The sequence below is a fragment of the Bacteroidia bacterium genome (assembly GCA_016218155.1).
Lineage (GTDB): Bacteria > Bacteroidota > Bacteroidia > Bacteroidales > GWA2-32-17 > GWA2-32-17.
The window spans coordinates 115,344-158,004 of the sequence record JACREQ010000038.1; the positions used below are offsets into that span (position 1 = coordinate 115,344).

At 32.2% G+C, this 42,661-nt stretch carries 34 protein-coding genes (1 of these 34 running past the window's edge); 26 read left to right on the plus strand and 8 right to left on the minus strand.

What is annotated here, in order from left to right; genetic code table 11:
• The 8 genes from HY951_06990 to HY951_07025 form a co-directional block, all read right to left on the minus strand.
• Positions 1-1,495 carry the 5' portion of an AAA family ATPase gene (locus tag HY951_06990; protein ID MBI5539786.1) on the minus strand. It extends 410 nt beyond the left edge of the window, so 1,495 of the gene's 1,905 nt are visible here — the first part of the coding sequence; it begins with the start codon at positions 1,493-1,495; the stop codon falls past the left edge of the window.
• On the minus strand, positions 1,482-1,964 hold the full coding sequence (locus HY951_06995; GenBank protein ID MBI5539787.1) for a hypothetical protein: 483 nt from the start codon (positions 1,962-1,964) through the stop codon (positions 1,482-1,484). The genes HY951_06990 and HY951_06995 overlap by 14 nt, the downstream gene beginning before the upstream one ends.
• Before the next feature lies 1 nt (position 1,965).
• Positions 1,966-2,544, minus strand: coding sequence for a hypothetical protein (locus tag HY951_07000; GenBank protein MBI5539788.1), 579 nt, complete (start codon positions 2,542-2,544; stop codon positions 1,966-1,968).
• The gene (locus HY951_07005) at positions 2,544-2,783 is read right to left on the minus strand and encodes a hypothetical protein (GenBank protein MBI5539789.1); all 240 of its coding nucleotides are present in this window, start codon (positions 2,781-2,783) and stop codon (positions 2,544-2,546) included. The genes HY951_07000 and HY951_07005 overlap by 1 nt, the downstream gene beginning before the upstream one ends.
• An 85-nt stretch (positions 2,784-2,868) precedes the next feature.
• Positions 2,869-3,315 (minus strand): hypothetical protein, encoded by a 447-nt coding sequence (locus HY951_07010; protein MBI5539790.1) that lies wholly within the window; start codon positions 3,313-3,315, stop codon positions 2,869-2,871.
• 84 nt (positions 3,316-3,399) lie between these two features.
• On the minus strand, positions 3,400-4,119 hold the full coding sequence (locus HY951_07015) for a hypothetical protein (GenBank protein MBI5539791.1): 720 nt from the start codon (positions 4,117-4,119) through the stop codon (positions 3,400-3,402).
• Positions 4,120-4,380: 261 nt separating this feature from the next.
• Entirely contained in the window at positions 4,381-4,860 is a 480-nt protein-coding gene (locus HY951_07020) for a hypothetical protein (protein ID MBI5539792.1), read from the minus strand.
• A gap of 9 nt (positions 4,861-4,869) precedes the next feature.
• Positions 4,870-5,709 carry a hypothetical protein gene (locus HY951_07025; GenBank protein MBI5539793.1) on the minus strand — a complete coding sequence of 280 codons (840 nt, stop codon included), beginning with the start codon at positions 5,707-5,709 and terminating at the stop codon, positions 4,870-4,872.
• 403 nt (positions 5,710-6,112) lie between these two features.
• Between HY951_07025 and HY951_07030 the strand changes: the two genes are divergently transcribed.
• From HY951_07030 to HY951_07155, 26 genes are all read left to right on the plus strand, one after another.
• Entirely contained in the window at positions 6,113-6,319 is a 207-nt protein-coding gene (locus HY951_07030; protein ID MBI5539794.1) for a hypothetical protein, read from the plus strand.
• Positions 6,316-6,816, plus strand: a complete 501-nt coding sequence (locus tag HY951_07035; GenBank protein ID MBI5539795.1) for a hypothetical protein — start codon at positions 6,316-6,318, stop codon at positions 6,814-6,816. The genes HY951_07030 and HY951_07035 overlap by 4 nt, the downstream gene beginning before the upstream one ends.
• The gene (locus tag HY951_07040; GenBank protein MBI5539796.1) at positions 6,813-8,717 is read left to right on the plus strand and encodes a hypothetical protein; all 1,905 of its coding nucleotides are present in this window, start codon (positions 6,813-6,815) and stop codon (positions 8,715-8,717) included. Before HY951_07035 ends, HY951_07040 begins: the two co-directional genes overlap by 4 nt.
• 82 nt (positions 8,718-8,799) lie before the next feature.
• Positions 8,800-9,276 (plus strand): hypothetical protein, encoded by a 477-nt coding sequence (locus HY951_07045; protein MBI5539797.1) that lies wholly within the window; start codon positions 8,800-8,802, stop codon positions 9,274-9,276.
• Between the two features lie 86 nt (positions 9,277-9,362).
• Positions 9,363-10,073, plus strand: a complete 711-nt coding sequence (locus HY951_07050; GenBank protein MBI5539798.1) for a hypothetical protein — start codon at positions 9,363-9,365, stop codon at positions 10,071-10,073.
• A gap of 102 nt (positions 10,074-10,175) precedes the next feature.
• On the plus strand, positions 10,176-10,556 hold the full coding sequence (locus tag HY951_07055; protein MBI5539799.1) for a hypothetical protein: 381 nt from the start codon (positions 10,176-10,178) through the stop codon (positions 10,554-10,556).
• Positions 10,557-10,560: 4 nt separating this feature from the next.
• Positions 10,561-10,962 (plus strand): hypothetical protein, encoded by a 402-nt coding sequence (locus tag HY951_07060; GenBank protein ID MBI5539800.1) that lies wholly within the window; start codon positions 10,561-10,563, stop codon positions 10,960-10,962.
• A 1-nt stretch (position 10,963) separates the two neighbouring features.
• Positions 10,964-11,287, plus strand: a complete 324-nt coding sequence (locus tag HY951_07065) for a hypothetical protein (protein ID MBI5539801.1) — start codon at positions 10,964-10,966, stop codon at positions 11,285-11,287.
• Between the two features lies 1 nt (position 11,288).
• Positions 11,289-12,185 (plus strand): hypothetical protein, encoded by an 897-nt coding sequence (locus HY951_07070; protein ID MBI5539802.1) that lies wholly within the window; start codon positions 11,289-11,291, stop codon positions 12,183-12,185.
• Positions 12,182-12,370 (plus strand): hypothetical protein, encoded by a 189-nt coding sequence (locus HY951_07075; protein MBI5539803.1) that lies wholly within the window; start codon positions 12,182-12,184, stop codon positions 12,368-12,370. Before HY951_07070 ends, HY951_07075 begins: the two co-directional genes overlap by 4 nt.
• Positions 12,370-13,446 (plus strand): hypothetical protein, encoded by a 1,077-nt coding sequence (locus HY951_07080; GenBank protein ID MBI5539804.1) that lies wholly within the window; start codon positions 12,370-12,372, stop codon positions 13,444-13,446. Before HY951_07075 ends, HY951_07080 begins: the two co-directional genes overlap by 1 nt.
• Entirely contained in the window at positions 13,443-14,033 is a 591-nt protein-coding gene (locus HY951_07085; protein MBI5539805.1) for a lytic transglycosylase domain-containing protein, read from the plus strand. Before HY951_07080 ends, HY951_07085 begins: the two co-directional genes overlap by 4 nt.
• Positions 14,034-14,162: 129 nt before the next feature.
• Positions 14,163-14,360, plus strand: coding sequence for a hypothetical protein (locus tag HY951_07090; GenBank protein MBI5539806.1), 198 nt, complete (start codon positions 14,163-14,165; stop codon positions 14,358-14,360).
• Positions 14,350-14,949, plus strand: coding sequence for a hypothetical protein (locus HY951_07095; protein ID MBI5539807.1), 600 nt, complete (start codon positions 14,350-14,352; stop codon positions 14,947-14,949). The genes HY951_07090 and HY951_07095 overlap by 11 nt, the downstream gene beginning before the upstream one ends.
• A 3-nt stretch (positions 14,950-14,952) precedes the next feature.
• Complete coding sequence (locus HY951_07100; GenBank protein MBI5539808.1) at positions 14,953-15,726, plus strand: N-6 DNA methylase; 774 nt, start codon at positions 14,953-14,955, stop codon at positions 15,724-15,726.
• Between the two features lies 1 nt (position 15,727).
• Positions 15,728-16,492, plus strand: coding sequence for a JAB domain-containing protein (locus tag HY951_07105; GenBank protein MBI5539809.1), 765 nt, complete (start codon positions 15,728-15,730; stop codon positions 16,490-16,492).
• A complete protein-coding gene (locus tag HY951_07110) occupies positions 16,492-16,935 on the plus strand; it encodes a hypothetical protein (GenBank protein MBI5539810.1) in 444 nt (147 codons plus the stop codon). The genes HY951_07105 and HY951_07110 overlap by 1 nt, the downstream gene beginning before the upstream one ends.
• 102 nt (positions 16,936-17,037) lie before the next feature.
• Positions 17,038-18,312, plus strand: coding sequence for a hypothetical protein (locus HY951_07115; GenBank protein MBI5539811.1), 1,275 nt, complete (start codon positions 17,038-17,040; stop codon positions 18,310-18,312).
• Positions 18,313-18,777: 465 nt separating this feature from the next.
• Complete coding sequence (locus tag HY951_07120; GenBank protein ID MBI5539812.1) at positions 18,778-19,131, plus strand: hypothetical protein; 354 nt, start codon at positions 18,778-18,780, stop codon at positions 19,129-19,131.
• 17 nt (positions 19,132-19,148) lie between these two features.
• A complete protein-coding gene (locus HY951_07125; protein MBI5539813.1) occupies positions 19,149-24,524 on the plus strand; it encodes a CUB domain-containing protein in 5,376 nt (1,791 codons plus the stop codon).
• Positions 24,525-24,526: 2 nt separating this feature from the next.
• Positions 24,527-25,033, plus strand: coding sequence for an OmpH family outer membrane protein (locus HY951_07130; protein ID MBI5539814.1), 507 nt, complete (start codon positions 24,527-24,529; stop codon positions 25,031-25,033).
• Positions 25,014-25,682, plus strand: coding sequence for a hypothetical protein (locus HY951_07135; GenBank protein ID MBI5539815.1), 669 nt, complete (start codon positions 25,014-25,016; stop codon positions 25,680-25,682). The genes HY951_07130 and HY951_07135 overlap by 20 nt, the downstream gene beginning before the upstream one ends.
• On the plus strand, positions 25,679-31,201 hold the full coding sequence (locus HY951_07140; GenBank protein ID MBI5539816.1) for a hypothetical protein: 5,523 nt from the start codon (positions 25,679-25,681) through the stop codon (positions 31,199-31,201). The genes HY951_07135 and HY951_07140 overlap by 4 nt, the downstream gene beginning before the upstream one ends.
• Positions 31,202-31,214: 13 nt before the next feature.
• Positions 31,215-32,639: a PKD domain-containing protein gene (locus HY951_07145; GenBank protein MBI5539817.1), complete on the plus strand. Its 1,425-nt coding sequence runs from the start codon at positions 31,215-31,217 to the stop codon at positions 32,637-32,639.
• 13 nt (positions 32,640-32,652) lie between these two features.
• On the plus strand, positions 32,653-33,363 hold the full coding sequence (locus HY951_07150; protein MBI5539818.1) for a hypothetical protein: 711 nt from the start codon (positions 32,653-32,655) through the stop codon (positions 33,361-33,363).
• 6 nt (positions 33,364-33,369) lie between these two features.
• A partial coding sequence (locus HY951_07155; GenBank protein ID MBI5539819.1) for a hypothetical protein occupies positions 33,370-42,661 on the plus strand: 9,292 nt, incomplete at its 3' end.

Sequence of the window (42,661 nt, forward strand, 5' to 3'; positions counted from 1 at the left end):
TTAAAAGCTGTAGTGCATATTTTTGAATTACAGAATAGGCTTTCGTACCTTTTGTTCTCTGTAATTCCTCTAATCTATTTGTTTCATGATTGAGCCTATCAACACCACTTTTTAGAGCAAACATTTGTATTTTATATTCATCATAAGAATAAATTAGTTGCAATTGTTTTTCAAAAAACTCTATTTCAGCATTTAATTTTCCTTTATTTTCTAGAAGCTTGTCAAATTTATTTTCTGTACTACTTCTTGAATTATTGATGTAAATATCTATATCGTTTTGTGCTTTTTTTAATAGTCTTTCAGAATCTTTTAATTCTTTTTCTAATTCAATAACTTTTTCTTGTTTCTCATTTAAAATTTCAGTTGATTCTTTAATCTGCATTTCAACTTCAACTTTCATTCTAAGTAGTTTAGATTTTCCTAAATTTTCAGTTATTTCTTTCTTGCATAATTTACAATGATTATCAGCTAGATTCTCTTCAATTTTTTCAAGACAAATTGGACAATATAAAATAGGGAAATTGCCTAAGATTTCTCTAGAATTTAGCGATTCAATTATCGCTTTTAATTTCATATTTAATACTTCTATAAATTCATTATTGTCAATAATATCAATTTTATTATTTCCGATGTTTGATAATATTGTATCAAAATTAATTTTAAAATTATTTAGGTTTTTCCGTAATAATTGAATTTCGTTTTTTGTGTCACCTGACTTAATTGAATCGACAATTTGTGAAGGATTTTTAAGTACTGTAATTGTCTTAGATAGCAGCTCTCTTTTTTCTTTAATTTTATCATTTATAGTATCTTTATTAAATTCAAAAGGAGAGTTTTTAAAAACATCTTCAATTGCATGAACTTGTTTTTTTATTTCACTTAATTCTTTTTCCTTGTGGCGAAGCTCCATCTGAAGTTTGAGTAATTTATCATCATAAGTACCTAATAATAAATTTCCGATAGCGCTTCTAATCAATGGAGAATCGAAATCCTCATTTTTCATCAAACAATCCAAAGCACTTAATTGATCAATATATAATAGCCTTAAAACTTGATTAAAAGTGATAGATTCTAAATTATCCGTTGAAACTTCAGGAAAATTCAACGTTTTAAATAATATTTGACTAAAACTTTCAGTTTTTTCTGTTCTTTTATATGAATAAATATTCCATCCTTCAAAATTTGATACAATAGCTTTATTGAGTTCCCCCCAATAAATCATCATTGGACGCATTTGCTTACTTTCAATTTGCCTTTTTAAAGTAATTACAACATCATTTAATTCAACTTCAACAAAAACAAAATCACAATTACCAGCTTCAGGAAGCCAATCAATAAATTCACCACCTAAACCAAAAAAAATAAAATTAGAAATAGTTGATTTACCGGAACTATTATCACCTCTAATAATATTAATGCCATTATGAAAATTTTCTTGATATACGCTTTTACCATCCTTCGTAACAAGAAGTTTATTTATTTTAAGAAAGCTCATATCGGTAGTCCATTAGATTAGTTCTTTGTTTTAATTCTCTTATAGAAATATTCTCAAAATACTCAACAATTAATTTAATATATTCTGTTTCGTTTTTTGTAAGATCGGAGATTAAACCATCAGGAATTATTATATCTGAAAATTGTATGAATTCATTGTTATAAAGTTCTTTATCTATAAAACCATATGAAGTTAATGCTTTTAAAGCTAATTCTTGAACACTTTCCATTTCAGAAAATGTATATTTTGAATTTTGAATTCTATTATATTTATTGGTTTCTAACAAATGTTTATATTTTGAATATTCTTTAGGAAGTACAATTTTTTTTATGTCGTTTAAGAATAAAAAATAATAATCATAAATTCTTAGTCTATCAATTTCATATTGTTTTTGATTCAAATTCTTAAGAAGTTTAAGAAAACGAATTATTGTATAATATGTGTCATAAACAGGGTGATAAATTATCATATTATTTCCATCTTATATGGCAATTGCCTGTTAAAAAAAACACCATAGCAGTAATATCGTCTTCATATAATTCAAGTACATTATTAACACCTAACATTTCTTGAACGGGTTGAATAACTTTTTTAATTATTAATTCGCGTACTTCTTCTTTTGGAACACCATCGTTTATTGCGCCCTTAATATGAAAATTGAATAAAACATATAGCCTTGCAAGTAGGAAAGCATGAATTTTTTGAGTTGCTTTTGACAAATTGTTTTCAGTTAATTTTTTATAATAGTAATCTTTCATATCTCTTGCCCACTTATAATCAGCCTGAAAACCAGATTCCTCTAATTTTTTTTCTAAACCAATTATTTCTTCGTCAATATTACTTGTAAAATGCTGAATCTTATCAATAAATTCACGAAACTCAATTTCGCCATTATCTAGTTCTTTTTCAAATTCTTCAACAAGTTTTAAGTATTGTCCATATTTTTCAGTACTGTAGTTATTAATAACATTAATATTACCTTTAGCTTGGTATTGATTAGCATCATCACCAGCATTTTGTGTCATTTCTATTTTTTCAGGTTCTTCCATTAATTATTATTTACAGTCATATCATTTCCAGATTGATATTGTCTTGAATTATTACCCGCTTTTTGAGACATTGTAATATTATTGGACTTCTTTTTTTTTGGTTTAATAAATAGGATACCTAAAAGTACAACTAAAGATGCAATAGATGTAATTAATGGTTCAAAATCAGGTTTACATATTAACCATAATAGGCTACAAACAAAAGCAATTATGTCTAATGTTAGAATAATAGTTTTCATATTCAAGAACTCTAAATTTGTTCTAAATGTAATAATAAATTAGTAATAATTAATAATTGTCATTACCTGTAATGTGGATAAGTTGTTAGTTCATGTTTTTCTTTTTATTTAAATAGTCTTCTAAGCACTTTGTTTTGTATTTGTCAAAGTCATTTATTTGTTTAGATAAAGTTGGATATTTTAAAACTTCAATTTTTGCTTGTTCCCATGCTCGTTCTTCGCTTGCATATCTTATATTCCAATCATTTTCATCTTTCTTGTTTATTGCACCAGATAAATGATGACCAAATTCGTGAAATATTGTCCATAAAGTTTGTATAGGTATATTGTTAATAGGGTGAAGAGATATTCTAATGAGACATTTTTCATTAATAGTTTCATGTTGGGAAACAACTGAATCATCTCGAGTTGAAATTTGGCAACCACTATCATATATTTTTTGAAAAAGATCCTTTAAAATATCTCTATATTCTTCAAGATTTCCTTTATAGCAAAATTCATTTACTCTTTGTTCAATTTTAAATGATAACATATTTATATTTTATTTAGTTTATCATTATTTAACTTTATAATATACTAATGTTTTAGTGTGTTAGCGGTTGTTAATTTGTTTTATTTATTTGAAACTGAAATATTTAAGAACCCCATTGTCCTTAAAAAGCAAAATTTCTCTTTCTGGGTGTCCAATATTTATTGCATGATTTTCAGGAATATTTACAAAATACTTTATATGTAAGAAAACATTGTCTTTTAGCTTAACGATCAATTTCTCCTTTTTAATATCATTAGGAATTATCGTACTGGTGATTTCGCTTATTGGGTCATTTGTGATATAAAATTCAAAGACATTTTTGCAGTTGGAATATTCTATAGGAGTGTCCAAAATAATTGCATTCCATTCATCCCTTATTAGATTTTCTGAGGTATATTCTTGATAAAAAGAAATTCTTTTCGATATCATTATAAAAAGCATTTCTGGTTCCGTTAATTCATCTAGTTTTATAGCATTTACCTTATAAAAGTCAATGTCCACATTTGATTTATTTTTGCATCGTAGATGCCTTTCACCACTTTTGTGAAATGAAAATTTAAGAGATTTGTATTCTTCTTCTTGGAGTTGAGTATCTATGAAAATGCCAAATTTATTATTATCTATTATAACATCTCCTATACCCTGTTGTCCTGAACATCTAATTTTTTTGAGAGATGAGCCAAGATAAAGTTCATCATTTTCATAAATAACAAAGAACAGTCTATTATGTTTTCCGTTTAACTTAAAAAGAAATCTCATATTCCTATCATATCTCTCTAAAAAGTCAGGTATATTTTCTATCATATTAAAATGAACTTTTGTATTAATTTATTGTTTTCATGAATCGTCTTATTTTTTGTGTTAATAGTTGCTAACGGTTGAAGCTACGAAACGACGTGCATTTACTTGCACTCCGCCGCGGCGGAGTGTCAAACCGCTAAGAGTTTTATTTAATGTTAAAGTTGTCATATTGCCCATATCTGAACGTTGTTTTCATAGATGGTGTTACCAACTGGTCTTTATTTACGTCTATTCATATAATATTAGAATTACATTTACTTTCAATTAGCAAGTAAAATTAAAAACCCACTTTCCATTTTGCCAGTTTTCGTGCAATTCACTTAGCTTGTTGCCGTCATAATCATATGTATATATTTTTCTATTATAATTCACCCACTCGTTGTCTTTCCATTTCCGAAACAAATCTATTAGCAAGTTGTTTTTTTCGTCGTATTCGTAAATATTTTTATATCTATTGTACCAAATATTATTTACACAATATTCATGCAAGCAAGTAAGCATTTTCCCATAGCCATCATACGTATATGTATATTTATTATTTTGAACCCAAATAAGATTATTCCAAGTTTCATGTAATATAATTAAATTATTTCCTTCTTTATCATAAGTAAAATTTATTCTACTTGAGTTTATCCATTCGTTGTTCTTTAATATTTGACATGTTTTTGTAATAAGGTTTTCATTTTTGTCTGTAACTATGGTTACGCTTTGATTACTTTCAATTTGAATTTCAATTGTCTTCATAATAATTTGTCAGATATTATTCATAGTGTTAATTTTACCATTTTTTAATGATTCGTTTTTCAAGGAATCATTTAGATACTTTTCATATTGTTTATTTGTAATATATTTTTGGGGATAATAAAATATTCCTGGCTCTTCTATAAGGGTTGTAAAACTTTTATCAATGTAAAATCTTCCATTAAAATAATTTTCATTATCAATAATAACAATGTTTAATGAATCATTTTCCCAATTAGCTTTTACATAATCAAGATTTCGAATTGAATAATTTCCAATCAAAGCATTATAATTATATGTTGCTCTGGGGTCTTCTTTTATATAATGATATGTTTTTAAGGTCTTACAAATTGATTTTTTTGGTTGACCGTATTTATTTGTATAAATTTTAATAAGAGATTTACCATATTCTACTTTGTAATTACACTTTAATCCATTTTCGTATTTACCATCATCGCTTATTTCACGTGACCATATTAGTTTAATATATTCTAGCTTGTTAATTGAGTCAAAATTTGGGATTACTTCTAAATGAAAAGGTAAAGTATCTAGAAATATTTCAAATGTCGTTCTTGTATAGATGTTCCTATTGTTGTCATAATACTCTTTTTCAGAAAATATATTTTCTTTTTCATAGTAGTCACATAATAAACCATACTCAGTATAACTGATACCATAGCTAAAACCTAAAAATATCTTATCTTTTAGTAATAATAAAGAGTCCAATTTATCTTTATGGTTTATATTATTATTTGTTGGAATACTTTCAATTGATGCTGAATTATTATCACAAGATACATTGATAATAAATATTGTAACCGCAGTAATCAAAAGATTAAAACCTTTTTTCATTTTGAGTGTTTTTAAGTTTTTGTTTTAAAAGTAATATATTTTTGAGTTAAATCGAATTTATAGTTTTGTCAGGGTAATTAAACGTCTTTGCACTCATTTGTCATAGATTACATATTCTAATGTTCTGTCTTTTTGTAAGGCTAGTTGGTAACTTGTTTATATGCCTAACTAGTTTTTCTTATATTCTCAAACTAGGCATATAGATATATAAATTTCAGACACATAAAAGTACAAATCTTTTAAATAACAAAAAACTATTTCGCTCAACCTTGTTCATTTTCTTTCAAGCACTTTCATTTTTCATCATTTTCATTAACGAATCTTCAAGAATCATCAAGCGCACTTTCAAGCTGTCAGAACTTTGTTGACATAAACGCCCGCTATCGGGAAAAACAACAAAGAAATGTCACACAACGATCAGTATTCAGCCATAACAACTTTCTCCGGCATGTTCGGGGGTATCGGAAAAGCCTTATCAAACAATCATGTATTTGCAAACATCTCCCTGCAAGGTGTTTTTGAAGTTGCTTTTTATGCAGCCATATCAGCCCTTGTAGGTTTTGGGGTAAAAGTTCTCATTGATTACATCAAAAACCAAATCCGCAAATGAAAACTATTTTCAAAATAGGAATTTTTGGAGGTTTGCTAATTGGTGCTTACAAATTGTTTGGAATGAAACGAGTTTCCGACAAAATAGTAACAGCATTATCAAATCCGAGAGTTCATAAAGTGGATTTGAAAGGAATAGCCATCCGCACGGAAATAAATGTTTCCAATCCTACCAAATCAACCATGAAAATAACAAAGCCTGTTGTTACACTTACCACCAATGGAAAATACATTACAAGTACAGCACCGGAGAACAAAGAATTTACTATTAATTCCCTTACCGACACAAAAATTGATACCATAGAAATTGTAGTGCCCTGGACTATTCTTGCAGGTTATATCTATGGTATTTTTGGCAAAATCCCTCAAATTCTTGCAGCGTTCAAAGCAAAAGATATGAAAGCTTTGGGTGAAGCCCTTGCCATTCCTCTTGAGATGAAATACTCTCTCTATGCAAATGGACTTTCTTACGAATCAGAACCCACCAAGATTTTATGAGTAATATTTATTCTATACAATCCATCACCAGCGGTTATCGCCCTATTAGGGACGGTAAACAATTCGATCAGTTATTCGGTTTGCCGGAAGAAAAGGACAGGATTGTTATAAAAGACGGTGAAGTGGATGACACTGTTGAACTAATGAAAAAAGTTGTATGGAAATATATCAGTGATACAAAGAAAATAGCACCCTACCTCAAAGGAAAAACCCTTGAAGAAACCTGCCGGAATATCTGGAATTTTCTTTACAATCATATACAATATAAGTTAGATAAACGAGGATTAGAGCAACTTCGCAGACCCTGCCGGAGCTGGACGGAAAGAACCACCGGAATAGATTGTGATTGCTTTTCAATCTTCGTTTCCTCGATATTAACAAATCTCCAGATACCTCACAAGTTCCGCATAACAAAGTACGATAGTGACGTGTATCAACATGTTTACGTTGTTGTGCCGAAGGAAAACGGACAAGGAGAATACATTATTGACTGTGTGTTATCACGCTTCAATCACGAAAAACCATTCACTAAAAATAAAGATTTTACTATGAGCCTCAACGGAATTAATGTCGCTGTCCTTTCAGGCACTACGTCCAACGTAATGGACTTAGTGAACGACCTAGAAGGAATTGATAATCTCGGAGCAGACAACGAGCAGGAACGTCTGCAAACAATTTATGCACATCTGGTAAATACCAGAAACATGATTGCCGGAAGACCACACTTGATACAGGAAGTGGATTACCCACCTGCATTTTTGAAGATGCTGGATTATGCTATTTCCAGTTGGAATACACCCAATCGTGACAGAGCACTGGCTATTCTTGCACAGAATGAAGATGCCCTGAACAAGCATTTCAACATGGACGGTATTCCTGAAAATTCCGAAATGGAGGGAATAGACAACGATTGGGATATACTGGACAACATGACCACTGATGAAATCATGGGTATGCTTGGTGGTAAGAAAAACAAAGCAAAAAAGCAGGAGAAAAAGGCAAAGAGACAAGAGAAAAAAGCCGAACGTAAAGCGAACCCTAAAAAGAAAGGATTTTTCAAGAAAGTTGGTGAAGCTATAAAGAAAGGTGGAAAAAGCTTTATCCGTCTAAACCCTCTCACCATTGCAGCAAGAAACGGTTTCCTGTTAGCCCTTAAACTAAACCTGAAAAAGATTGGAACCAAACTCAAATGGGCTTATGCTACCAAAGAACAGGCAGCAGCCAAAGGAATAAATGCAACAGAATGGGAAAAAAGCAAAAATGCTCTTTCAAAAGTAGAAAAACTCTTTGCAGACAAATTACAAGGCAAACGTGACAAGCTGAAAAATGCCATTCTCAAAGGCAAAGCAGGTGGATTAAGCGGAACTGATACAGAAGAAGAATTTGACCTCGAAGGATTGGGTGTTCTTCCGGCAGCAGCAGCTTTGGCAGCAGCAGTACCTGTTGTTACTTCTGTTTTAAAGATTATGAAAGACAGCGGTATAATGACCCCAAAAGAAGCAGAAGACTTACAAACGGAAGTAGATAACAAAGTGGCAGAAGGGGAAAAAATAATGACTAATGACCCTGACCTTAAAGATGAGGATGACAATACCAATGATACTCCTGCAACAAAAGAAAAAAGTGCGACCACTGATCCAGCAGCAAATGATGACACTCCTGACGATGATGGAGAAGGTGGCTTTATTGGCTTTGTTAAGAAATATCCGATTCCTGTAATAGCAGGTGCAGGCGCACTTCTCTTTGGAGCCTATATGGCATTTCGCCCAAAGAAAAAACAGGAACAAAAACCCAAAGGACTTTCGGGAACAAAAAACGGTTCCAAGAAAAAAACTACATCCAAATCTAAAAATCAATCACGAGCAAGGAAAGCCAAAATAGAGGCTATCCGCTTAGGTTAATATTCATAATTACAAACCTTAAATAATTAATGTTATGAGCAAATCAAAATCATCCGAAGAAAAAGAAAAGTCCAAAGTGACAATGAAAACAGCCCTTGATGACCTTAAAGGAGCAGGGCTTGTCATTCTTGGCGTAGCCGGTGGAGCTTTAGCCGGGCAGGTTATTGACAAAATCCTAAAAGTGGACGACACCGCTACGGAATTTCAATTAAAAGCAATTGCTAAACCAATTGTACAGATTGTAGCCGGAGTTAGCGGAGCAATTTTCCTGAAAAACAAAAACCTGAAACTTATTGCCAGTGGTGTTGCTGCATCCGGTGTTATTACAGGAGTAAAAGTATTCCTGAAAAAAGACATTCTCAATGGTCTTGGAGACTTTAACATTGCCGATCCGGTAAAGAGAGTTTTCCGCGACCCTATTAACCTTGCTATTGCACCTTACAATCCTGACTTACCTGTACTAAACGAAAACAGGGAAGAAATTCAGATTGAATCCGCTCCTATAAATATTGGAGAACTGGACGACTACGAAGAAATTCAGGAAGTGCAAATCCTTTAATCAATGATAAGCTGAAAGAAAAAAGTAAAAACAAAGTACAAAATCGTAATTCGTAATCAAAAATTAATAATTAAAAATCAAAAGTTATGTTAACATTAGGTCAAATCGCTACAAGCGACTACAGTCTGCTCGGAGCCATCTCAGAAGATGAACTTCTTGGAGCAATCGAACGTGCAACCCTTAACGAACGCAAACAATTTGTACGTAGGGTTCAGAATCAAACCAAACAAGCCACAGCAGCCGGAGGTGGAACTCCCAATAGTCGTGGTGAATTTGAAAAACGCCTTCACTGGCTTCCAAAAGAAATACAGCAGGGTTTGGCAAACAAAACCTTACAGGCTGTAGATGCTGCTTACTACAACACTAAAAACATCGGTGGAAGCAAAATAATTAAAATGCTTCGTGATGATGACAACAAAATTGTAGGACAATGTAATATCAGTTCTGCTAAACTGGAAAAAGGAAACATCATGTTGTTATCGGGCATTATTTTACTTGCCGGAGTAGCAGCAGCAGGTCAAAATGCCTCACAAGTGAACTATGACATTTTACCTGAATATGTACGTAATGGTGAATTTGAGTTCAAAGCCAACGGAACAACACTGATCCCTGCTACTTCATGCGAAGTGTTTAACACTACAAATATGAATGTTCGCAAAGGATTATTTGTAATGGACAATCCAAAAGTTATTCTTGACCAACAAGCAATGGAATTGAATATTGAATGGGGAGCAAACGCAGTTGCCGACCTATACATGAAAGCAATCCTTGTAGGAACATCTGTAACAAAATACTAACCAGTGAAAAGTTAAAAGTTATTGGGCTATTAGTTATTGAAAAACAGTAGCGAATAACTCAATAACAAATAACTTAATAACTGATAAACTAATAAAGAAATCATGAAACTGACAAAATTTCAAATCATCAAAGTAAAGGTAGATTCACACGGACAAACCGTGAAGTTTTCTGCCGAAACAGATAAGCTGTACCAAAAGGTGCAAGGTATTTATGTTTCCCTTCCAAAAGACACATCACATTTTGGAAGCACGTTGGAACTTCGCATTGCAGAACAAGAGATTTTCCCCGATGGTTTTGAGACAAAACTACTGGCAGCAAACCAAAGTTCATCTCCTAACGAACGATTTGTTATTTTCGATAAGGATGAAGAAATAGAAGCCAAAGGAAGCTATGTGGAAGGACGTTTTGTTGACGGAGGTTTTGATGACGGAAGCACTTTCCCTTATACCATGAACATTTACCTCAAACTCAAAAACGAATAAGGTCATGGAAAGCAAAGAATCCAGAAGATTTGTTATTCTTCCTGTGGACGTAACCAAAGCAGGGCAGATTATTTCTCTTGACAGGGAATTGCCAGCACATTTAATGGTTTGCAAGGGTATAAATGCAACTGTAAAAGGTTTTCTTAATACCGGAAAGGATATTCAGCACATGGGAGAAATTTCCATTCTGTTTAACTCAGGGCAACTACATCCTTTTCACCAAACCGTAGGTTATTCGATAGAACCACTGCGTAAAAAGAATAACTTCTTTGAATTGAAAGAACCTTTGGTTCCAAATTATCGCATCACTGGATTTTACGAAGATGCTGGAAACTCACGTGATATAAAAGGCAACTTCCTTCCTTATTCAGTAAATATTTATCTCGACTGTAAAGCAAAAGTGTAATATGGATCAGTATCTCGTAACATATATCAATCAGCGAATGGCTGAACGTGGATTCAAAGAATTCCATCATGAGCCTGTATTAGTGCTCACTAACAATGAGCAGACAGAATACCGAATTAAAGGATACAATAAGTTCTTTTATCTGGTATCAAAAGAACTGGTTAATGGTACTGTCATTCGTTCTGATACCAATGTGTACGATGTTGACCAGTATTACACGAAACAAAACCTTTCACAGATACAGGAATTTACAGGATTAATCATCATTAACAATCCTAAACGTACAGTTCAGCTTTTAGAATTCATCCGAGTAATACCAAAGTAAAATGGCATCTGGAAGTATATCATATTTTTTGAAAAGCCTTCATACAAAGGCTAACAAAGAAATTGAAAAAGGTAACAGAATCTTTTTCAGCGCATCTGTTGTGAATGATAACAAAAGCACAAAAATCATAGACAGAGAACCTGTTGAGAGCATGACAAAGCAGATTAACCATATGGTTAAAGCCGAAAAACCGGAAATAATCAAAGTGGATTTGTTTACCGAATCCGGCAACTGGATTGATGGAAATGTCTGTGACCTGCGTTCTAAAGAAATTCCTGTCCAGCCACCAAGTTTTCAGGGATTGGGTGAAGCACAAATCAATGCTTTGGTATCACAAAGGTTTGAGGAATTGAAAAAGGAAATCGACTACAATGAAATGAAGGACATTGTGAAAGACCTTGCCGATGAAAACGAATCACTCAAAGCACGTGTAGAAGAACTCGAAGAGCAGAACGAAGAACTTGAAGAAGCATTAGAAAGCAAAAAGCAGGTGAAGTATTATGCCGGAATGCTTGGAGACATATTGGAAAGTATCGGCATCAAAAAAGACAAACTTCGTAAACCTCTGGCTGAACTGATGGGACTTAATGATGAAGAAGGAAAAGACGAAAAGAAATCTTTACCATTAAAAAACGACAGTTCCGGTATAGTGGATGAAAATACCACACAGAACTCAACACAGGAAAAAAATACCAATGACACATCCCAATCACAGACTATGAGTGAAGATGAACAGAAACGTTCTGAAATCATTTCTCTTATCAGTCAATACTTAACAAATGTCAATAATCAATTGCTTGGTGAAATCTTTACCATTTTCTCAGAGATTGAATCTGACAAAACCCTTGCTCCGAATATCATTGAATATATCACCAAACTAAAAGAATTCGCATCATGAACACCTTTGAATTTAAAGTCAAGATAGAAGCAAACAGCAACGAAGAAGCCAAAGAAATTCTTCAGGCAATGTTTGATTTGATGAAGACCACAAGACAGGAACTCTCCACTAAGGACTTCATTGATTTTGCAGGAAAAATAAAGAATAAACCCAGCCTTGTAAGAAAGGCAAAAATGTTTATCTGATGGAAAATCAAAAAATACTTCAAGACCCTTCAAAATCCAAAATAGAACGTGCAATGGATTATGTTACGGAACATCCGTTACGTGTTCTGGTAGGTGGAGTGGTTGTTGGTACAGGCAGTTTCATTCTTTACAAAGTAATCCGAAAAATCATTGCCAAAGCAAGACAGGGAAATACGGAGAAAAAACTCGATGATAGCCCCGAAGTACGTCAGGCAACTGTTTTACGCAATGCTATGAATCCATCGGGCATTTCGTGGATGATGTCTTTTGATAACACAAGCACAGATGTTATTCTTGATACGGCAAAAAACATTAAAAACCTTGATGAAGTAATGACTTCGTACAAGAAACTGTACGATTCCGATTTACTGGAAGATTTACAAAAAGAACTTAGTACGGAGGAATACCAGAAGTTCACCACCCTTATTGAATCTAATACCGGAAAGAAAGGTGCAGCACCCACAGTATTTGTAAAGAAAAACCAGATGGTTGTTGCAAAAAAGGCAATCCGTGTCCGCAGTACACCGGATGCTACTTTCACCGATGGTGTTTTTCAGAGTTCGACTGATAATAACATTCTGTTTACAACCAAGCCGGGTGATTTTATCGGTTATGCTACCGGAAAGCAGGAATTTGATTCCAAAAACAATGTGAAGTTTATACAGGTAGCTTATCTAATAAAAAAAGAAGGTCTTCCCGAATCCGTAAAGAAATATGCCGGAAAATCATATACCATGTGGGTTTCATCAAGCAAGGATTACATTGACACGTTTGACTTTTTCAATCTCATGTTTGAGCAATATCCCAATACCAAAGCTATTGTTGCCTTCAAAAAACCGCTGAACTACTACGACAAACCTGTAAAGGGACTTCCTTCAAGGGCTGTGGTAAGCATAGCTAATACAGACGTGCTTAATGAAAAACTACAGTATTACTGTCAGGTGGAAAAACAGGTATTGCTGGGTGAATATTTAGGCAGCCTGAACACCGGAAAAAGAAAGTTTATCAAGTTCCGCACAATTGATAACACTATACGCTGGGCAGATGCAACAACAATCAAAATAATTGAGAAATGATACTTACAAACGAAATAAAATCCAACAGAGGAGAAAGCAGGGATGCTTTTGTAGCAAAAGTAGCTTCTATTTCTGCAAAACTCGGAATTAACCCGAACTGGCTGATGGCAGTCATGCACAATGAAAGTGGAATAAATGCACAGGCGGTAAACAAGCAAAAAGGTGACAATCCCGACCCTTATACACGTTCAACATATAGGGCAACAGGGCTAATTCAGTTTATGCCTACCACTGCTATTTGGCTGGGAACTTCAACACAGGCATTGTACAAAATGTCCAGTCTGGAGCAACTCGATTATGTGTACAAATACTTTAAGGGTTTTACCGGAAGGATCAAGAGTTATTTTGATTTGTATATGATTACTTTCTTTCCGGTTGCAGTGGGCAAACCTAATGATTTTGTAATACAATCAAAATCGGTATCGGCTTCTACCATTGCAAGACAGAATCCATCATTTGACATAAACAAGGATTTTAAAATAACGGTTGGTGAAGCAAAAACAATAATGGCTAAAGCAATTCCGGCAGCGGTAATTGATGAAGTCATTACTCTGGCTGAAAAAAAAAGTTTCGGCTTGGCTTGTTAGGCTTCATTGCTCTGGGAATCGGAACACTATTCCTTGTCAGAAGCTTTAGAAGAAAGAAGAAAAAGTTAAAAGTTGAAAGTCGTAAAGTAAAAAGATAAGAAAATAATTATAACAAAATACTAATAAATCATGAAATTTTCAAAAAGATATATAACCACAATTATTGCAGGTTTGATACTGGCAGCTTTAGCAGGACTTTCCGTATTTAAAGGCATGGAAGGTCTGGCTTCTGCCTGTGTAGCCGGAATAATGACCATATTAACAACATACATCTGGGGAGAAACTAAACGCCCATCTAATCAAAACACCAATGAAAATGAAAAATAGCAGTTTAATTTCTGTAACATGCCTGATGCTGCTTTTTGGCTATATGGCTTTAGAGTTCGGGAAGATGTATTTTAACGAACGAAAAGAAAAAAACAGGCTGGAAGGTTCATGGAAAGCAGCGAACCAGCAGATCATCTATTTTAAGGCAAAAAACGGTAATCTGGCAGCAAAGAACGATGAACTTCAACTAAAGTACAAAGAACTCAAAGATATTTACCCGAAAATTATCTCTGAAATAAAGAATCTGAAAGTTAATCCCAGACGAGTTGAACATTTTTCCGAGACGGTAGTTCATCAGCAAAAGGATATTGTAACAACGTTAAAAGATAGTTTGATTTATGATACTATTCCTGTAAGAGTTTTTAGTTACTCTGATGAGTTTTATACTGTCAATGGCATTGCCATTGCCGATACACAAAAAGTTCATGTCGAAAGCAGGGATAGTATAATACAAGTGGTTTACAAAGGTGAAAGATATAAACCCTGGCTCTGGATATTTTCAAGAAGAAAGTTGCAGCAAGTTGTTAGTTGTAAAAATCCTAACAGTAAAATCGAGTATTCACGGTCAATTTTGTTACAAAATAACTAAACAATGGCAAAAACAGTCAATCAATATAAGCTGAATCAGCAGATAGAAGACTTCATCCGGGAGAAGGATGCGAAAAACGGTGCTTACTCTCAGGATGAAGTTTTATTTATTCAGCAATACGAAGGTTCAGGCGGTCAAGGCAGCAAGGGAGCAAAGGGAGAAGGTGTACTTTACGAATTTTTCACACCGAATTATATTGTTGAACTCATGTGGAAACTGGCTTATAAACATGGTTTTGATAAAACAGGAACGATACTAGAACCAAGTATAGCAACAGGCAGAATAATTGCACCAGCACCGGACAAATCACTTGTTGTTGGCTTTGAAATAAATCCAATTTCTGCTCGTATCTGTGAAATTACTTACCCAGAAGCACAAATTAATAGAGGATATTTTGAAACCGCTTTTCTCGAACCTTCACGATATACAACAAAGATCAAAGATGAAAAATTAACATGGCTTTCCGGTTTTCCTTTTTCTCTTGTTATTGGAAATCCACCTTACGGTAAACATAAGAACAAATACAGTTCATATTTCACCAAGCCAAAGATGCAGCAGATAGAGTTGTTCTTTATGTATTACGGACTGAAATTGCTTAAATCCGGTGGTTTGCTGATTTTCTTAACATCGAGCAACTTTTTACGAAATGGCATTTCATATAACTCAGAAAAGGAAAGTATCGGGCAATTAGCTGAACTGGTAGATGCTTATCGTTTACCGCCTGTATTCAGGTTTTCAGAAGTTCCTACAGATATAATTGTACTTAAACGCAAATAATATGGCAGAATATAAAATTCCACAAACCACACCAATGTTTGTTTTTAACGGAACAGAGTTTTCCGATCTTGACAAACAGATTAAGGAAATTGAAAAGGATTTCCGGGTAAAAGAGGTTGATTTAACCTTTAAAGAAGAACGCTTGATATTTTCAACTATTAAGTCCTCCAATGATGCTTACAAATTTGTAAAAGAAATCATTTTTGAAGGTGTAGAAATACAGGAACATTTCATTGTGTTATATATGAACCATGCTAACAAAGTCATTGGTTACTATAAGCACACAAAAGGAACAATCAATTCAACTCAGGTAGATGTTGAAATGATTGTTGCAGTTGGATTAAAGATTTTGGCGAAAGGTGTAATCCTTTCACACAATCACCCATCTGGCAATACAGAACCAAGCCCACAAGACAAAGATATTACAAAGAAAGTGAGAACAGCTTTCAAATACTTTGACATAACTGTTCTTGACCATATCATTGCCACAAAGAACTCTTATTACTCTTTTGCCGATAATGCGGAATCCTCCCTTTCTGGCAATAAAAATGCTGAATCTTCAAAAGCCGAAAAGGAAATTCGTGAAGAAATCCTGAAACAGTTAAAGAAAGTAACAAAAGCAAACAGTCCTAATATCTGGGAACGCATTCAAACCAAAGAAGGCTATTTGAAATTAGAAGAACAAATCATTTATAAAGTAATAAATCAACATTTGGTTCCGGCTGCGATTATACCACAAATGGAAACAGAATTAAATATGAACTGATGTTTTATGGTATAGAAAATATTACCCCTTCATTCCTTCGTGCAAGGATAACTGCTATCAGAAAACTGATGGAGGAACTTCCTACAAACCGTGATGAAAAGAATCCAGATCGTACCATTATTCGTTATGGTTTCATTCCCGAATCACAACAAAAACGGTTTAAAGAAATTCTGGATTTTGAGTACAAACTAAGTTTTGCGTTAAACGAACCACTTATGTTTACTGAAATAACATCGTTCAACACATGGTTTGTTTTACATCCCGAAAAAATATGCGGAAAAGATGTAATAAGTTCTTCAAGAGAGTTTCCTATTACAATTAAGGGAACAAAAGAAGATATTATCCAAACAATTAATGCTGGGATTGAAGGTGGTACGGAATTTAATCTTCTGGAACTGGAAGCCCTTGCATTAGAAACAGAATTACAACTGCTCACTATTTAATTTTAAACTATGTCATACCTCAACGGAATATCAAATACGGACAATCTGGGCTGGTTAAATCCGGCTCTTGTCAGTGTCATACTCTCCAACTCAGACAAAATTATGAAAGTTGTCAAAGAAGCAAAACAACTGCACGGATTGGGAGACACATCTAAAACCATGAGTTTTGATGATGTTGTTGCACGTTACAATAAGGGAATATCCTTTGAAGAAATAAAAGCGTGGGTCTGGTATAAACGGTCGCTTGGAGTTGAAATGAAAAATTGGGAACGCTATTACATTAAAGGCGGTAACGTAGTTGAAAATGTCGTAACAAATAGTTCGGTAACTGTAAAAGACAATCATTTCAGAGATATTAAAAATGTTGAAAAAGGAATAACACTTGGTAAATATATCAAAACACATAAATATTCCGAAGGTGACAATTATTTTATTTATCGCTCTGATGACGGATTGTATTACGTTTCTGCCAAAGCTTGTAAATTAGTAAAAACATCTATTGCAGCCAATGCTGATGAACTTTCAGCACTTGTAAAGAAAAGTGCTTTATTTTTTATGGGCGGTGAAGTTGTTCCTTACCCGATTTACACATTCGGCAATATGTATGACAGGGAACTTCAACTCGAAGCCGACAAAGAAACCATACAGCAACAATGGGGTGATGAAGTTTACGAAAATCATCGTATAGCCATTGAGAAATCAAAACCTGTAATGCTTACAGTTACCAATCCTGATGATAAAGAAAGACCGATTATAACTGCTATTTCTGACTTTGCAGACGATACAGATGTTTTTTCTATAACAGAAGTCCGTGAGGAATTTATGGATGTTGAAAATTCCGAAGAATTGAAAAAAGTAAACGGTAAAGTAGAACGAAAGAAAAACAACGAGAAAATACATTTGCATTTTGATGGAGAAACCAAGTACAATTTGCAACAGGTTTATGTAAAATGGTTATTTACCCTAAACATGGATTCTGACTTTGAAAAATCCTCTGCCATTGATATTGCAGACTATTACATTGCAAATCGTCCTTTGAGAGATGATAAAACGTCAAAGGAAGAAAAATCCGAACTCAAAGCCAATGCACGAATTGAAGGAGAAAAACTCTTTTCACGCTTTTTACACGAAGTAGTTTCTGCCAAAGATCAGGAAAGATTGGATTATACTTGGAATCGTCTGTATAATGGTCAAAGCGACATTTCTTACCAAAAAGTCCCTATAGGTTTTGAATGTTCAGCTACTTTCAAATCCGGTATTCTCCAGTTAACCGACATACAGCGTGAAGGAATTGCCTTTATGGAAGTCATGGGAAGCGGAATAAATTCTTTCGATGTTGGAGTTGGAATATGTGTTAATTATAAGTTAGTTGAATGAATCGAGTAACAATAGGGTAACGACAATGCCATATTTGTGTTTTTAGAAAAAGTTCTCGAATTCAAATATAATAAATATTTTCCTTTCCGAATTATTCCACAATGTTTTCTTAAAATAACCTATTAAATAACAGAAGACATATTATTGCCATAATTCAAAAAATAATTTTATATATTTTAGTTCTGAGATATCGAAAAACAGGAATATTTATATTTCTATTGATAAAAAATTATTGTTGCAATAAATTTACTAACATATTAAAGCTAATAAGTAGGAATTTATTTTTTATGAGGAAGTAATCACTTTTATATATCTATGGGTATCAGCCAGTAAGTCGCAACTGTCACAATATTAAAGAAATAGCATATCAACAGAATATTAATGCATTACAAATTAATATATGTTGTATAACATGTTAAAATGTGTTAATTTTATTTTTACATTTGAGAAACTAACAATAAAACTATGAAAGTTCTAATAAGGTTAATTTCCGTAACACTTTTTCTTAGTGTAATCTCCTGCAAATTGTTTTCTCAGCAGGTACTTGTAGTTAGCAATCCTGATTCTGCGAATTTTAAAGCTTATATTACATCTGTTGACTCATTGGCAGACATTATTGTAATGAATGTGGAAACACCAGAAGATGCTAATAGTGATGGCTTTTTGTTTCCTGTAATCAATTCAACTGAGGCTCAGTTAAAGGTGTTTTTTACATCGAATGAAAACGAATCGGACATTAAATTTTTATACACAACCAATGAATCATTGGTTGGTTGGAGAACAAACAATAAGAGGTATCTTTTTAAGTCAGCACAGTAATTAATATATAATACTGTATGAAAACAAACTCAATATTATTCTTTGGAATACTTACCATATTATTATATGGTTTGCCATTTTTAAATTATGCACAAACAAATGAAATAATTATTGGTAATGGCACAAATCTGTCAAAACAATTTCCAATAAACAGACAATTTAATTATACTAAATGTGAGCTGATTTATACCTCTCAGGAAATAGGCCAGGCAGGTTGGATAAAAGAAATTGATTTTTTTAAAGGAATTGATGATGCCAGTGGAGATATCAATAATGTTAAAGTGTCTTTTAAATATACTAATGAAAACGAACTTTATAATGGAATATGGGATTCGACAGGATATTCTGAAGTTTTTTCAGGTACAATAATAAATAGCACTGAACCTGGGTGGAAAACATTAATACTTGCAGAACCATTTTTATATAATGGACAGGAGAATTTAGCAATAACAATTGATCATGGTTTTCAGGCTTTAGCTAATATCGTTCCAAAATGGCAATATACAGTTCTTTCAAATGGAACTACACGGTGCAGAGTGGGACAAAGTAATTTAATATTACCCGACAGTTTATATACCCGCGTTGGAAGACCTAATATTAGAATAATAAAAGACCCTATAAAAACTGAAACAGATTTTTTAACAATAGGGACAGGAACTCAACAATCAAAACTTTTTCCAATAAATCGTCAATCAAATTATTCAAGATGGGAAGGTTTATATACAAAAAATGAGATCGGGCACGAAGGTGTTATTTACACGGTATCCTTTTATAAAGCAAATACCCTTAGTGATGGAGATATCTTAAATGTAAAAGTGTATATTAAACATACAAATCAATCAGAAATAAATACTGGTGATTGGTCAGAAACAGGATATACTGAAGTTTTCAATGGAACATTACCTGATAATTCTACTTCTGGGTGGAAAACAATTACTTTAACACAACCTTTCAAGTATAATGGGAACAATAATCTTGCAATTACTGTTGATCATGGTTATCAGCTATTCACTAATAATTATCCTGAATGGCAATATACGAAGACTGCTGGTAAAATGTCAAGGGCTGCAGATAAAGATAATCAGATGCCGGTCCGGCTCATGGAGAAAACTGGAAGACCTAACCTGAAATTGGAAATCGGTTGTAAACTTCCTATAGCTCATGCAGGAAATGACAAAGTTGTTTGTGAAGGATATTCGGTTATTCTAGGCGATCAAATTGCAGCAACTGGTGGATTTCCACCATATTCTTATAATTGGTTCCCAACAGATTTTTTAAATTCAAGTACAATAGAACATCCAACCGCAACACCTCTTAAATCTTTATTTTATGAATTAGTAGTAAGTGACTATTTTGGATGTAAGTCAATTCCTGACAAAATCGAAGTAAAAGTGAATAAACCTACTGATGAATATTCTTTCCGTAAAGATGCAACAGTTTTAGCATGCCAGGGAAGGTTTTATGATAGTGGCGGGAAAAAAGAATACCAATATAACGAAGATTATACTGTCACTTTCTATCCATGTGATGTTTTTAATAAAGTTACATTCAACTTTATTGAATTTGATTTGGAATATGAAAAATCATGTGATGATTTTTTAAAAATATATGATGGTCCAAATACCAGTTCTCCTTTAATTGGAAGTTATTGTGGTAGAAATAATCCTGGATATGTAAATTCAACTAATCCTGATGGTGCAATTACTTTTGTTTTTCATTCAGATAATGAAATAACCGGAAAAGGTTGGATGGCTGATATAAAATGTGTTAAAAAAACTTGTACTGAATTAGCAGGAACACCTGTTATTACTTTTAGTGGAGATCAATGCACTTCTGGAGAGGCTACTATTTCACTTATTAATAATATTGGAACATTTAACAAATGGGAGTTTTCTTATAATAATATTGATTTTAAAGACTTACCAGATGGAACTATGTATCCTTACCATTCATATCTGAAAACTACTACTTATTTCAGGGCATTAGTTAAAAATAGTGTTGATGAATGTTATACAAGTTCAGTAGGTTTTCATACTGGTAGAAAATATTATGTAAATGATAGAGATACTAAAGATGATATTTATTGTACAACTGTTGGAAATGATCAAATGGATGGATTAAGCCCAAAAACTCCTAAAGAATCAGTACAGTCAATATTAGATTCTTATGATGTTTCAGCATGCGATACAATTTATGTAGATGCTGGTCTTTACGAAAGAGCCATAAATATTACTGCAAGTGATTATGGTAGTTCTGAAGCTAATATTGAAATTATTGGAGCTACTCAAGAGACAACTATTTTTTCTGCTAAATATCCTGATCAAGTAACTTTTAAAGATGCATCTTATGTAAAAATTTCAGTTATGACTTTTAGAGGAAATGGCAACACTAATAATAATATTAATATTTTTAATTCCAGTCATAATTGCATTAGCTCTTGTTTGGTTTCAAATGCAAAGAAGAGTAATGTTAATATAGTTGGCGAAAAATTATTTTCAAGTAATAATTTAATAAATAATAACTCCATTAATAGTGAAATTGAAAATAGTTCTGCTTTAAAATTTATAGGAAATGCAAGAAATAACAATGTTTCAGGAAATATTATAAATCAACAACGATCAAGAAACATTCCAGCTATTTCAATATATACTAAGCCAGGGTCTCATATTAATAATTTGAAAATTAATAACAACATTATTAATTCATTTGATATAGGGATCTCAATAAAATCTGAAGGAATGATTGGATTAATTTCAAATATTTCAGTTTCTGAAAATACTATTAATATTGAAATGTCTGAAAATGCTGACGGTGGTTGTTTATTTGCAGAATCTGTTTCTGATTCTTTAAAAGTGTTTAGTAATCAATTTAATGGTGGATTTGCAGGGATTCAATTCAGAAATCAAATAGAAAAATCAGAAATTTATAATAATTACATTAGTAAATCTCGTTTTGGAATAATAGGATCTGAGAATGGAGTTTCACATAAAATCTATTTTAACTCATTTTATAACTATGAATGCAATATTTATTTCCCAAATTCTCCAAACAATAAGTGGTTTGTTAAAGATAATGTTTTCTACACTAGATCGGGTAGTTGTATTATGGTGATTAATAATCCAGAATTTGGTGACTTGGATTATAACCTTTACTATACTGAAAATGGTTCAATTTTAGCCTATAATAATAATGAAAATATTTATACTACATTAAGCGATTGGAAAGAGGAAGCTCATCAAAACTGGCCTGGAAAAGATGATGAACATTCGATTTATGGTGATCCACTATATTTAAATTTAGGGGCTAATAATCTTGATATTGAATATATTTCTATAGCTAATTTTGCAGGAATACCGATAAATGGATTTTCATTTGATATAGCAAATCATCAAAGAAAAACTCCTCCTGCAATAGGAGCATTTGATCCTGTTTTTACTTCTTTTATTGTTAATTATAATGTTATTAATGAAACTTTTGATTCTCCAGGTAGAATAACTCTAGATATTGCTGGTGGTAAACCTCCATATAGAATTTTATGGGAAGAAAAGAGATATCCAGATAATTATGCAGCAATATTAGCTGAAAAAGTGCCGTTTTTTAATCAACTTGGATATAGTTTAGATCAAATTAATGGTTTTATTGATCAAATGGAGTCGACCCCAGTATTATATCCTTTGATTTCAGGAAAATACCATGTTACAATTACAGATTCTGACGGTAGTGCATCTTCATTAGTAATTCCAGTTGGGACAGAGTTAATTTCTAATTCTTCTGCAAATGTTAATTATGAAAACTATTCATTAATAAAAACAAAGGATTCGGAATGGCAAGATGGTATAATTTTGTTTGATAATATTTTTCATTCTGATACCTCAGGATTTATTATTTTCAATGTAGACAGTATTAATTCGGAATTTGCGATTGGGTTATTACCTCAGAATAATAATATAAGTTCTTATTTGGAGCTAAAATATGGTGTTCATATTATTAACAATAGTCTAAATATAATAATTAATGGAGTTGAGACTACAAATATTGCTACAATATCTTCAGGAAGTAAAATTGAAATTGGAATTGAAGGTGGGAATATTTTAGTTTTAGTTAATAATAATGAAGTCTATAAATTTTCCAATATTACTAAAGGATATTATCAAGGTTGCACTTTGTTAAAATCTCTTGGTGCAAGTTTAAAACAAATTATCTTTCATCCTATTCCAATTTCTCTCAATTTAGGGTTTTTCATGACCCCGCATGATGCAGCATGTTATAACAGTAATTCAATAAATTATAGTTTGGATATTAGTTTTAATACTTTTATCAATGCAAACGTCGGTTTAAAATGGTTTTTAAATAATAATCCAACACCGGTTTTAACGGAAACCTACTTTGGGCATAATCTTCAAAGAAACTTTCCTGGTACTAGTTCCATTATTGTTGGAAGTGGTGATGAAGTAAGATTAGAACTTACATATACATATATGTTTGGTGGAACAAATACTTTGTCAAGGTCATATACATTTAGCAACCAGGCTGATTGGGTTGGGGTTAATAATCTAACTCTTTCACCAATTAATAGACTTACTAAACCAATAACACAATCTTGGGGTCAAACATCTAACGCCTATACCTACAATACTCTTAATAGCTCAACAAATGGTAAAACCCAATTTATTTTTAAACCACTTCTTAATAATGAATTAGTATTATTTGGATTAAACCCAGTTTCATCTAGTAATTCATCTTTTGATGGATACGGGCTAGTTTATTTTAAATTTTCCTCCTATACATCATTGTGGTATATTGCCGAAAATCAACTTTATCCGGTGACTTCTATGAGCAGTTTTTCAGATTTTGAAAATTTAATTTCAATTGAAAAATTAGGTTTAAATTTTAATTGTAAAGTTAATGGAACTTCAGCATTCTCATTTAATGCTACACAACCTATAGTTGATTTAAATGCTGATTTTTTTACTATTAGTCCAGGTTCTACATTAAAGTATACTTCTACAACTTTTTCTTGTCCTCAACAACATTGTAGTTATTATGGATTAAAGAAAGAAAGTGATGGTAATATTTATAAACCGATCTTACTTCCTAATCCTGCAAATCCTGGAAGTTATTTAAGGTATTTACCAATTAAATTTGAAGAAGAATATACTGTTGAACCATTTTCATCACTTTCTTGTAAAATTTACAAGACTTCAAATCAACAATTTATTACAAGTCTTGCTCCGTTTTCAACAGGATATAATCAATTTAAAATTAACTTGTCAAACCTTTCTTTGCTTGAAGGTGAATACTACACTCTTGAAATTTCAAATTCCAAGGGAGAAAAATGGTTTTTACGATTTTTTAATTTATTGAGTGAATGTATAATATGTGAGGGTATGTAATTATGAAAAAGAATATTTTATTTGGTATTGTAATATTGTTAAATATCGGAATTATTGGAGTTTTTATGTATTCTTATTTTAATACTAAGAAAACAGTTTACTTAAATAATAATTCTGTTTTTAATGAATTTGTTTTAAAAAAGGAACTTGAGAAAAGGCTTGTGAATGAGAAAAATAAATTTCAAAAAACCCTTGATAGTTTAGAATTGGAATATAAAATATCTATACAAGGAAATAATCAAAATAAAGCTAATCAAGTTAAAGCAGAATTTCAGTTAAAAAAAAGACACTTCGACGAGGAAACCAGCCGAATGGCAGAAGAATTTGATCAACAGATATGGACTCAATTGAATCAATACATCAAAGACTATGGTAAAATGCATAATGAATATGATTTTATTTTAGGTGTTTCAGGTCAGGGCAATTTGATGTATGCTATAGAATCATTAGATATTACAACTGATGTCGTTAAATATGTGAACAATCGCTATGAAGGTGCTACAGAATAAAATATTAGTATTTGTAATATGCTTTCTTTCGTTTATTAACGGATGTAAGAATGATAAAACTACATCATTATTCCAAAATAATTTACAATTATCTGAAAATGCTTTTGTTAAGCAAATTTATATTCCTGAAGAATATTATCAATGGATTTCTGAACCTACTAACAATTTACATCAGAGTAAACAGATGTCTGGATTTGAATTTAATCTTCAATACAAAACACCTTCTTTAATTGGTTTACAAGAAACACATGGTAAAATGACTAAAGAGGAACAGTTGTCGTATGAAGAACAATATTCAGGTTTTGATAATTTCACTTTGAAGATTAAGTCAGATGATAAAAGTAAAACTAATCCATTTGAGTCAATTAGTAACCCAGAAATTGCTAATTATCTGTATTTTCAAATGCAGAAAGAATTCGTATTAGTATCTGGTCAGGATACAATTCCATGTAGTTTTTATCATTTTGAGCAAGCTTATAATATTTCACCAGAAAATAGTATTTTATTGTCATTTGAAAAAGCTAAAAATGATACAATTTTCAATGAAAAGGTACTTGTATATAATGATAAAATTCTTAAAACAGGTCCTATAAAATTCAGGTTTAAAAAAGAGTATTTTACAAATATTCCAAAATTAGTTATAAAATGAATATTCTCAGTAGATTAAGAAAAAGCAGGATTACCAAATACTTTGCCGTATTTGTTGTTTTTAACCTTTTGTTAGAACTTGTAAGTCCATTAGCTACTTATGCGTTAACTGGCGGCCCTAGTCAGCCTGAAGTACAGAGCTTTGAGCCATTTAATACGACTAATTTGGTTGATCCATTCTCTGGAGATTTTAATTATAATATTCCATTAATGGATGTTGGGGGATATCCTATTAATCTTAGCTATAACTCAAATCCTTCAATGGATCAAGAAGCAAGTTGGGTTGGATTAGGTTGGAATATTAATCCTGGAGCTATTAATAGAAATATGAGAGGATTACCTGATGATTTTAATGGTACAGATAAAGTCATTAAAGACTTAAATATTAAAGATAATCTAACTTTTGGGCTAAATGCAGGACTAGGTTTTGAATTATTCGGGTATGATTTTTTGGGTCTCAATCTTGGATTTGGTGTAAAATATAATAATTATAGAGGAGTTGGTTTTGAGACTCAGGTTGATGCTACGATTAATGCTGCAATGGGAAGTAAAACCAATATGAATTGTGGTCTCGGTATAAGTTCAGGTGCAGATGGAGGTACAGTTAATGCTGATGTTAGTCTTTCTAAAGAAATTTCAAATATTGGACATAGTGATAACTCTTTAAAGGGTGCAGGTGTAGGTATTGGATTTAATTCCAGAAGCGGTTTAAACCTAACTACTACTGTGAAATTAAACAGGAGTGACCGTTGGGCTGCTAGAATACTTGGAAATTCTTATTGTGCGACCTTTTCATTCGCTACGCCAACATATACTCCTACAGTTGATGTGAATATGAGAAATTACTCATTGTCTTTAGCCGTAAAACTTGGAGGTTCGTTTTGGTGGACCCATCCTGATGTTCAGCTTTCAGGATATTTTTCAGGACAATTTTTAGACAATGATGATAAACATAGGGAAATTCCAGCAGTAGGATTTTTATATAGTGAAATGGGTAATAATAGTGATGAAGTTTTATATGATTATAATCGTGAAAATGAAAGATCTTTTACTAAGCATACACCTGCTTTACCTTTAACAAATTTCACATATGATGTTTATACTGTTTCTGGACAAGGAATAGGTGGAGTTTATAAACCAAGTCGTGGTGATATTGGGGTTATTTCTGATTATCATTCTTCAAACATTTCTGGAGCAATGGCTATGATTGGTCTTGAAATTGGAGGAGGTAATATATATCATCAGGGTTTAAACGCTTCTGTTAACGTTGTTACCACAAAGACCGGAATGTGGTCTTCAGGCAATCAAACAGGTCTTGGATTTACATACAATACAATAGGTGATTTATATGAACCTTCTTTTTTTAAAATGGCTGGTGAAATGACATCAGATCCAGATAATATGTTTAGTAAGGTTGGCGAGTTTAATGCTGTAAAAGTAAAGTTAAGTAGCAACCTTCCATATAATGCAATGAGTAATTTTGAAGGAGGAGGTTCTCCACTACCTATAAATGATGCCAAAAAGAGAACTGATAAAAGGCTTCCTAGAAATGAGAATATCTCATATTTAAAAGCATCTGAAGCTAAAAAATTTAGTTTAATGGGTGAGGTTCCCATATATACACAAAATGCTTTTACATTCACTAATGGAACAGGAGTTTTAAATAGTATGTATTATAATTTGGATAAGTCGTCAGTAATTGACTTTACAGACTATCCAAGTCATCACATTGCTGAAATTACAGCTACAAGAAGTGATGGAAGTAGATATATTTATGGTATTCCTGCATATAATCTACTTCAAAAGGAGGTTTCTTTTGCTGTTGATCAACCATCAAATACAACTCCCTCAGATGGTCTTGTAAGTTATTTGCCTGATGATAATACAACATCTAACAATAATGGCCTTGATAATTACTATAGTTGTAACACTATTCCTAAATATGCTTATTCTTACCTTCTAACTGATATTATTTCTGCTGATTATGTTGACAATGATGGTATAAAAGGACCCTCAGATGGTGACATAGGTAATTATACGAAAATTAATTACTCTCAAGCCTGTAGTAAAAGTGAACCATTTAACTGGAGAGTTCCTTTTGGTGACCATAAAGCTAACTACAATCCGGGTATGAAATATAATTCGATGGATGATAAAGCAAATTATATTTATGGTTCAAAAGAAATATATTATGTTCATTCAATTGAAACAAAAACCCAAATAGCACTTTTTTACACTTCACCTCGATTTGATGGATTAGGTGTAATGGATGAAAATGGAGCAATTAATAATGCTTCCAATAAAAGAGTCATGAAGTTGGATAGTGTTGCTCTTTACGATAAAAGAGAAGCGGTAGCAAAAGGTCTTTGTGATAATGTACATAGCTATATTTCAGAAGATATAGCTAAGCCAATAAAAGTAGTTCATTTTGAATATGATTATTCATTGTGTTCAAATGTTCCAAATTCAATTGCTTCAGGTGGTGGTAAACTGACTTTAAAAAATGTATATTTTACTTATGGTAGATCAAGAAAAGGACGAATAAATCCTTATAAATTTCAATATAATAATTCTACATACAATTATAATTTAAAATCATATGACAGATGGGGCAATTTTTCCCCAAATCCTAATGGTTCAGGGTTATCTAATGCAGATTATCCATACGTGGATCAAACTACCGCTGAAGACAATTATTCAAAAATATGGAATCTTAAACAAATTGATTTGCCTTCAGGTGGAAAAATAGAAGTAGATTATGAGTCTGACGATTATGCTTTTGTACAGAATAAAAAAGCCATGAATATGATGAAAATTGACGGATTTTCAACGAGCGCAAGTGCTCCTTCCGACCCAACATTGTTATATTCTTCTCTTAGTAATATGAATTATTTTATTAAGTTTTCTGCACTTGGAACTACTTCATTAACTGATTTTATAAGTAAATATATGACAGATGAAACAGGTCAACCTATTAAGTATTTATATTTTAAAATGTATACTAATGTTGGCAAATATAATGATCCGTCTAAAGAAGCATGGGAATATGTTACTGGGTATAGTGAAATAGAATATAATAATTGTCAATTTGATGGTACTTCTAACTGTGCATACATTAAGCTTAAGAAGGTCTTAGTTAATGACATGGTGCCGTTAGGTGTATATGTAAATCCAGTTTCCCAGGCTGCATGGAATTTTGTAAAGTCATATTATCCTGAAAAAGCTTATAACCAACCTTCACCAACTCCAAATATGTCTGTTATGGCTATTTTAGATGCATTAGCAGGTACGGTTGCAAATATTTATCAGATATTTAGGGGTGTTTGCAAGTCGCTTGCCGATAGAGATCTCGGCAAGGAGATAGATCCCAACAAATCTTTTATTCGATTGTATAATCCAACAGGGCATAAAAAAGGAGGCGGGTCAAGGGTAACAACAGTCAAGATGAATGATAACTGGTTTACAAATTCCCAATATGGACAAGAATTCAATTATGAAATGCAAGATCAAAATGGGCAAACAATAAGTAGTGGTGTGGCAAGTTATGAACCTGTTCTTGGAGGTGAAGAAAATCCATTTAGGCAACCGGTTTATGTTTATGAAAAAGATATGTTAGGACCTAACCAAGATTATTATGTTGAAGAACCATTTGGTGAAAGTTTCTTTCCAAGTCCATGTGTTGGTTATAGAAAAGTCACAGTAAAAGATATTAATAATACAGATGCCAAAAATAAAACTGGATCTATTGTTCATGAATTTTATACGGCTTATGATTTTCCAACTATCACAGATAAAACTTCAATGACTCAGAAAAAACTCTTTCCTTCACCATTGTTAAGTTTGTTGAAAGTTGTAAGCATTGATCAATTAACTGCAAGTCAAGGTTTTGTTGTTGAGCTAAATGATATGCATGGTAAACCCAAAGCCCAATGGGCGTATGCAGATGTTGCTCAAGTTATACCGCCACAAATTCCAACAACGCAAGCTCCTATTTCAGGGGTTGAGTATAAGTATAAAACGATGACAGGAAATATTCATCGCCTTGATAATAGAGTACCTATTGTTAGTAAAAGTGGATTAGTGAGTAATTCATATATTGGAGTTGATTATGACATCGCTGTTGATATGCGTGAACATAAAACTGAAACATATTCAGGTGGTATTAATTATAATTTTGATCTTTCTATGATTTTTTTCCCTCCTCCTGTTTTTGTGGTTTTAATACCTACGACAACTGCATGGCCAGAAATTTCATATGAAAATGTGAGATTCAGATCAGTTACAACAACAAAAGTAGTAAATAGATATTGTATAATTGATAAGGTAATAAACTATGATGACGATTCGAAAATAGTGACTTCAAATTTGTTATATGATGGAGGTACTGGTGAAGTGTTACTAACAGAAGTTACAAATCAGTACAAATCTTCTAATCAAAATGCTGTAAATACCTTTAACACGCGTTATGCTTTTAATTATCCTGCATATTGGGCATATGATAAAATGGGACCTGCTTATGAGAATTCTGGGTTTATTTTTAGCTCTAATGTGTCATCATTAGGCAAAATTATTACTCTTCCAGTTAATTCACAAAATATTAATATTCTTACTGAAGGTGATGAAGTTTACTTTATAAATAGCCCTAATCCAGAAAGATTATGGGTAATATCATATGGTTCTGATAAGTATTTGATGAAATCTAATGGTTCTCTATTTAATATTGCTGGTAATTATTTAATTAAAATATTAAGATCTGGACATAGAAATCAGCATGTAATGCCAATTGGTAATATTGTTACTATGACTAATCCAAATAATGGGTCGGGTTTATTTTTTCAGAATGTTATTGATGCTAAATCTAGCGAATTTACTGATGAGGCAAGATTATATTGCGATTGTAGATATTATGTCCCAGATGCTCCAGCAAATCCATTTTATGTGGGTAAGAAAGGCAATTGGAGACCACTTCGTAATTGGTCATATTTAACGCGAAGAGTTCAAAATTTATCTACTTACAATAACACTGCTCCATATGATGTTAGAAATGAAGTAAACACAGATATTAGATTTGATGGAGTTTTTTCAAATTTTAACACATTCTGGAACTATAGCAATATTACCATACCTAAACGATTTATTCCGGATTATAATAATTGGACTTTTACTTCAGAAGTAACAATTTATGATGTCTATGGAAATGAAATTGAAAATAAAGATGCTTTACACAAATATTCTTCTGCGCATTTTGGTTATAACTATTCTAAGCCTACCCTAACTGCAAATAATTCGAAATATAGGGAAGTAGCTTTTGATTGTTTTGAAGATTATAATATAGATAATTGTGAAGGTGGTCCACATTTTAATTTTGAATGGCCGATTTTTATTGATGGAAATAGTCTGATAGTTCCTGGTTTATCAACTACTAAATCACATACTGGAAAATACTGTTTAAAAGTTCCTTCTGGCAAAACCATCACGATAAATAAAGATTTGAGAGAATGTAATAATAGTAATAATTAAAAATAATAATACAATGAAACAATTTGTTTTCATTTCTTTTCTATTGTTGTTTTATCTATTGGGATACTCTCATAAAGATAATACTTATATCGCTTGTCCTGCATTCATTGGAATGACACCTGAAGCTTCTGAGGTATGTGTTAATCAAGACGTTAGCTTTACGGTGATTACAGGTTGTTGCCAATGTCCAACTACTGTTACATGGAATTTTGGCGATGGATCTAATACTGCCATTGTACCATTGGGAGTCCCAATTACACATTCATATACAACATCAGGCTCATATATTGTAACCGCTATAATCCTAAACTCACCGGTATGTTGTTATGAAAGTATGCCAACAAATCTAGTTAGAACAGTTATTGTTTCAACTAATTCTATTGCATGTGCTCAAAATTTAATTTATGATCCATATGCATGTATAGGAGAACCTATAAGTTTTTCTGCAACTTACTTGCCAGATCATACAGTTCAGAGTGTTTTATGGAATTTCGGTGATGGTACAACTTCGACAGATATTAACCCACACCATAGTTTTTTGGTAGATGGTGTGTATAATATTACTTTAACAATTACATATACTAATGGTGAAGTATATAATGTTGCTGGATCACAGTATTTGGTAAGTATTGCTCCAGCAAGTAGATGTTTTGGGATTACAGTTTCATGTGGAAATGAAATAACAGGTTGTTGTCCATTTGAGCCAGTTTATTTCACTTCACTTTTAGCTGGATTAGGTGTTAATTATTCATGGGATTTTGGTGATCCTTTTGCACAAGGCTCTTGTGTTGTTTTTAATGACCCTAATCCAAGTTATATTTATACAGCCCCAGGCACATATACTGTTACAGTTTTAATTCCTGCTTGGGGATATTCGCAGACTTTAACGGTAAATATTATACAAAGCAGTAATTGCCCACTCCCCAATAATAATTGCGTTGATTGTATTTCTTCTTTTATGCCTTCTCCTGGCAAAAAATATATTCTTAGTACATGGGTAAGTCAAGAAACAACTGCTGGAGTAATTAATTTTACTCAACCAAAAATTATTTTAGAATTTAAGGATATATCTGATATTTTAATTCCTCCTCCAATTGAATTTGCCCCAAGCCTAAAATCCCCGGTTATTGATGGTTGGCAAAAGGTTGAGGCTGAATTTACTATTCCATCTACTGCTTTTAGAATGCATATTTCTTTAAAAGCTGACGGTTCTGAAGCTTGTTATTTTGATGATATAAGAATTTTTCCTAAAGATGGTAACATAAAAACATTTGTTTATGACCCTCTATCAGGTAAGTTAATGTCTATTCTAGACGAAAATAATTATGCAACTCTTTATGAGTATGATGAAGATGGTAATCTTATTAGAATTAAAAAGGAAACAGAAAGAGGAATTCAAACAATTCAGGAAACAAAGAGTAATTTGAAAAAACCATAATGTGATTATTGTTATGAAATATTTATTTTTAATATTATTTATTTTCCCGTTATTTTGTTTGTCTCAGATTAAAAACAATTTTGATTCTGATTATCAGAATATTATTAAGTTTTTTACAGATCAGGAAAAATATTCAATACTAGTTAATTATAAATTGTTTAGAAGCTATACTTCAACAACACCATTTCAGAATGAATCTGGAGAAACAAAACGAAATAAAAATGCATTGTATGTTAGAATTGGTGATTATGAGTGTATTAAAAATTTAAAATACTATGTTATTTCAGATCGTTCTGTGAAAAAAATTGTTATAGCCCCCTATTATTTTAATAGTGCTGATTTGACTAAAGATATTAAAATTCCTGATGTAAAAGAATTTAAAAGTTACATTAAGAATATTCAATTTTCTAAGTTATTGGATAATAAAGGTAAATATACACTAACTTTTTTGAAAGGAGATATTGAAAAGTATGAGTTGGTTTTTGATTTATCAACATTTTTCTTAAGCCAACTTACTTTATATTACAGCAATGCAAGAAATCTTGAAGGAGAAGAAAATGGAATTATAGACAAGCCTAGAATTGAAATAAATTATATAATGGACGAAAAACCAAATTATTCTGACTCATACTTCACTTATGATAAATTTCTTAGAAAAAGTGGCAATAAATATATATTGCGAGAAAAATATTCAGATTATGAGTGTAATAATCAATTAAAGTAAAAAACAATGCAAGGACAAAAACGATTGATATTAGTTCTGTACATGTTGTTTGTATTGGTTAGCATAGCCAATGCGGGCATTGAAAAATTTAATAATCGTGTACAATGTGTTACAGGTAATAATTTAACAGTTACTGATGATCGATTTGTAGAGATGATGACAACAGGTTGGCAAAGCGATTTTTTGAATTATAAAACAAAAAATAGAGTAATGTTAATGGTTGACCAAACTAAATTGGGGCTTACTCCATTTTCTTGCCAAGTAACATTAAGTATTTCATATTATACATATAACTATACAAGTCCTGGTTTTTTTGAATACCATAATGAGATAAAAACATTTAATTTGGATTATAATTCTTCAGATGATTATATAGATCGCAGTATATATAATTTTGAAGGAGCTCACAAAATAAGAGTAGATATTGTTGATGTTCAAACTGGAAATCCACAACCATTAAATGTGTATTTATGCGGTGATATTGAAGTTGAACGATATTATTATTTAGACCCAGCTATAGCTGTGTCTGGACTCAGTAAATATTATCTTACTACTACTAATGAGTTAAAACTTGATTGGAATCATATTGAAGGTGCAGAGAGTTATGAAGTAGAATGGTTGTTGGTAAACGATTATGATCACCTAGATGTAGGTGGCATTACTGTTACTAATTATAATCCTCTTCTTGAAGATAGATTTTTTGATTTCAATAGCACACGAGTTCGTGTTGATTCAAATAGTTATAAAATCCCAATTATATATGAACATGGATATTTGTTATATCGCGTAAGGCCAATAGGTAAGACATGGCTTCAAGATCCAGTTACATTATTGTATAATTTATATGAAATAACAGGGGAATATACAGGAACAATAACAAGTGGAATGCATGCTACTGATTTTGCAGATTATTATCCTGTAATACCGAGCAATGATGATAAGCTAAATTGGCAGTTTACAATGACATTTGCTGAAGATGGAAAATGTCAGGTAAAAAAGAATTACATGGACGGAAGTATGAGGGTTAGACAGGAAATAGGCAAGGTTACAAATCTTGATGTTTTAACTGTAAGTGAGAAATTTTATGATTATAATGGTCGTCCAGCAATAAGTGCATTGCCTTCTCCTGCTTTCAGCGGTAATACTTACGATGCTTTTATGGGCTATAAACCAAATTTTAACCAGAATGCTACTGGACAAGGTTTTTCTAAATTAGATTTTGATCATTCTGGCGGTATATTGTCTTCTATGTCAACTAATAATGGTTCATCTAAATATTATTCTAATCAGAATCCTTTTGCTTTAAGTGAAAACAGCTACATTCCGTCAGCAGGAAATTATCCATTTATTCAGACAAAATATACTCCAGACAATACCGGAAGAATTCGTTCTCAAGGTGGTGTTGGGTCAGAACATCAAGTAGGTTTACATGATACAAGATATTTCTATGGCACTCCAATGCAAGAAGAACTTGATGACCTTTTTGGTTCTGAGGTTGGATATTCTGATTTCTATAAGAAGAATTTAGTTCAAGATCCAAATGGGCAGGTAACGTTAACTTACCTTAATATGGAAGGAAAAACTATAGCAACAGGTCTTGTTGGAGCTCCTCCTCAAAATTTAGTACCTGTAGATGGCATTGAGCCAAGACTTTATGATGTAGATTTATTGGGACATACTGCTTCTACTATAGGTATTGTAGATCACGGACAAAATAATGTCATTGACTTGACAGATAGATCTCTAACAATGGATAGAAGTATACTTGTTAGTTCTCCAGGTAATTATTATTTTGAATATTCTATGGATGGAACTTCATATACATCTGGATGTGAAGAAGCCAGTGTTTGTAATGACTGTGTTTACGACCTTGAAATTTCACTTGTAAATGAAGACGGAGATGAATTCCTTTTGAGGCAGATACCAGTTGGGGGTGGAACATCACCATTAACTTCGAATACAATTGGTACTGAAGGAAATACTTGTTCAGGGGTAAGTTATAATTATGGTGATTATCAGGCTCCTACTCCTGGTACTTGGTTTGCTAATATTACGGAAATAGGTGAATACCACCTTGTTAAAAAATTAAAAATTAATTCAAATTCACTTGCAAATTATACTAATCATTTTATTCAAGGTTTGGCTACAAGTCCTTGTTATGAAACTACATCTGAAATTTTTACTACAATTTCATCAGGTAACTCATGTATGGAAACTTGCCTTCAGTGTCAACAAGCTTTAGCATTATATACAGAACATGTATATGATGAAGTTAATACAGAAGAGTTAATAGGATATACCACTTTGGAAGGAGAGTATATTTCTATATCTGAATTCGAATCAATTTGTGATCCATTGTGTAATCTAGAAGAATCTCCAGAATGTGAATCGAAAAAAATTATGTTGTTAAGTGATATGGGTAAGGATGGGCAATATGGCGAAGTTACAGTTGGAGGCGTTAGTATTGTTGGTGGAATAATAGTACCACCAACGAATCCGATAATTAACCCTTTAGTTTTTTCATTATCTGTGTATAATACAAATAATAGGTTAAAGTTATATAGTAAATGGCAACTAGTTAATGATGCTCACCCTAATCCATCCTCATGGGTTCCATTGGTTCCAAATTGGCGTCATCCTTTTAATCCTGAAGAATATAACTTTAGTGATAATTCATTTTCTTCTAAATGTCAACATTATTTAGATGATAATGGTGACATATATAAAGTTACACTTCAACTTAATGGTACTATCTATACTCCAGCGGTTGTAAGTACATCTAATGTTACATCAGTAGTTGATGTAAATACTGGAATTACAACATATTGGACTTGTCCTGAGAATTTGTTAAATGTTGAAGATTTTCTTTCTGAATGGCAACTATCATGGGCTTCTTCGCTAATTTGCTATCACCCGGAATATGGTTTTTATGAATATTGCATAAATAATAGTGAGGCATATAATTTTGGAATTCAACTTTATAAAGCTTCACCTGAAAATGGTACGGATTATAATGCATCTTTGATATATAATTGGTGTAATGTTTCAAGTGCCAGCAATTTAATTGACCAGGACTTTTATTTGTATCCAGATCCTCAGTCATTTCCAACACCCACTAGTGTACTTTCTGATCCGTTATTTGAAAATTATTCGACAAATAGTTATATTACTTTTTATGATAATAAATATAATGCTATCAATGGCACATCTGTTAACCGTTTTAGGAAAGAATTCGAAGAAGCCCTTGATAATTATATGTTAAAAGATCCAAGTACTCCTAGTTTAGGATATTATACTATTTGGGAAATGGCTTGGTATATGTCTATGCAAACAAATTGTGCTTATGCATCAAATCCACCAAGCGCACATTATGTTCCACCTATAACTGATCCAAATTTTAACAAGTGGTGGTCTACGTTTAGAAGTTTATACTTCTCAACAAGACAAAAATTAATGCATAAGTCAATAACTATTTACTCAATATACAATTATTTCTATAATGGATGTATTGGAGATTCACCATTTTACCCTAATGAAGATGGTTTTCATCACTCTCCTCTATACACAACTTTAATTCCATATATGATAGGACCATTTCCATGGCTAGGTTATCCAATTCTTGATCATGCACAAGCTTGCGGATGTTATGATGCTCCCTATTATTCTGACAAGACTCCACGCTTTGAAGAATCACAAACACAGTTAAACGTTCCGAATACATGCCAAACAGGTTCATCTTTATTCTATCCTATTGTTCCTGACCCTAGTTCAATGGAAGGTCTTGCTGACAATATGGGAAATCTTACCGATCTTAATATGTATGAGTCATGCCATATATGTCCTAATGGCAATGATTTACAATATTTGCTAGGCGCTCTGGCAAATGACCATATCTTATTTACCGATCAAACTATTCCATTACCTCAAGCAAATCTTTCTTGTAATTATAGTGAATGTACAAGTGAATTACAAGATGTGATTCATGATTTTACCGGTACTACTGATAATCAACAAATTTTCTGGACCTATGATGCTACCAATGGAGATGTTTTAAGTATGGCATTTGCGCCTGAAGGTTCAATCGAAACTTGTAAAATTTATTTTCATATAGTTTATGATCCTATGGAACATGATCCAATTGAAGCAAATACCCCACCATCCGAAATTTCCGATTTTACTTCGCTTCAATGTATTCGCCCTATAAGTGAACTTCCGTCTGAATTTATACCATACTTTACGTCTACTACAATGAGTCCTTATGTGGTAAATAACCACTTTTTTGTAAATGCAATTATTGATGGAACTGTAGAGCCTGTAATACTTGAGGTTTATTCTGAATGTATAGATATTAAAAATTGTAGTTTTGATCAAATATGCACAAATAGTCAAGTTGGAGATGAGCTATTCAATTTTTTTGCTGCATTACAGTTAAATCATGAATTTTTCTTAAGTAACGGTTCAAGTATAGAAATTCATAATGATGGAACTATACCATCTTCTGTTTTTCCTTATGAATTGTACTTAACTTCAAGTATTATTAATGGTTTAGAACAAAATATGGTTGTTCCAGGTAATGCAAATTGGTTATGGACCTACAATAATGTTACTCATACTGCATCTATAGGGCAAAATGGTTATCCTGGAAGTTGTACCTTTGTTTTAACATTTCCTACTGGAGTTTCTGAAACCGATATTGGTAGTTTTATACGAATGGAACCAGATCCTGCAAATGTTCCTAATGGATTTATTTTATATGGCTGTCTATCTTCAAATGGACATACTGTTGAAATTCATGGAGAATCATCTTGTTTTGAAATGGGAAGTTGTTCTTCCTCTTTAAATGGCAATTCTGGTATTGGAAATACTCCTCAGATTTCTCCATATTCAAGTTTTCTTGATTGTGGGGTTTCAAATGACGGAATATTGTTATTAGCTGATTTAAATAATTATTGCTCACCTACTAATCATTTCCCTTCATCTGCAACTTATCTGGGAAAACTTGGGCATGAGCTAGAAGCTTTTTGTGGAAATATTCATCTTGAAATTCAAAATCCACCGGCTGGAGTTACATTTGCAAATATTCTTAGTTTTGAAACTTTGATTCCAGATCAAGCTCAACTTGTACCTGGGGGTACTACTAATTATTTCACAGTTATTGGAAATTTGAGTAATGGTAATCAGGTAAATGTTATAGGGTCTGTTATTGGTGATTGCCCCCCTATTGGAAATTGCATTGTTATTGATCCATGCTGTCCTCCAACTAACGAAGCAACTGAATTAATGAATTACTTAAATGATTATATTTCAGTAAATCTAATCACTACATCTACAAGTAACTTAACAATTCAAGGACCTGCTATTTCTAATCAAGATCAGTGCAATATTAATTTTGCCAATTTAAGTGCTCTTACTTTACCAGTTACTCCTGCTTCTCATTATATTGTTCAATTTACAGCAATAAATCCATTGGTTATAGTGAGTAATGGCCAACATGCTTTTTCACTTAATGCTCATTGGAATAACGGTGAAGTTTCAACAATAGTTGGAAGTACCGATTGTTTATTAGATTTAGGCACTTGTGATCATGGTTCTTCTAATATTAATGTTGCAAATGGTGACTTTACAACAAGCTATGCAGGTGGACCATGTTTGTCCGTTAATACAACAATAAGCAATACAATTGGATTTAAGTCAAACTTTAAGATAGATGCTGTTAATAATCCTAATTTCTGTGATAGAGAAATTGCTTTTGACGTAAATACCCCAACATATTTACAAGTAAATTTTGCTCAAGCATTTAATTTGGACTTATCAAATATAAACAATCAAAATAATCGGGTATGGATTAAAACTTTTAATCTTGAACCTTTCACTGAATATGAGTTTAGTTCTAAAATAAAGACTTTTACTAGCCAGCACATCATTGATTATGTTATTATTGATCCTGTTACAAATCAAGGCATTTCGATGTTTAGTTCTCATTATGGGGTTATTAAAGATCCAACTCCACCTCCTAGTACTAATTATCAAGTTCCTCAAAATGATGGAATTGTTATGCATAATGCTGATTGGCAAACTTTGATAGGTTATTTTTTTACAGGAAATGCTCAATCAATAACAATTGCAATTATTGTTAGAGATGATTTTACTGGAACTACTGAGAAGGGAAGGCGATTTGGGATAGATGATGTTGTTTTACAAAAATTGTCATGCCCTCCTCCACAATTTGTTTGTTGTCCAACCGTAGTTCCTGGTGGAGGATCTATTGACATCCCTGGTTGTCAGGCGGTGATTGATTCTTTGGCTACTTCAGATGCACAATGGGAATACAATCATTACGTAAATTCATTGGTTGAAACATTCCAACAAGAATATATTGCTAAGTGTATGGATATATATGAGCAATTTAATATGATGTACACTGAAACATCAGGACTTTTTACACTATATTTTTACGATCAAGCAGGTAATCTTGTAAAAACAGTACCACCAAAAGGTGTTGTTCGTATATCAGATCCTGAAGGAAATGAAGTAGCTAATCCTGATCCTTTGAATCCAGGTCAGATATTAGATTATCAAACTTACAGTGCAAGAGTTCAGGCAGCTTTTGATTTGGTGGAGCAAGATCGTTTACAAGGGTCGCATTTGTATAAAACCAAGCATTCTATGGGAAGTTATTATAAGTATAACTCACTTAATCAGGTCGTTGCGCAATTTATGCCTGATCACGATTTTTTCTCTAATAATTCTTCTAATCCTGATCCTGAGCTGTATATGTATTCAACAAGGCAGTGGTATGATCAGTATGGACGAATTGTACTTTCCCAGAATTCTAAACAATTAAATGAGATTCCTGAAACATATAGTTATACACTTTACGATGCACAAGGACGACCTTATGAATCTGGTAAGTTTATTCCTAATGTAGGAACGTTACCTCCATTTATTCCAAATAATAGTGGATTGGTTTATTATAATTCATTTGTACATTGGATTCAACTTAGTGGACAATCACGTGAAGTAACCAGAACATATTATGATAATCCATTACCATCCGGGAGTGTTGCATTTAATTATATAGGTACTACTCAGGATAATCTTCGAAAACGAGTTTCATCTGTGTTATATGATGAAAATGAAGATAACGATCCATTAACTTATAGTAATGCTTTACATTATAGCTATGATATTCATGGAAATGTAAAAGAAATGATTGTCGATATTCCTGAATTGCAAATATTTAGTAATGAAAATAGATACAAAGATATTAATTACAAATATGATCTTATAAGTGGTTCTGTTTTACAAGTAGCTTATCAGAGTGGAAAGAAAGATGCTTTTTACCACAAATATGAATATGATGCAGCTAACAGATTAACCAATGTATATACAAGTTCAGACCTGGTTACATGGGATCAGGATGCTGAATATCTCTACTATAAACATGGTCCGTTGCAACGTGCAGAAATTGGAGATAATAAAGTACAAGGACAAGATTATGCATATACTATTCAAGGTTGGTTAAAAGGAGTTAACAGTAATACATTATTAGCAAAAAGAGATATTGGTAAAGATGGTTTTATTGATCCTTTAAGATTAAATAAAGATGCAATAACATCCAGAGATGCTTTGGGATATAGCTTAAATTATTACTTAAATGACTATTCTTCTGTTAACAATACAATAGCTCCTATTGATAATTTTATTGCAAGTACTTCTTTAGCAACTTACCTATACTCTAATAGCGGAACTGCACCATCTTTATTTAATGGAAATATAAGTAGTATGATTTCTTCAATAAACCAATATAATACAGGAACTCTTAATTTAGAAATAGTTCCTTATTTATCTGCATTTAAATATGATCAGTTAAACCGTCTTAAAACATCGAGCACATATAGTGATATTAACATTGCAAATAATGAATGGGGGATAGGATTTAGCGATAATAGTTTTGCAACAAAGTATTCTTATGATTACAACGGAAATATAGACACTTTAAAAAGAACTAGTGCCGGTGGTATTAGTATTGACAACCTTAAATATTTTTATCCAAATACTTCAACTTTCATGAGAAATACTAATAGGTTAACAACTGTTCTTGATCCTTTGGGTAATGTTACTGGTTCAGATATTGGTGACCAAAACTATGGATATGATGAATTAGGAAACCTAAAAATAAACCAACAAGAAGGTATAGAAGAAATTCGTTGGTCTAATACAGGTAAGGTAAGAGAAGTATTACGTGAATCGGCATGTATTCATCCTCATGTTTGTGATGATCTTGAATATAAATACGATGCTATGGGTAATAGAATAACTAAAATTGTAAAGGAATTTGGATCTACAAGTAATAATGGAGGTATTGATGACCCGGCAAGATGGAATTATACATATTATATTCATGATCCAAGTGGAAATGTTATGGCAACATACTCTAAGGTTGGAATTAATACTGGTGGTATAACACCAGGATTATATCTTGACGAACAATATATTTATGGAAGTTCACGTCTCGGTTTGAAAACACCTACCGTTGTAACACCGTACAATAATTTGCCTAGTACACAATTATACAGTACAGTGAAAGGTAAAAAAATGTATGAACTGAATAACCATCTGGGAAATGTTATGACAGTTATTTCTGATCGAAAAATTCCTGAAATGGAAGTTGCTTCAAATGTTAATCTTACATCATCTTTTAATGGTGATGACTATAATGTTATTTCTGATTATTCAGCATTAATAGTTATTGATCAAACACATTCTTTACCGAAAGCGATTAGTGTTCAAACAAATTCTTTTGGACCTTCTTTGAAATATAGAGTTTATAATGGTGATATTATAGAATTATCATGTTGGTTATATTGTCAAAGCTTACCTTCAGGTGCATTTGTTGCTGGAATAATGAATGGAAGTGGAACTTGGCTTACTTATAATGGATTACAGGCAAATTCGACTTTAAATTGGGAACAAATTTCACATAATTTTACTGTAACAAACAATGATCCTGAAATGTACCTGATAATTCAAACTTATGTTTCTAATTCGTGTTCACAAACATGGTATGATGATCTTTCTATTGAAATAACAAGGAGTACAAATGCGAATCAACAATTTTATGCAGCCGACATAAAATCATCTCAAGATTACTATCCGGGCGGGATGCTAATGCCACAACGTAATTGGCCAGGTAATTCCACTGTAAATGGTGGTTATCGCTTTGGATTTAATGGCAAGGAGAAAGAGGATGAAATTACAGGCTCAACTGGAAGCCATTTGGATTTTGGAGCTAGGA

Bases quoted from the DNA above. Each gene is read 5' to 3' on its own strand.
- HY951_06995 (MBI5539787.1), bottom strand. From the start codon at position 1,964: ATGATAATTTATCACCCTGTTTATGACACATATTATACAATAATTCGT.
- HY951_07000 (MBI5539788.1), bottom strand. From the start codon at position 2,544: ATGGAAGAACCTGAAAAAATAGAAATGACACAAAATGCTGGTGATGAT.
- HY951_07005 (MBI5539789.1), bottom strand. From the start codon at position 2,783: ATGAAAACTATTATTCTAACATTAGACATAATTGCTTTTGTTTGTAGC.
- HY951_07010 (MBI5539790.1), bottom strand. From the start codon at position 3,315: ATGTTATCATTTAAAATTGAACAAAGAGTAAATGAATTTTGCTATAAA.
- HY951_07015 (MBI5539791.1), bottom strand. From the start codon at position 4,119: ATGATAGAAAATATACCTGACTTTTTAGAGAGATATGATAGGAATATG.
- HY951_07020 (MBI5539792.1), bottom strand. From the start codon at position 4,860: ATGAAGACAATTGAAATTCAAATTGAAAGTAATCAAAGCGTAACCATA.
- HY951_07025 (MBI5539793.1), bottom strand. From the start codon at position 5,709: ATGAAAAAAGGTTTTAATCTTTTGATTACTGCGGTTACAATATTTATT.
- HY951_07030 (MBI5539794.1), top strand. From the start codon at position 6,113: ATGTCACACAACGATCAGTATTCAGCCATAACAACTTTCTCCGGCATG.
- HY951_07035 (MBI5539795.1), top strand. From the start codon at position 6,316: ATGAAAACTATTTTCAAAATAGGAATTTTTGGAGGTTTGCTAATTGGT.
- HY951_07040 (MBI5539796.1), top strand. From the start codon at position 6,813: ATGAGTAATATTTATTCTATACAATCCATCACCAGCGGTTATCGCCCT.
- HY951_07045 (MBI5539797.1), top strand. From the start codon at position 8,800: ATGAAAACAGCCCTTGATGACCTTAAAGGAGCAGGGCTTGTCATTCTT.
- HY951_07050 (MBI5539798.1), top strand. From the start codon at position 9,363: ATGTTAACATTAGGTCAAATCGCTACAAGCGACTACAGTCTGCTCGGA.
- HY951_07055 (MBI5539799.1), top strand. From the start codon at position 10,176: ATGAAACTGACAAAATTTCAAATCATCAAAGTAAAGGTAGATTCACAC.
- HY951_07060 (MBI5539800.1), top strand. From the start codon at position 10,561: ATGGAAAGCAAAGAATCCAGAAGATTTGTTATTCTTCCTGTGGACGTA.
- HY951_07065 (MBI5539801.1), top strand. From the start codon at position 10,964: ATGGATCAGTATCTCGTAACATATATCAATCAGCGAATGGCTGAACGT.
- HY951_07070 (MBI5539802.1), top strand. From the start codon at position 11,289: ATGGCATCTGGAAGTATATCATATTTTTTGAAAAGCCTTCATACAAAG.
- HY951_07075 (MBI5539803.1), top strand. From the start codon at position 12,182: ATGAACACCTTTGAATTTAAAGTCAAGATAGAAGCAAACAGCAACGAA.
- HY951_07080 (MBI5539804.1), top strand. From the start codon at position 12,370: ATGGAAAATCAAAAAATACTTCAAGACCCTTCAAAATCCAAAATAGAA.
- HY951_07085 (MBI5539805.1), top strand. From the start codon at position 13,443: ATGATACTTACAAACGAAATAAAATCCAACAGAGGAGAAAGCAGGGAT.
- HY951_07090 (MBI5539806.1), top strand. From the start codon at position 14,163: ATGAAATTTTCAAAAAGATATATAACCACAATTATTGCAGGTTTGATA.
- HY951_07095 (MBI5539807.1), top strand. From the start codon at position 14,350: ATGAAAAATAGCAGTTTAATTTCTGTAACATGCCTGATGCTGCTTTTT.
- HY951_07100 (MBI5539808.1), top strand. From the start codon at position 14,953: ATGGCAAAAACAGTCAATCAATATAAGCTGAATCAGCAGATAGAAGAC.
- HY951_07105 (MBI5539809.1), top strand. From the start codon at position 15,728: ATGGCAGAATATAAAATTCCACAAACCACACCAATGTTTGTTTTTAAC.
- HY951_07110 (MBI5539810.1), top strand. From the start codon at position 16,492: ATGTTTTATGGTATAGAAAATATTACCCCTTCATTCCTTCGTGCAAGG.
- HY951_07115 (MBI5539811.1), top strand. From the start codon at position 17,038: ATGAAAGTTGTCAAAGAAGCAAAACAACTGCACGGATTGGGAGACACA.
- HY951_07120 (MBI5539812.1), top strand. From the start codon at position 18,778: ATGAAAGTTCTAATAAGGTTAATTTCCGTAACACTTTTTCTTAGTGTA.
- HY951_07125 (MBI5539813.1), top strand. From the start codon at position 19,149: ATGAAAACAAACTCAATATTATTCTTTGGAATACTTACCATATTATTA.
- HY951_07130 (MBI5539814.1), top strand. From the start codon at position 24,527: ATGAAAAAGAATATTTTATTTGGTATTGTAATATTGTTAAATATCGGA.
- HY951_07135 (MBI5539815.1), top strand. From the start codon at position 25,014: ATGAAGGTGCTACAGAATAAAATATTAGTATTTGTAATATGCTTTCTT.
- HY951_07140 (MBI5539816.1), top strand. From the start codon at position 25,679: ATGAATATTCTCAGTAGATTAAGAAAAAGCAGGATTACCAAATACTTT.
- HY951_07145 (MBI5539817.1), top strand. From the start codon at position 31,215: ATGAAACAATTTGTTTTCATTTCTTTTCTATTGTTGTTTTATCTATTG.
- HY951_07150 (MBI5539818.1), top strand. From the start codon at position 32,653: ATGAAATATTTATTTTTAATATTATTTATTTTCCCGTTATTTTGTTTG.